Annotated in this window: 52 protein-coding genes and 2 pseudogenes (1 of these 54 running past the window's edge); 34 read left to right on the top strand and 20 right to left on the bottom strand. The window is 70.1% G+C overall.

What is annotated here, in order from left to right:
• From PV734_RS32625 to PV734_RS32605, 5 genes are all read left to right on the top strand, one after another.
• Positions 1 to 95, top strand: partial view of a TIR protein gene (locus PV734_RS32625; protein ID WP_415924304.1) — the final stretch only. It extends 1,828 nt beyond the left edge of the window; 95 of the gene's 1,923 nt are visible here — the last part of the coding sequence; the start codon falls outside the window, past its left edge; its stop codon occupies positions 93 to 95.
• A 228-nt stretch (positions 96 to 323) separates the two neighbouring features.
• Positions 324 to 2,189 (top strand): FUSC family protein, encoded by a 1,866-nt coding sequence (locus PV734_RS32620; RefSeq protein ID WP_319293272.1) that lies wholly within the window; start codon positions 324 to 326, stop codon positions 2,187 to 2,189.
• 70 nt (positions 2,190 to 2,259) lie between these two features.
• Positions 2,260 to 3,627, top strand: coding sequence for an amidohydrolase (locus PV734_RS32615; protein WP_319093682.1), 1,368 nt, complete (start codon positions 2,260 to 2,262; stop codon positions 3,625 to 3,627).
• A 105-nt stretch (positions 3,628 to 3,732) separates the two neighbouring features.
• A complete protein-coding gene (locus PV734_RS32610) occupies positions 3,733 to 4,374 on the top strand; it encodes a DUF899 domain-containing protein (protein ID WP_319293270.1) in 642 nt (213 codons plus the stop codon).
• Positions 4,375 to 4,561: 187 nt separating this feature from the next.
• Positions 4,562 to 4,735: a hypothetical protein gene (locus tag PV734_RS32605; RefSeq protein ID WP_319093684.1), complete on the top strand. Its 174-nt coding sequence runs from the start codon at positions 4,562 to 4,564 to the stop codon at positions 4,733 to 4,735.
• Between the two features lie 46 nt (positions 4,736 to 4,781).
• Here PV734_RS32605 and PV734_RS32600 read toward each other — a convergent pair whose 3' ends face one another.
• The gene (locus PV734_RS32600; RefSeq protein WP_319093685.1) at positions 4,782 to 5,234 is read right to left on the bottom strand and encodes a hypothetical protein; all 453 of its coding nucleotides are present in this window, start codon (positions 5,232 to 5,234) and stop codon (positions 4,782 to 4,784) included.
• Complete coding sequence (locus PV734_RS32595; protein ID WP_319093686.1) at positions 5,225 to 5,902, bottom strand: ATP-binding protein; 678 nt, start codon at positions 5,900 to 5,902, stop codon at positions 5,225 to 5,227. The genes PV734_RS32600 and PV734_RS32595 overlap by 10 nt, the downstream gene beginning before the upstream one ends.
• A gap of 223 nt (positions 5,903 to 6,125) precedes the next feature.
• Between PV734_RS32595 and PV734_RS32590 the strand changes: the two genes are divergently transcribed.
• The 3 genes from PV734_RS32590 to PV734_RS32580 all read left to right on the top strand — a co-directional run bounded on the left by PV734_RS32590 (position 6,126) and on the right by PV734_RS32580 (position 8,234).
• Positions 6,126 to 6,986, top strand: coding sequence for a helix-turn-helix transcriptional regulator (locus tag PV734_RS32590; protein ID WP_319093687.1), 861 nt, complete (start codon positions 6,126 to 6,128; stop codon positions 6,984 to 6,986).
• A gap of 110 nt (positions 6,987 to 7,096) precedes the next feature.
• On the top strand, positions 7,097 to 7,312 hold the full coding sequence (locus PV734_RS32585; RefSeq protein ID WP_086025877.1) for a DUF397 domain-containing protein: 216 nt from the start codon (positions 7,097 to 7,099) through the stop codon (positions 7,310 to 7,312).
• Positions 7,313 to 7,430: 118 nt separating this feature from the next.
• The gene (locus PV734_RS32580) at positions 7,431 to 8,234 is read left to right on the top strand and encodes an SAM-dependent methyltransferase (RefSeq protein WP_319093688.1); all 804 of its coding nucleotides are present in this window, start codon (positions 7,431 to 7,433) and stop codon (positions 8,232 to 8,234) included.
• 178 nt (positions 8,235 to 8,412) lie between these two features.
• Here PV734_RS32580 and PV734_RS32575 read toward each other — a convergent pair whose 3' ends face one another.
• Entirely contained in the window at positions 8,413 to 9,885 is a 1,473-nt protein-coding gene (locus PV734_RS32575; RefSeq protein WP_319093689.1) for a PLP-dependent aminotransferase family protein, read from the bottom strand.
• Positions 9,886 to 9,932: 47 nt separating this feature from the next.
• On the opposite strand from PV734_RS32575, the gene PV734_RS32570 reads away from it, so the two are divergent.
• Positions 9,933 to 10,439, top strand: coding sequence for a carboxymuconolactone decarboxylase family protein (locus PV734_RS32570; RefSeq protein WP_319093690.1), 507 nt, complete (start codon positions 9,933 to 9,935; stop codon positions 10,437 to 10,439).
• Between the two features lie 52 nt (positions 10,440 to 10,491).
• On the opposite strand, the gene PV734_RS32565 is transcribed toward PV734_RS32570, so the two are convergent.
• The 3 genes from PV734_RS32565 to PV734_RS32555 form a co-directional block, all read right to left on the bottom strand.
• The gene (locus tag PV734_RS32565; protein WP_319093899.1) at positions 10,492 to 11,979 is read right to left on the bottom strand and encodes a glutamate synthase subunit beta; all 1,488 of its coding nucleotides are present in this window, start codon (positions 11,977 to 11,979) and stop codon (positions 10,492 to 10,494) included.
• Between the two features lie 120 nt (positions 11,980 to 12,099).
• Positions 12,100 to 12,579, bottom strand: coding sequence for a DUF1772 domain-containing protein (locus PV734_RS32560; RefSeq protein WP_319093691.1), 480 nt, complete (start codon positions 12,577 to 12,579; stop codon positions 12,100 to 12,102).
• Positions 12,580 to 12,728: 149 nt separating this feature from the next.
• Positions 12,729 to 13,463 (bottom strand): DUF2293 domain-containing protein, encoded by a 735-nt coding sequence (locus PV734_RS32555; protein WP_319093692.1) that lies wholly within the window; start codon positions 13,461 to 13,463, stop codon positions 12,729 to 12,731.
• Positions 13,464 to 13,554: 91 nt separating this feature from the next.
• On the opposite strand from PV734_RS32555, the gene PV734_RS32550 reads away from it, so the two are divergent.
• From PV734_RS32550 to PV734_RS32540, 3 genes are all read left to right on the top strand, one after another.
• Positions 13,555 to 14,196 (top strand): uridine kinase, encoded by a 642-nt coding sequence (locus PV734_RS32550; protein WP_319293267.1) that lies wholly within the window; start codon positions 13,555 to 13,557, stop codon positions 14,194 to 14,196.
• Positions 14,197 to 14,356: 160 nt separating this feature from the next.
• The gene (locus PV734_RS32545) at positions 14,357 to 14,785 is read left to right on the top strand and encodes a CBS domain-containing protein (RefSeq protein ID WP_319293265.1); all 429 of its coding nucleotides are present in this window, start codon (positions 14,357 to 14,359) and stop codon (positions 14,783 to 14,785) included.
• 296 nt (positions 14,786 to 15,081) lie between these two features.
• Complete coding sequence (locus PV734_RS32540) at positions 15,082 to 15,876, top strand: methyltransferase domain-containing protein (protein WP_319293263.1); 795 nt, start codon at positions 15,082 to 15,084, stop codon at positions 15,874 to 15,876.
• 40 nt (positions 15,877 to 15,916) lie between these two features.
• On the opposite strand, the gene PV734_RS32535 is transcribed toward PV734_RS32540, so the two are convergent.
• Both PV734_RS32535 and PV734_RS32530 read right to left on the bottom strand, forming a co-directional pair.
• The gene (locus PV734_RS32535) at positions 15,917 to 16,828 is read right to left on the bottom strand and encodes a sugar kinase (RefSeq protein ID WP_319093696.1); all 912 of its coding nucleotides are present in this window, start codon (positions 16,826 to 16,828) and stop codon (positions 15,917 to 15,919) included.
• The gene (locus PV734_RS32530) at positions 16,825 to 17,733 is read right to left on the bottom strand and encodes a pseudouridine-5'-phosphate glycosidase (protein ID WP_319093697.1); all 909 of its coding nucleotides are present in this window, start codon (positions 17,731 to 17,733) and stop codon (positions 16,825 to 16,827) included. Before PV734_RS32530 ends, PV734_RS32535 begins: the two co-directional genes overlap by 4 nt.
• Positions 17,734 to 17,831: 98 nt before the next feature.
• On the opposite strand from PV734_RS32530, the pseudogene PV734_RS32525 reads away from it, so the two are divergent.
• Positions 17,832 to 18,011 (top strand): annotated as a pseudogene (locus PV734_RS32525) (VOC family protein); the annotation flags it as partial.
• A 48-nt stretch (positions 18,012 to 18,059) separates the two neighbouring features.
• Here PV734_RS32525 and PV734_RS32520 read toward each other — a convergent pair.
• Together PV734_RS32520 and PV734_RS32515 are read right to left on the bottom strand one after the other, a co-directional pair.
• A complete protein-coding gene (locus PV734_RS32520; RefSeq protein ID WP_319093698.1) occupies positions 18,060 to 19,352 on the bottom strand; it encodes an MFS transporter in 1,293 nt (430 codons plus the stop codon).
• 155 nt (positions 19,353 to 19,507) lie between these two features.
• The gene (locus PV734_RS32515; RefSeq protein ID WP_319093699.1) at positions 19,508 to 20,083 is read right to left on the bottom strand and encodes a methylated-DNA--[protein]-cysteine S-methyltransferase; all 576 of its coding nucleotides are present in this window, start codon (positions 20,081 to 20,083) and stop codon (positions 19,508 to 19,510) included.
• Positions 20,084 to 20,396: 313 nt separating this feature from the next.
• Here PV734_RS32515 and PV734_RS32510 point away from each other — a divergent pair, with 313 nt between their 5' ends.
• From PV734_RS32510 to PV734_RS32480, 7 genes are all read left to right on the top strand, one after another.
• Complete coding sequence (locus PV734_RS32510) at positions 20,397 to 21,263, top strand: MHYT domain-containing protein (RefSeq protein ID WP_319093700.1); 867 nt, start codon at positions 20,397 to 20,399, stop codon at positions 21,261 to 21,263.
• 39 nt (positions 21,264 to 21,302) lie between these two features.
• Positions 21,303 to 23,441, top strand: coding sequence for an excinuclease ABC subunit UvrB (uvrB, locus tag PV734_RS32505; protein WP_319293260.1), 2,139 nt, complete (start codon positions 21,303 to 21,305; stop codon positions 23,439 to 23,441).
• Between the two features lie 226 nt (positions 23,442 to 23,667).
• Positions 23,668 to 24,234 (top strand): TerD family protein, encoded by a 567-nt coding sequence (locus PV734_RS32500; RefSeq protein ID WP_319093900.1) that lies wholly within the window; start codon positions 23,668 to 23,670, stop codon positions 24,232 to 24,234.
• A gap of 51 nt (positions 24,235 to 24,285) precedes the next feature.
• A complete protein-coding gene (locus PV734_RS32495; protein WP_319093702.1) occupies positions 24,286 to 26,337 on the top strand; it encodes a TerD family protein in 2,052 nt (683 codons plus the stop codon).
• Positions 26,338 to 26,622: 285 nt separating this feature from the next.
• The gene (locus tag PV734_RS32490) at positions 26,623 to 27,624 is read left to right on the top strand and encodes a TerC family protein (protein WP_319093703.1); all 1,002 of its coding nucleotides are present in this window, start codon (positions 26,623 to 26,625) and stop codon (positions 27,622 to 27,624) included.
• A 127-nt stretch (positions 27,625 to 27,751) separates the two neighbouring features.
• Entirely contained in the window at positions 27,752 to 28,066 is a 315-nt protein-coding gene (locus PV734_RS32485) for a hypothetical protein (RefSeq protein ID WP_319093704.1), read from the top strand.
• Between the two features lie 260 nt (positions 28,067 to 28,326).
• Positions 28,327 to 29,427: an ionic transporter y4hA gene (locus tag PV734_RS32480; protein ID WP_319093705.1), complete on the top strand. Its 1,101-nt coding sequence runs from the start codon at positions 28,327 to 28,329 to the stop codon at positions 29,425 to 29,427.
• Positions 29,428 to 29,440: 13 nt separating this feature from the next.
• Here the strand turns inward: PV734_RS32480 and PV734_RS32475 are convergent, their stop codons facing one another.
• A complete protein-coding gene (locus PV734_RS32475) occupies positions 29,441 to 30,712 on the bottom strand; it encodes an MFS transporter (RefSeq protein ID WP_319293258.1) in 1,272 nt (423 codons plus the stop codon).
• Positions 30,713 to 30,804: 92 nt separating this feature from the next.
• Positions 30,805 to 31,851 (bottom strand): LD-carboxypeptidase, encoded by a 1,047-nt coding sequence (locus PV734_RS32470; protein WP_319293256.1) that lies wholly within the window; start codon positions 31,849 to 31,851, stop codon positions 30,805 to 30,807.
• A 103-nt stretch (positions 31,852 to 31,954) separates the two neighbouring features.
• Here PV734_RS32470 and aroQ point away from each other — a divergent pair, with 103 nt between their 5' ends.
• A complete protein-coding gene (gene aroQ, locus PV734_RS32465; RefSeq protein WP_319293254.1) occupies positions 31,955 to 32,428 on the top strand; it encodes a type II 3-dehydroquinate dehydratase in 474 nt (157 codons plus the stop codon).
• Between the two features lies 1 nt (position 32,429).
• Here the strand turns inward: aroQ and PV734_RS32460 are convergent, their stop codons facing one another.
• The 5 genes from PV734_RS32460 to PV734_RS32440 form a co-directional block, all read right to left on the bottom strand.
• A complete protein-coding gene (locus PV734_RS32460) occupies positions 32,430 to 33,158 on the bottom strand; it encodes an amino acid ABC transporter ATP-binding protein (RefSeq protein WP_319293375.1) in 729 nt (242 codons plus the stop codon).
• A gap of 35 nt (positions 33,159 to 33,193) precedes the next feature.
• Positions 33,194 to 34,102 (bottom strand): amino acid ABC transporter permease, encoded by a 909-nt coding sequence (locus tag PV734_RS32455; RefSeq protein ID WP_319093709.1) that lies wholly within the window; start codon positions 34,100 to 34,102, stop codon positions 33,194 to 33,196.
• Entirely contained in the window at positions 34,099 to 34,983 is an 885-nt protein-coding gene (locus PV734_RS32450; protein WP_319093710.1) for an ABC transporter substrate-binding protein, read from the bottom strand. The genes PV734_RS32455 and PV734_RS32450 overlap by 4 nt, the downstream gene beginning before the upstream one ends.
• A 318-nt stretch (positions 34,984 to 35,301) precedes the next feature.
• Entirely contained in the window at positions 35,302 to 35,958 is a 657-nt protein-coding gene (locus PV734_RS32445) for an MBL fold metallo-hydrolase (protein WP_319093711.1), read from the bottom strand.
• Between the two features lie 29 nt (positions 35,959 to 35,987).
• A complete protein-coding gene (locus tag PV734_RS32440) occupies positions 35,988 to 36,674 on the bottom strand; it encodes a maleylpyruvate isomerase family mycothiol-dependent enzyme (protein WP_319093712.1) in 687 nt (228 codons plus the stop codon).
• A 223-nt stretch (positions 36,675 to 36,897) separates the two neighbouring features.
• Here PV734_RS32440 and uvrA point away from each other — a divergent pair, with 223 nt between their 5' ends.
• A complete protein-coding gene (uvrA, locus tag PV734_RS32435; RefSeq protein ID WP_319093713.1) occupies positions 36,898 to 39,876 on the top strand; it encodes an excinuclease ABC subunit UvrA in 2,979 nt (992 codons plus the stop codon).
• A gap of 94 nt (positions 39,877 to 39,970) precedes the next feature.
• Here the strand turns inward: uvrA and PV734_RS32430 are convergent, their stop codons facing one another.
• From PV734_RS32430 to PV734_RS32420, 3 genes are all read right to left on the bottom strand, one after another.
• The gene (locus tag PV734_RS32430; protein WP_319093714.1) at positions 39,971 to 40,882 is read right to left on the bottom strand and encodes a carbohydrate kinase; all 912 of its coding nucleotides are present in this window, start codon (positions 40,880 to 40,882) and stop codon (positions 39,971 to 39,973) included.
• Positions 40,879 to 41,943 carry a LacI family DNA-binding transcriptional regulator gene (locus tag PV734_RS32425; RefSeq protein WP_319293252.1) on the bottom strand — a complete coding sequence of 355 codons (1,065 nt, stop codon included), beginning with the start codon at positions 41,941 to 41,943 and terminating at the stop codon, positions 40,879 to 40,881. Before PV734_RS32425 ends, PV734_RS32430 begins: the two co-directional genes overlap by 4 nt.
• A 131-nt stretch (positions 41,944 to 42,074) precedes the next feature.
• Positions 42,075 to 43,037: a hypothetical protein gene (locus tag PV734_RS32420; RefSeq protein ID WP_319093716.1), complete on the bottom strand. Its 963-nt coding sequence runs from the start codon at positions 43,035 to 43,037 to the stop codon at positions 42,075 to 42,077.
• 302 nt (positions 43,038 to 43,339) lie between these two features.
• Here PV734_RS32420 and uvrC point away from each other — a divergent pair, with 302 nt between their 5' ends.
• The 12 genes and pseudogenes from uvrC to PV734_RS32360 form a co-directional block, all read left to right on the top strand.
• On the top strand, positions 43,340 to 45,460 hold the full coding sequence (uvrC, locus tag PV734_RS32415) for an excinuclease ABC subunit UvrC (protein WP_319293250.1): 2,121 nt from the start codon (positions 43,340 to 43,342) through the stop codon (positions 45,458 to 45,460).
• Positions 45,457 to 46,509 carry an RNase adapter RapZ gene (rapZ, locus tag PV734_RS32410; RefSeq protein ID WP_319093718.1) on the top strand — a complete coding sequence of 351 codons (1,053 nt, stop codon included), beginning with the start codon at positions 45,457 to 45,459 and terminating at the stop codon, positions 46,507 to 46,509. Before uvrC ends, rapZ begins: the two co-directional genes overlap by 4 nt.
• A complete protein-coding gene (locus PV734_RS32405) occupies positions 46,506 to 47,579 on the top strand; it encodes a uridine diphosphate-N-acetylglucosamine-binding protein YvcK (RefSeq protein ID WP_319093720.1) in 1,074 nt (357 codons plus the stop codon). Before rapZ ends, PV734_RS32405 begins: the two co-directional genes overlap by 4 nt.
• A complete protein-coding gene (whiA, locus tag PV734_RS32400) occupies positions 47,570 to 48,553 on the top strand; it encodes a DNA-binding protein WhiA (protein WP_319093721.1) in 984 nt (327 codons plus the stop codon). The genes PV734_RS32405 and whiA overlap by 10 nt, the downstream gene beginning before the upstream one ends.
• Positions 48,554 to 48,720: 167 nt before the next feature.
• Positions 48,721 to 51,672 (top strand): M14 family metallopeptidase, encoded by a 2,952-nt coding sequence (locus tag PV734_RS32395; RefSeq protein ID WP_319293248.1) that lies wholly within the window; start codon positions 48,721 to 48,723, stop codon positions 51,670 to 51,672.
• A 232-nt stretch (positions 51,673 to 51,904) separates the two neighbouring features.
• Positions 51,905 to 52,909 (top strand): type I glyceraldehyde-3-phosphate dehydrogenase, encoded by a 1,005-nt coding sequence (gene gap / locus PV734_RS32390; RefSeq protein WP_319093723.1) that lies wholly within the window; start codon positions 51,905 to 51,907, stop codon positions 52,907 to 52,909.
• Positions 52,910 to 53,040: 131 nt separating this feature from the next.
• Entirely contained in the window at positions 53,041 to 54,252 is a 1,212-nt protein-coding gene (locus tag PV734_RS32385) for a phosphoglycerate kinase (RefSeq protein ID WP_319093724.1), read from the top strand.
• Positions 54,253 to 54,260: 8 nt separating this feature from the next.
• Positions 54,261 to 55,037, top strand: a complete 777-nt coding sequence (tpiA, locus tag PV734_RS32380) for a triose-phosphate isomerase (RefSeq protein WP_319093725.1) — start codon at positions 54,261 to 54,263, stop codon at positions 55,035 to 55,037.
• Positions 55,038 to 55,160: 123 nt separating this feature from the next.
• On the top strand, positions 55,161 to 55,397 hold the full coding sequence (secG, locus tag PV734_RS32375) for a preprotein translocase subunit SecG (protein ID WP_006373292.1): 237 nt from the start codon (positions 55,161 to 55,163) through the stop codon (positions 55,395 to 55,397).
• 244 nt (positions 55,398 to 55,641) lie between these two features.
• Complete coding sequence (locus PV734_RS32370; RefSeq protein ID WP_078077905.1) at positions 55,642 to 55,977, top strand: RNA polymerase-binding protein RbpA; 336 nt, start codon at positions 55,642 to 55,644, stop codon at positions 55,975 to 55,977.
• 133 nt (positions 55,978 to 56,110) lie between these two features.
• The gene (locus PV734_RS32365) at positions 56,111 to 57,340 is read left to right on the top strand and encodes an MFS transporter (protein WP_319093902.1); all 1,230 of its coding nucleotides are present in this window, start codon (positions 56,111 to 56,113) and stop codon (positions 57,338 to 57,340) included.
• A gap of 44 nt (positions 57,341 to 57,384) precedes the next feature.
• Positions 57,385 to 57,671: pseudogene (locus tag PV734_RS32360) on the top strand (glucose-6-phosphate isomerase); the annotation flags it as partial.

Raw genomic sequence — 57,671 nt, 5'->3', positions numbered from 1 at the left:
CGGAACTCACCGCGCTGCGCGAGCCGTTGGTACGCATCGCCGCGGGGTTCGGTGGAATCTCGGGGGCGGACTTCGGAGTTCCCGCCGCAGGCTAGGGGCGTACGGAGGCGGTCAGGCCGCGAGTAGCTGTGCCGACGGACGGTTTCGTCCTCTCCCCGCCCTTGTCCTTGCGTTCATAAAGAACGCGGGTTTCCCGCAGACCGTCACATCCCCGAAATACTTGCGTCCCATCTCCTCCACCACCCCGATCTACGCTGAAACCACAGCCCGGCCGACGTCGCCCGAAGGCATCGCACCCCCAGCCCTCGCCCGACAGGAGCTCTGTGTCACGCCCCAGCAGCACGCGTCCGCGTTTCGCCCTGCCGCCCTGGCTCGCCCACACCCTGCGCGCCCAGCGCGGACCCGTGCCCTGGAACGCGGTCCTCCGGGGTGCGCTGGCCGCCGGGCCGTTGCTGCTGGCCGGTGTGCTGGCCGGCCGTACCTCCCTCGGTGTCGTCGCCGCGCTCGGTGCCATGCTCGCCGGGATCAACGACCGGCCGGGCAGTCGGCGTTCCGCCGTCAGGCGGCTCGGCGTACCCGCGTCGGCAGGGGCTCTCGGGCTGGTCGTCGGGACCTACGCCGGACAGCAGTTCGGAGCTGTGCCGCTGACCCTTCTCCTCACCGGCCTCGGGCTCTTCGCCGGCGGGATCAGCGCCATCGGGCCCGTCGCCTCCGGCGCCGGTACACAACTGCTCGTCGCCGCCGCCATCGGGGCCGGGATGCCGCTGCCCGAGCCCGGCTGGGAACGGGCGCTGTTCTTCGTCGCCGGTGCCGGCTGGCTGCTCACCCTGCGGCTCGCGCTGCCCACCCCCGGCTCCGGCGCCGGTGACTTCCGCTTCGACGGGGAGCGCGCCGCTGTCGCCGCCGTGTACGACGCTGTCGCCCATCTGCTCGACGCCGCCGGTACGGACGAGGCCGGCACCCGGCGCGTCGCCCTCACCGCCGCGCTCGACCACGCCCAGGACGCCCTCGGCGGACCCCGGATCCGCCAGTACGCCAGTTCCGCGGACGAGCGACGGCTGCGCACCCAGTACGCCGCCGCGCTGCCCCTCGCCGAGGCCGCGACCGCCCTCGCCTGGACCGGGGACGCCCTCCACGCGCGCGTGGCGGAAGGGCCCCGCCGGCTCGCCGCCGCCGTACGGACCAACACGCACACCGGACCGCTGCCCGCCCCGGCCCGCTCCGCACCGGGGCTGCGCGCCCTCGACGACGCGCTGCTGCAGGCCGCCGACGCGTTCGACCGGGGTGGCGACACACACGACCTGCACACCCGGCGCCGTGGCGTCACGGCCCTGCTGCGCACGGCTGTCGACTCCGGTGGGCGCGAGTACGGGCTGCGGGTGGCGCTCTGTTTCGGCGCCGGTGCGGCCGTCGCGCAGGCCACGCACCATGCCCATTGGTACTGGATTCCGGCCACCGCCGTCTTCCTCGTCAAGCCCGACCTCGGGCCGCTCGTCTCGCGTGTCCTGTGCCGGGCGGCGGGGACGGTCCTCGGGGCTGTCGTCTTCGCCGGGTTCGCCGCAGTCCTGCCCCGGCCCGAGGGGCTCGTCGCGCTCGTCGCCGTGAGCGGTGCGCTGATCCCGGTCGCCACCCGGCACTTCGCCGCCCAGACCGCCGTCGTCACGGTGCTCGTGCTCGCCCTGGTGATGGTGGGAGGTGAGCCCCAGGCGTCGTGGAACCGGATCCTGGAGACCCTGGTCGCCTGTGCCCTCGTACTCATCGTCGGGCATCTGCCCATGCCCGGGCAGCGGGGCGGGGGCGTTCGGGCGCGGCTGACGCGGGCCGCCGAGGCCGCGCAGGACTATCTCCAGCATGTGATGAGCGGTTCGGACGACCGGCACGCGCGCTGGATGCTGCGGCGTGAGGCGTATCGCGCGCTCGCCGAGGCCCGTACCGCCATCGCGCACTCCGCTGCCGAACTGCCCGCGCTGGCCCGGCACACCGAGGGCACGGGGGAGGTCGCCGCCACCCTCGAACGAATCGTCGACACGGCGACCGCCTGTGCCGTACACCTCGACGACACCGGACACCTCACCCGCCGGCACACCGAACACCTCACCGAACTCCTGGACGAACTCGCGGTGCGGCGCGAGCGCGCCGGGTTGCGGATGCGGGTGTCGGAGGCCGGCGAGAGGACGCTCGCCGGTTGACGCCGACCGGTGCCCGCCCGTTCTCACGGTCGGCGCCGCCCACGGCACGACCCCGCCGTACGGTGGCCCCATGACGCCTGCTCCCGCTGCTGCCCCCGCGGATCTCGTCATCACCGGCTGCACCGCACTCCGCCACGCCGCCGCCGGCGACACGATCGAGTTCACCCAGGACGCCTCGATCGTCGTACGCGGCGGGATCATCGAGGCGATCGGCGTGGGAGTCGAGCTCCCGGAGGCGGCCGAAAGCATCGACGCGCGTGGACAGTTGGCCATGCCGGGGCTCATCAACTGCCACACGCACGCCCCTATGGTGGCGCTGCGCGGGATCGCCGAGGACCTGCCCACCGAGGAGTGGTTCAACGGTGTCGTGTGGCCGATCGAGTCCAACCTCACCGCCATCGACGTGGAGTTGGGGGCGCGGCTCGCCTGCGCCGAGATGATCCGCGGCGGCGTCACCTGTTTCGCCGACCACTACTTCTCGATGGACACCGTGGCCGCGGTGGTCGAGGAGTGCGGGATCCGGGCACATCTGGGCGAGGCGTACTTCTCCTCGCAGGGGCCGCAGGGGCGTGAGAGGTCACTGGAGTTCGCGCTGCGGCACCGGGGCGGCGCCGACGGCCGCATCACCACCACCCTCGCCCCGCACGCCCCGTACACCGTCGACGACGCCGACCTCGCAGCCACCGCCGATCTCGCCCGCGCACACGGACTGCCCGTGCACATCCACGCCGCCGAGAACCGCGACCAGACCGACGCCAGCCTCGCCCGGCACGGTCTCACCCCGATCGAGGTCCTCGCCCGCGCCGGTGTCCTGACCGGTGACCTCGACGTCCTCGTCGCGCACGGCACCGGCGTCGTCGAGCGCGACCTCCCCGTCCTGGAGCGCACGAACGGACGTACGGCCGTGGCGACCGCGCCCCGGGGGTACCTCAGGTTCGCCTGGCCCACCACCACTCCGGTACGCGCTCTGCGCGAGATCGGCGTCCCGGTCGGGCTGGCCACCGACGGCGCCGCCTCCAACAGTTCGCTCGACGTGTGGGACTCCATGGCGCTCACCTCGCTGATCCAGAAGTCGACCGAGGGCGACCCGCGCTGGCTGACCTCCCGGCAGGCACTGGACCATGCCACGCTGCAGAGCGCGCGAGCGGTGGGACTCGGCGAACGGATCGGCAGCCTGGCGCCGGGTCGGAAGGCCGACATCATCCTCGTGGACCTCACCGGGCCGCACACCCAGCCCGTGCACGATCTCGCCGCCACTCTCGTCCACAGCGCCCGGTCCTCGGACGTCCGTACGACGATCGTCGACGGCCGTGTTCTCATGCGCGACCGTCAACTGCTGACCCTCGACGTGCCGGGAATCGTCCGGGAGCTGGGGGAGCGGCTGCCCGCGCTCGTCGACCGGAGTCATGGCCGACGGATCCAGGAGTACGGCACCTGAACACGAGTACACCCGGAGTCCTTCAGCCGGCTCCGATGAGTTTCGCGGGCCCCGTCGGTCCAACCCCTGGGAACAGACCGTTCCACGACGGGGCATGGAGGGGCGATGACACTTCCGCGGATCGTTTCGCGCGACGAATGGCGGGCGGCGCGCGAGGCGTTGCTGGTCAAGGAGGAGGTCGTCACGCGCGCGCGTGACGCGCTGAACGCCGAGCGGCGCGAACTGCCCGTGGTCGCGGTCGACGAGGAGTACGTGTTCGAGGGCGGCGACGGCAAGGCGACCCTGCTCGACCTCTTCGAGGGCCGCCGCCTGCTTGTCGTCCACCAGTTCATGTTCGCCCCCGAGTGGGACGAGGGCTGCCCCGGCTGCTCCGAGTTCCTCGACCGCGTCGGTCACCTGGCGCACCTGTGGGCGCGGGGCGCCTCGTTCGCGGTCGTGTCCCGGGCGCCGTACACGCGGATCCTGCCGTTCAAGGCGCGGATGGGATGGACGGTGCCGTGGTATTCGTCGTACGGCACCGACTTCAACCGCGACTTCCTGGTGACGTCCGAGAGCGCGGGGGAGGTCGTCGAGCGGTCCGGCGTGAGCTGCTTCCTGCGCGACCGTGACCAGGTCTTCCACACGTACTCGGCGTACGGGCGCGGCCTGGACGGCCTCGGCTCGGCCGCCGGCTTCCTGGACCTGATGCCCCTGGCACCGGCCGGGGACGGCGAGAGCGTGCGCCATCACGACGCGTACGACGACTGAAGACGTCGCGTACGACCACTGAAGCGGAAAGCGACAAAAGGGGTGCAGGGGATGTAACAGGATGAGGTCATTCCCACATCCGGCGGTTAACCGGTGTCAACTACGTCTCAGTACGGTCACCTGGCGAGGCCCTTTCCCCATGATGAGCGTTTAAGTCTATGAGATCGGCGCTACATGGAGGTGCAGGGTGAACGGGCGAAAGGTGCTCGAACGCTTTCCCGCCGGCGGGCCACGCGGTTCCTGGCCCGCGGAGGAGTTCGCGCAGGCGCGGCGGCTGGAGGGTCAGGCCGCCGAGGTCGTCATGGACCTCGCGACGGACACGTTCCTCGTGATCGTCCGCGCCGGGGGCGTGGGGGAGTGAGGTGTTCGCCGGGCCCCTCGCGAAGAGGGAAGACGAGGGAAGGGGCTCAGGCGCTGATCGGCCTCGACCAGGTGGGGATCGTCCCCGTCACCTGGCACAGGGCTAGGTAGAGCGGTATCGGCGGGGTGTAGGGGAGGGTGTCCTGCGGGCGGTGCAGAAGGGGCGGGACGCGCGTGGCATCGAGGACCACCGCGCCCGTGGCGTACTGCGCCGGGGCAGGCCACTCCAGGGCGTAGTCGGAGTCGGCGGGGACGAGCCACCACCAGTGGCCACTGTCCGCGTACACGCAGCCCACGCGCGGTAGCCGGGGGAGTATCTGCGGGCCGAACCGCGCGGGCACGGCCACCGCGTCGCAGCCCAGGGGGGCGGTCATGCCGGCCGGTATCGGAAGGCGTAGAGGGGCTCTCTGGTGGGGCGGACCGTGCAGACCGCGCTTCACGCGCATCAGCGTGTCCATGCTGACGACCCGGGCCCCCGTGGACGAACCCCTTACACCCATTCGGCCTCTGTCCCCGTCCCCGTGTTCGCGTGCTTCTGGAACCTCTGACGTCCGAGGTGGCTGCTCGGAGTCTGTGTGTCGTCGGCGGGCTCCGGGCCGGGGTCGTCGGCCGTGCCGGGGCGGGGTGACGGTGCGCCCCAGCCGAGATCATTGCGGATCTCGGTGTCGTCGAGGGTGCCGGCGCCCACGTCGGCGGCCCGGGCGAGTTCCGCCCAGACCAGCAGGCCGGGGCCGTGTTCCTGGGCGCCCCAGGCCCGGCACATGGCCTCTACGAGGAGCAGTCCCCTGCCCCCCTCGTCGTCGGCGCGCTGCGGCGACTGATGCGGCACACCGGGCGCACAGCCCTCGTCACGCACGGCTATGCGCACCAGGTCGGCGCCGTCGTGCAGCTCGCAGACTATGTGGCTGCTCGCGGTGTGCACGATGGCGTTGGTGACCAGCTCGGTGACGACCAGGGCCGCCGTGTCGCAGGTGTCCTCGCAGACCGACCAGCCCGTGAGCCGGGCGCGCGTCAGGCGCCGGGCCTGCGCGGGCGAGCCCGGATGGGCGGCCAGCTCGAAGCGGAACCGGCGCTCGGAGGCCGTACCGGGGCGCGGTGCGGCCCCGGGACCGGAGCGGTCCGCGGCGGCGTCTGTTCCTAAGGGCGGGGACGGAATCACGCTTGCCACTATCTCCCCGCCATGAACACTTGGCAAGTGTCACTCTGAAAAATGCAGAGTGCGGTGTGACGAAGTGAAACGGCGTGGCACACTGCTCGCAACAGCACGCGGAGCGGCGCCAGTTGGGACTTTCGGCAGGTTTTCGAATAAACCTTCGAATGAATTCCCGGTGGCGCCGCCGGGCTGTCAGGAATCTTCACCGGCACGGGCCGGTGCTCGATGGAGGTGGAGCGTGAGCGAACCGCGGTCCGCGCCGACGGTCGGACAGGTCGTCCTGGGACGGCGTCTGCTGGACCTGCGGGAGCGTGCGGGTCTGCGTCGTGAGGAGGCCGCGCGCGTCCTGCGTGTCGCCCCCGCCACCGTCCGCCGTATGGAGATGGCCGAGGTCGCCCTCAAGATCCCGTACCTCCAGCTGCTCCTGAAGTCGTACGGCGTTTCGGACGACGAGGCCGACGCGTTCGTCCAGCTCGCCGAGGACGCCAATCAGCCCGGCTGGTGGCAGCGGTTCCACGACGTGCTGCCCGGCTGGTTCTCCATGCACGTCAGCCTGGAGGGCGCGGCGAGCCTCATTCGCCAGTACGAGCCGCACTTCGTCCCCGGACTGCTGCAGACCGAGGAGTACGCGCTCGCCGTCCTGCAGTCGGGCGCCATCGGCCAGACCAGACCCGAGGACATCGAACGCCATGTCGCGCTGCGCATGGAACGCCAGAGCCTGCTCACCCGTGAGGGCGCGCCCCGGCTGTGGGTCGTGATGGACGAGACCGTTCTGCGCCGTCCGGTGGGCGGTCCGGAGGTGATGCGTGCGCAGATCGACAGACTGCTCGAAGCCACGAACCTGCCCAACGTGACGCTCCAGGTCGCCCCCTTCCTGTCAGGGCCGCACCCGGGGACGTACGGGCCGTTCGTGCTCTTCCGTTTTGCCGTGCCGGAACTCCCGGACATGGTCTACAGCGAGTACCTGACCGGCGCCATCTATCTGGATTCGCGCACCGAGGTGGCCACCCACCTGGAGGTCATGGACCGCATGGCGGCTCAGTCCGCTACAGCACATCGCACGAAGGAGATCCTCCGGGATCTCCGCAAGGAGCTCTGAATCTCTGCATGGATCGCATGATGTCCAAGGCCCGGATACGCCACGAGCGAATCAATGAGCTGACCACTGAACGGGTCGCCGAGCGGGTGGGTGCCCGTATCTACAACGGCATGCCCGCAGGTGAGCTGGGCAGTGAGGGCTGGCACAAGCCGTGGAGCGGAGGCAACGGCGGCAACTGCCTGGAGGCGATGAAGCTCGCCGACGGCCGGATCGCCCTGCGGCAGTCCACCGATCCCGAAGGCCCGGCGCTCATCTACACCACGGCCGAGATGCTCGCGTTCATCGAGGGCGCGAAGGCCGGGGAGGCCGACTTTCTGCTCTCCTGAGGTCCGGTTCCGGCCGTTCGTGTGTCGGCGGTTCCGTTGTGTTCAGTCAATTCCCTAATTTTGGTGCTCAGTTGATCACGTGCCACGCCATACCCCGCAGAGACTTACGGAGTTCGCCATGACCGGGCAGCACCCCATAGAGATCGACACCAGCAAGCCTCATCCCGCACGGATGTACGACTGGTATCTGGGTGGCAAGGACAACTACCCGGTCGACGAGGCGATGGGCCGGCAGATGCTCGCCCTCGACCCACGCGTCCCGGTGATGGCCAAGGTCAACCGTGCCTTCATGCACCGCGCCACGCGCTGGCTGGCCGGGCACGGCGTCCGGCAGTTCCTGGACGTCGGCACCGGCATCCCGACCGAGCCGAACCTCCACCAGATCGCCCAGGAGATCGCGCCTGACGCGCGGGTCGTCTACTGCGACAACGACCCGATCGTCCTGGCCCACGCGGCGGCCCTGCTGCGCGGTACGGAGGAGGGCGTCACCGAGTACCTCCAGGCCGATGTACGCGACCCGGACGCCATCATCGAGGGCGCGAAGAAGGTCCTGGACTTCGAGCGGCCCGTGGCGCTCTCCCTGGTCGCCCTGCTGCACTTCATCTCCGACGAGGACGGCGCGCACGACCTGGTCGGCCGCCTGCTCGCCGCCCTGCCCGCCGGCAGCTACCTGATGATGACCCACGCGACCGCCGACTTCTCCCCGGAGGAGTCGGCGGCGGCGACGGCGAAGCTCAAGGCCGCGGGTGTCACCCTCGCCCTGCGCTCCCGCACCGAGTTCGGCCGCTTCTTCGACGGCCTCGATCTGGTCGAGCCCGGCGTCGAGGTGGTCGACAAGTGGCATCCGGAGCTGGGAGAGCCGATCCCGGGCCAGGAGGACGGAGTGATTCCGGGGTACGGAGCACTGGGCCGTACGTTCTGAAACGGACCTGCGGGCCATGGACGGCGGTCCACGGGCGCCCGCCCGCGGGAGACCCGCTCGATCGACGGCGGTCCGCCGGCGAGGCCGCGCCGGACCGCCGTCGACGGTGAGCGCCCGCCGGTCCGGACGGAAACGCCGCCGTCACACTGCCGTCCACAGGGGCTCTCCCTCACCCCGGTCACTCCGGTGGGAGGGCCTCGCAGAGCGCCTCCAGGGCCGCCCCGTAGGCGTGCTCGGAGGGCGCCGCGTATCCCACGACCAACCCGTCGGGCGCGATCGAACCCTGCTCTCTCTCCCTCTCCGGGAACTGCGGGTGCCGGAACTCCGCGAGCCCGTCGAGGGCGATTCCCCGCCAGGCGGCCGCCTTCACCGTCGACCGCTCCGTGCCGGGCGGTAGGCGCAGCACCGCGTGCAGTCCGGCAGCCACACCCGTGACCTCGACATGCGGCGCGTGCGTGGCGAGGGCGGCGACGAGCCGGTCCCGTCGGCGCCGGTAGCGTTGCCGCATGCGGCGCACATGGCGGTCGTACGATCCGGAGCCGAGGAAGTCCGCGAGCGCCAGTTGATCGAGGGCGCTCGTCCAGCCCTCACGTTCGCCCTTCAGCGCGAGTACGGGTTCCACGTACCGCTCCGGAAGTACCATCCAGCCCAGCCGCAGCGCGGGCGACAGGCTCTTGCTCACGGAGCCGAGGTGGATCACCCGCTCCGGGTCCAGGCCCTGGATGGCGCCGACCGGCCGACGGTCGTAACGGAACTCCCCGTCGTAGTCGTCCTCCAGAATCAGCCCGCCACGCGCGCGTGCCCAGTCGATCACGGCCGCGCGGCGCTCGGGGTGCAGCGGCCCGCCGGTCGGGAACTGGTGCGCGGGGGTGAGCAGTACGGCTCGCTCCCGGCCGAGCAGACCGACCTGTGCGCCGTCCTCGTCGAGGGGCAGCGGCACGGTCCGTACCCCGGCCGCGGCCAGCAGTTCCCGGTGGAAGCCGAGTCCGTACGCCTCCACGGCCAGTGGCCCGCGCAGTACGGCGTCCGTGTCCCCGCCGCCGCTCGTGCCGCCGAAGAGGAGCCGCAGGGCGTGCGCGAACCCGGCGCAGATGACGATGCGTCCGGGCTCCGTACGTACGCCACGCGCGCGTGCCAGGTACGTCGCGAGCGCCTCCCGCAGTTCGGCCCGGCCGGCCGGATCCCCCGGCCCGAACACCTCGTTCGGCGCCTGCTGGACCGCGCGCCGGTAGGAGGCCAGCCAGGCGGAACGCGGGAACCCCGACGCGTCCGGCTTGCCCTGGCGCAGGTCGTGGCGGGGCCCACGCGCGCGTGGAGGTGCTTTTACGGGAACCCGGGTCGCCGAGCAGGCCGCCCTGACGGGTTCGGCCCGTTCGGCGACCCGGGTGCCCGATCCCTGGCGGGCGGTCAGCCAGCCCTCGGCGACGAGTTCGGCGTACGCGTCGGCCACCGTGTTGCGGGCCACGCCGAGATCGGCGGCGAGGGAGCGATACGGCGGCAACAGGGTGCCGGGCGGGAGCCGGCCGCCGCGGACAGCGTCCCGCAGGGCACGGATCAGCGCGGCCCGCCGCCCGCCGGACCCCGGGGGCCCCAGCTCCAGATGCAGGTCGGCGCCGATGCGCTCCGCGGAATTGACCCATGTTTCTGCCACGAAAGTGAACCCTACACGCGGTCTTTACGGCCCGTAGATTCATGGTCATGACGACGAACACGAACACCGTGAACCCCACGACCGCCCACTTCGACGGCGCCGCCGAAACGCCCCGTCTGAACCTCGCGAAGACGGCCCCCAAGGTCTTCCGCGCCCTCGTCGGCCTGGACGCGGCGGCCCGTGAGGGCCTCGACCCGGCACTTGTCGAGCTGATCCAGATCCGCGCCTCGCACCTCAACCACTGCGCGTACTGCCTCCACATGCACACCAACGACGCGCGCAGGGCGGGCGAGAGCGAGGACCGGCTGCACCTGGTCGCGGTGTGGCGCGAGGCCCGCCACTTCTACACCCCGAGGGAACAGGCGGCGCTGGCCCTCACGGAGGCGGTCACCCTGGTCGCCGACGCCGGCGTCCCGGACGACGTCTACACCGAGGCCGCGGCCCACTTCGACGACCGGGAACTGGCCCAGGTGCTGTCCCTGATCCTCACCATCAACACCTGGAACCGGGTGGCCCTGGCAACCCGCAAGGTGGCGGGCACGGACGAGCGCTGAGCCACGTCCGGCACGGCCGGCGAAGGCCACCAGCGGCGTTCACCCGGTACGGTCACACGGTCATCGGCCGGTCGTACGGACCTATGGGTGCGGGAAGCTGTGTGCGGCCCATCAGGCGGCGGTCCACGGCCGCGGCGACCGACCGCCCCTCCGCTATCGCCCACACGATCAGCGACTGCCCGCGGGCCGCGTCCCCCGCCGCGTACACGCCCGGCACGTTCGTCGCGAAGTCCGCGTCACGGGCGATCGTGCCGCGTGGGTCGAGGGCGAGCCCGAGCTGGTCGATCAGACCGTCCCCCCGGTCCGGCCCGGAGAAGCCGAGGGCGAGCAGCACGAGGTCGGCGGGAAGCGTCCGCCCGGATCCGGGCAGCGGCCGGCGCTCCGCGTCCACCTCGGCTAGGTGCAGCGCCCGTACGTGCCCGTCCGAGTCGCCCGAGAAATGGAGTGTGGACGCCGCGAAGAGCCGGGCGTCGGCGTCGGCGGCGGGCGCCGACACCAGGTCGCGGGCCTCCTCGTGCGCGGCCGACAGCCGGTAGATCTTCGGGTACGTCGGCCAGGGATCAGTGTCCTCGTCGCGCTCCGCGCCCGGCTGGGCGTAGATGTCCAACTGGGTGACGGAGGCTGCCCCTTCGCGCACCGCGGTGCCCAGACAGTCGGCCCCGGTGTCACCGCCGCCGACGATGACGACATGCTTCCCGGCGGCGGACATCGGGGACACGTCCAGATCCCCCTGGCACACCCGGTTGGCCAGCGGCAGATACTCCATCGCCTGCTGGACCCCGGCCAACTCCCGCCCGGGAAGCGCCAGTTCACGCCATGCAGTGGCTCCCACGGCCAGCACCACGGCGTCGTGGCGCGACCGCAGTTCGGCGGCCTCGACATCCCGCCCGACGGCGGTCGACGTACGGAACTTGGTTCCCTCGGTGCGCATCTGCTCGATACGCCGCTCCAGATGGTGCTTCTCCATCTTGAAGCCGGGGATGCCGTACCGCATCAGCCCCCCGAGCCGGTCGTCCTTCTCGTACACGACGACGGTGTGTCCGGCCCGGGTCAGCTGCTGGGCCGCGGCGAGCCCGGTGGGCCCCGACCCGATCACCGCGACCGTACGCCCCGACAGCCGGTCCGGCGGCCTCGGCGGCGCGAAGCCGTCGGACAGGGCCCGGTCGGCGACGGCCACCTCGACGTTCTTGATGGTCACCGCGGGCTGGTTGATGGCCAGCACGCAGCCCGCCTCACAGGGCGCGGGGCACAACCGCCCGGTGAACTCGGGGAAGTTGTTCGTGGCGTGCAGCCGGTCGCTCGCCGCGCGCCAGTCCTCCCGCGAGACCAGGTCGTTCCACTCGGGAATGAGATTCCCCAGCGGACAGGCCTCGTGGCAGAACGGGACACCGCAGTCCATGCAGCGATCGGCCTGCCCGCTGACGATGGGGAGCAGCGCCCCGGGGACATACACCTCGTCCCAGTCACGGACCCGCTCCTCGACGGGCCTGCGCGGCCAGTCCAGGCGTGCTCTGGTCAGAAAACCCTTGGGATCGCCCATGACCGTGTCCTCGCCGTCTCCCCTGCGTACGCATGACGGGCCGTGCGTCATCGGGCGGCACTCTCCTTCGGCCACGATACGACTCATCGCTCCCGCATGCCGAGCGGTCCGCACAAGGCTCTAGGCGACGGCCAGGACGTACAGCACCGCGGCGGCCCCCGAGGCGACCGTGCGTATGTGGTTCCACAGGGTCCACTCGCGCACGTACACGGGCCAGTAGACGGCGGCCTCCGCGGAGCCCGGCTCCAACTCCAGCAGGGCGTTGTTGCGTGGCACGTTCGCCCCCATGGTGATCCCGAACGAGCCGAGCAGATAGCACGCGCTGCCCGCCAACAGTTCCACGGCGCCCTCGGCCGGCCACACCACGAGCGTGACCACGACGATCACCAGGCACAGGGCGGCCGACCCGAGAAAGACGAGCATGAACGGCGGATGCAACGCGGTGACGTTGATGGCCCGCATCGCCGCGACGCCCTGTGCGGGCGGCAGCGCGGCGAGCCCCCTCATCACGAACGTCGAGAAACCACAGAAGACCCCGGCCACCAGCCCCGTACCGAGCACACCGAGCACCACGAGTACGAAAAACGCCCCATCGATCATGCCGACTCCCCGGTCGATCACCATCAGTCCCCACCAGTGAACCCCCTCCCACTGACAACGCCGTTGTCCGAACGGTGCGGCGGCACGCGCGAGCGTCCAGGAGAGCCGGCGGCACTGGGGGCGGCCAAGTCAGGAGGCGGACATGCCGATCACTCCGGCTCGGCCCCGGCGCCGTCCCGTGCTCCCGCGCCCGCACTCGTACCCGTTTCCGTCCTCCATTCCCGAAGCCGCGCTTCGACGGCCCCGGTTGTCCGCCGCCGTGCCTCGTGCCGTGCGACCCCGCTCATCAGCAACGCGTCGTACGGTGTGTCCACATGTCGTACGGACGCCACGACCGCCGAGACCACCGCGCCCTCGGACAACGCCCGCCCCGCCGCACTCCGCCCCACCCGCCCGCTGCCACGCACCGAGGCGTGCGCGGCGACGGCCTCCGCCCGATCTGTCGGGCACCCTGGAAACAGCCGGAGGATCTCCCGGGCGAACGCCTCCGCGAACCGCAGATCCGCCGCGTCCCGCCGCCGCGCGTCCCGGACCCGACGCCGCCGTCGTGCCTCGGCGTCCGCCAGGCATCGCACCTCGGCGCGGGCGAGTCCCGCCTCCTCGACCAGAACGCCCTGCCGCTCGTATCGCCCCTTCCGGCGGTTGAACCGCACGACCACCGCCCACAGCCCGCTCTCCTCCCGCGACCTGCGTGTCAACGCGGTGTCGCCCCTGGGCAGGAACACCAGATGCCCGAGATCGGCACAGTCGAGGCAGCGAGGCGCCCGGTCCTCCGGCACGAGCAACGCCAAGGGCCCACGTCGGCACTCGGCACAGTGCCGCCGCCTGAGCGGCTGCACGACGAGAAGCGCGGCGCGGAGCGGGGGAGTCGCACGGCTGTCCACAGGTACTTGATTCCCAACTGGGGCCAGGAATCCCCGGACGGACCCCGCCTCCTCGAAGCCGCCCGCCTCCGCGGCGCCGGCACCCGGCATCATGGGCGGTGTGCGACTGGAACCGATCACCTGGGACCGCCTCGGCGACCTCCTCGCCGAACGCGTGCTCGACCTGAAGCCGGACGACGGCAGCCCCTGGCCGCGCATCGCCTTCGACGGAGCCCCGGCCGCCGGCCCGGGAGACCTCGCCGAACGCGTGGCCGAGGCGCTGCACGTCCGTGGCCGGCCCTCGCTCACCGTCGCCACCGCCGGATTCCTGCGCCCCGCCTCCCTCCGGCTGGAATACGGCCACGAGGACGTGGAGGCCTACTACGACGGCTGGTTCGACACCGGCGCCCTCTGGCGCGAGGTCTTCGGCCCCCTCGAACCCGGCGGTGACGGCCGCGTCCTGCCCGATCTGCGCGACCCGGTCACCGACCGCTCCACCCGCAGCCCCTACGTCCAACTCCCGCCCAGGGGAATCCTGTTGCTGCACGGCCCCTTTCTGCTGCGCCACTGGTTCCCGTTCGACCTGACCGTTCACGTCCTTCTCTCCCCGGCGGCCCTGCGTCGCCGTACCCCCGAGGCCGAGCACTGGACCCTGCCCGCCTTCGAGCGCTACGAGAGCGAGACGGACCTCGCGGCCACGGCCGACGTGCTGATCCGCGCGGACGATCCGCGCCATCCGGCGTGGAACGGCTGACCCCGGCCAGCCCCGGCAGTCCGGTCCGGCCGCTGTACGAGTGGCCCGAAAGCCGCGGACTTCCGGGTGCGCTTCATCGGGAGCGCGGCGAGAATGTAGGGCGCCGGGACTAGCGGTGCCCTCCGTGCCGCGCCGGCCGTCCGGCACCGGGAGGTATTTCATGACCACCGCCGGAGACATCATGCATCGCGGCGCCCAGTGGATTCCCGCTCAGCAGACCCTCGACCGGGCCGCCCAGATGATGCGCGAGCTCAATGTGGGTGCCCTGCCGATCAGCGACGAGAACGAACGACTCTGCGGCATCCTCACCGACCGCGACATCGTCGTCGGCTGTGTGGCCATGGGCCACGACCCGGCCAGGGTCACCGCGGGCGAGATGGCCCAGGGCACCCCGCGCTGGATCGACGCGAGCGCCGATGTCAGCGAAGTGCTCGAAGAGATGAAGGACCACCAGATCCGCCGGCTTCCGGTGATCGAGAACAAGCGTCTGGTCGGCATGATCAGCGAGGCCGATCTGGCCCAGCACCTCACGGACGATCAGATCGCGTCCTGGGCCGAGACCGTCTACGCCAGGACCACGATGCGCTGACCCCACCGGCCCGCCACCCACCCTCGCCCGGCAGCCCGCGCCGGGCGAGCGGGTGGTGGCCTTCCGCGTATCTCCTGCCATGGACATCTGGGCCTCCTCGCGTGAATCTCTCGCGCCGTGCTGTCCGCACCATGCGCCTGGCTCGCCAGCGTGGCAGTTTTTCGCGAACGCCGGAGGGGGCTGTGGGAACGGAACATTCCGCTCCGTTTTCGTCGGTGCGGCGCGATCGTCGGACATCTCGTCGTACGGGAGCGTCGACCCGGCCGAACAAAGCGGATGACTGGGATGATCACGGCATGACGCGACCCGACGGGTATCTCCTCGACAACCGGCAGACCGAGGCAGGACAACGCTTCGACGCCTTCGCCGCCCTCTTCGACCCCACGACGTTCCGCCACCTCGAAGGGTTCGGCGTCGGAGCCGGCTGGCGCTGCTGGGAGGTCGGTGCCGGGGGCACGTCGGTGGTCTCCTGGCTGGCCAAGAAGGTCGGCCCGACCGGGAAGGTCGTCGCGACCGACCTCGACACCTCGTGGGTCGCCCCGGCGGCCCGTCCGCCGATCGAGGTACGCGTCCACGACGTCGGCGTCGACGGGCCGCCCGGGGAGGGGTTCGACCTGGTGCACGCCCGGCTCGTCCTCGTCCATGTGCCTGACCGGGAACAGGCGTTGCGCACGATGATCAAGTCACTGCGTCCCGGCGGACGGCTCCTGATCGAGGACGCCGATCCCGCGCTGCAACCCCTGCTCTGCCCCGACGAACACGGCCCGGAGCAGCAGCTCGCCAACCGGCTGCGCCACAGCTTCCGCCAACTGCTCGCGGACAGCGGCGCCGACCTGGCGTACGGCCGGAAACTCCCGCGACTGCTGCGCGAGGCGGGGCTGCGCAATGTCCAGGCCGACGCGTACTTCCCCGTCACCTCGCCCGCCTGCGCCGCGCTGGAGTCCGCGACGATCCGTCAGATCCGGGAGCGGCTCGTCGCCGGGGGACACGCCACGGACCAGGACATCGACCGTCACCTGGCCAATGTCGCCGCCGGCGGGATGGACCTCGCGACCGCACCGATGATCTCGGCGTGGGGACGCAAGGGCTGACCGACGGCGACCTGGGACGAGGACGCTGCTCACCGTCCCCTCAACCGAGAACCGGCGGCCTTCCACCCACCCGCTCCACCGCCCGTGCGCCTGCCCGGCATCCCTCCGCCGCCGCGTCCTCGGGGTCGGCGCCCAAGAGCAGGGCGGCGAGGAACGCACCGGTGAAGGCGTCGCCGGCGCCCGTCGTGTCCCGGGGCGTCGCGGGCACGGCCGGGACACGGGCGTTCACGGTCCCCGACCGGGCGACCAGCGCGCCTTCGGCACCCTGCTTCACCACCACCAGCGGGACGTGGCGGCTCAGCTTGGCCGCCGCGTCCACCGGGTCGGGCAACCCGGTCAGCAGACAGGCCTCGTCACGGCTCGGCAGCAGGACGTCCACTCCCGACACCAGATCCAGGAAGCGGTCGACACCCAGTTCGGCGAGGAATCCCGCCGACGCCGGATCCAGGCTCACCGGCACACCACGCGCGCGTGCCGACTCCAGCGCGACCTCCACCAGAGCCCGACTCGGCGCAGCGAACAGCAGATAACCCGACAGATGCAGCCGTGAGACCCCGTCGAGCAGGACGTCCGACCAGTCGTCGGGGTCCAGCCGCAGCGAGGCCCCGCTCTGGGTCAGGAACGTGCGCTCGGCCGCCGCGCCCGTGTCCACCAGGCAGATCACCGTCCCGGTCGGCGCCTCCGGATCGACGACGAGACGTGGCCGGACCCCGGAAGCGGTCAGCTCGCGCTCGTGCCATTCCGCCGCGTCCGTGCCCACCCGGCCGAGCAGGCGTACCTCCGCGCGGCCCCAATGGGCGGCCCAGCAGGCCACGTTGGCGCCCGCACCACCCGGCAGGGACCGGATCACGGCGGTCGTGTCGGTCCCCGCGGCGAGTGGGCCCTGGTGCCGGGCGACGACGTCCGTGATCACGTCCCCGACGACGAGCAGTGCTCCGCCCGGCTCGGTCATGCCCGGGCCCAGGCCGCCGCGATCCGCCCCGCGAGCCGGACGTTGCCGCGGACCGCTGCCAGGTTGGCGCTCAGCGACGCGCCGTCGGTGTGCCGCACCAGGTAGTCGAGCAGGAACGGCGTCACGGCCTGTCCACTCACGCCCTGCTCCTCGCACGCGTGCAGCGCGTCGGCGAGCACGCGCGCGTGGAGCCCGGGATCCAGCTGCTGCTGCTCGGGTACCGGATTGGCGACGATGAACGCCGACTCGGGGGAATCGAGCCCGTCCTGGGCCAGCATCACGTCCGCGACCTGCTCCGGCGTGTGCAGCGTCCAGTCCACCGGATGTCCGGAGTCGGAGAGATAGAAGCCCGGGAAGTGGTCGGTCCCGAATCCGGCCACGGCCACCCCGAGGGTCTCCAGGCGCTGCAAGGTGGCCGGCACATCCAGAATCGACTTCACGCCCGCGCAGACGACCGTGATCCTGGTGCGCGCAAGCAGCCCCAGGTCGGCGGACTCGTCCTGAGTCACCGTCCACTCCCGGTGCACTCCGCCGAGCCCACCCGTGGCGAACACCCGTACACCGGCGCGGGCGGCCAGCAGCGCGGTCGCCGACACCGTGGTCGCCCCGCTCGCCCCGGTGGCCACGGCGAGCGGCAGATCGCGGTGCCCCAGCTTGCGGATCCCGTCCTCGTTCGCGACCCGCTCCAACTGCTCCTTGTCCAGGCCGACATGTGGGCGCCCGTCCAGGACGGCGATCGTGGCCGGTACGGCGCCCTCCTGTCGTACGACGTCCTCGAGTTCCAGCGCCACCTGCAGATTGCGGGGGCGCGGCAGCCCGTGCGCGATGATCGTGGACTCCAGAGCCACCACGGGTCGACGCGCGTCGACCGCTTCCCGTACTTCCTCGGACACCACCAGCATCACGCGCCTGCTTCCTGTCGTTCGGTCTTCCCTCATTTTTGGCGGGCGGCGTGCCTGGTCAAACCCCTGCGGCCTGTGGAAGAGGCCACCAGCCCGGGTGTATGACGGACAACTCCACGCGTCTCGACCATGTCGTCCTCCGGGTACGCGATCCGCTCGCAGCGGCCGACTTCTGCGAGAGGACGGTCGGCATGGAGCCCCTGAGGATCACAGAATTCTCCGCCGGGACGGTGGCGTTCCCCTCCGCTGCCCGACGGCAACGCCTTCGAGACGCGGCACTACGCGTAACCCGCTACGTGCAACGACCGCCTGTCCTCCGTGCCGGTGGCTCAGCCGCGCCGCTTCGTACCCCGGCCCCGCCGCGGACCGCCGCGGGTGAACAACGCCAGCGCGCCCACGGGTATCAGCAGACACGCGGCGGCGAGGTTCAGCCACCCGTAGCCCGCCGTGGCCATCACGAGCCCGGCGGTCGCCCCGCCGAGGGCCGCCGAGGCGTTCATGACGAGGTCGGACAGCCCCTGCGCCGCAGCGCGTGCCGCGTCGGGCACGGAGTCCGTCAGCAGGGCGGACCCGGAGACCAGCCCGGCCGACCAGCCCAGCCCCAGGACGAAGAGCCCCACCGCGGTATGGCCGTGACTGCCGTCGGCCGTGCCCGCGAGGAACGCGGCACAGGCCAGCAGCCCCACGGCGAGGCCGATGCCTGACAGCCGCCCGACCCCGTCGGACAACCGCCCCATGAGCGGCGAGAACGCGTACATACCCGCGATGTGGCCACTGATGACCAGCCCGATCAGGTCGATGCTCGCACCGTGGTGCTCAAGCGCCACCGGGGTCATCGACATGACCGACACCATGGCCGTGTGGCACATGGCCACCGTCACGAGCGCGAGCCGGGCACGCGGCGAGGCCGCGACGGCGGTGAGGCCCGCTCGCAGCGATCGTCCCTCGGGCGACCGCTCCTCCACGGGGGCAAGCGCACGAGCCGTGAGCAGCGGATCCGGGCGGAGCAGGACGGCGACTGTCACCGCCGCGGCCAGAAAGATCCCGGCGGCCCAGAGAAACGGGCCCGCCGTCGTGGGTATCCCGAGTCCGGACACACTGCGCCCCGCGGGTGCGGCGATGTTCGGCCCGAGGACCGCTCCTATGGTGGTCGCCCACACAACGTTCGAGATGGCCCTGGCTCGTCGGTCCGGCTCGACGAGATCGGCGGCCGCGAACCGCGCCCCCAGATTGGCCGCGGACGCCGCACCGAACCCGGCCATGCCGCACAGCAGCAGCGGAAAGCTCTCGATGACTGCCGCGACCACGACCACGCCCGCACCCAGAGCACCGACGAGATACCCCACGACCAGCCCGGGCCGCCGCCCGCGCGCGGTCATCAGCGCCGCCAGCGGCAGTGAGGCCACCGCCGTGCCCGTGACCATCGCGGTGGGCGCCAGCCCGGACAACGACTCGGTACCACTGATCCGCTGAGCCAGTACGGAAGCGAGCGCGACGCCGGTGGCCACCCCGAGCCCGCCGAGAATCTGGCTCGCGACCAGCACACCGGAGATCCGGCGGCGTAACGCGAGCCCCTGCTCACCCGCGACGGGCGCACCGGGAGACCCCTCGACGGCGGTCACCGCGGCCTGCCCGCACGGGCGAAGTATGTGGACACTGGCGTGGTCCCCCCTGTTTCCGCACGCCGTCCCCTACGGAACCTCTTCCCGTACGGGACCGCCCCCTCCTACTGAGGACCCCTACTGATGAAACCCCTCGGGTCCCGCGGCTGAAACCCTCAGAACAGCGGCTCGGGCAGCACCCCTTCGAGCGCGAGCAGCTTCCGCTTGGTCTCCAGGCCGCCCCCGAACCCGCCGAGACCGCCGTCGCTCTCCACGACCCGATGGCACGGCACCACGAGCGGCAGCGGGTTGGCGCCCATCGCCGCGCCGACCGCCTGGGCCGCGCCCGGCCGGCCGACGCGCGCAGCCAGGTCGCCGTACCCGACGACCGTGCCGTACGGCACGTCCGACGCGAGTTCGCGCAGCACCTGCCGGTTGAAGCCGGAGATCAGGGACCAGTCGAGCGGCAGTTCGAAATCGCGCCGCTCGCCCGCGAAGTACGCCGCGAACTGACGTATGGCCTCGGCCAGGAACGGTGACCCGGGCGCTTCGACGGGCTCCGCGCCGAGCCGTGCGGCGAGGCGTTCCACAGCGTTCTCACGCACCGACTCCGTGGCGTGGAACACCACGTTCACCAGACCCTCGTGCGTCGCGGCCAGCAGCAGCGGGCCGATGTCGGTGCCGACAACCGCCCACACGACCCGCTGCCGGCTCTCCGGGTCCTGCCGCTCGTCCCGCCCGTGGCTGTCCATGCGCCCCACCGTACGACCCGCCACTGACAACGCCCGGTGTGCGGCTCCCGAGCGGGTGCGCATGATCCACGAGTGACAGGGGAGGGACAACGGGAAGAGAGGCCCGGCACAGACACAGATTGAAAGGAGTTGCCCGAGTCCGCACACCCCTGCCGCACAAGTGGGGCAAGGTCGTGTTTCTTTGCCGGAAAATCGTTCGACCCCGCAGGAGCCAGTCATACTCTCTGCCACAGCCCTGACCGCCGGCCGGTCCTGGGGCAGGGGAGCAAGTCCGGGAGTTCCGGAACGCAAAAGGGCGGAAGGGCAGCCGCACATGCAGGGCACGGTCGACGGATTCAGCTACGGACTCGTCACCCCGCTGGTGGCCTACCTCATGGCCTGCCTGGGCGGGGCGCTGGGTCTGCGCTGCACCACGAGATCGATGCTGGTCGCCCAGTCGTGGCGACCGGGGTGGCTGGCGCTCGGATCGGCCGCGATCGGCTCCGGCATATGGACCATGCACTTCGTCGCGATGATGGGGTTCACCGTCAAGGAGACCCCGATCAACTACGACATGGGGCTGACCTTCGCCAGCCTCGGGGTCGCCGTCCTCATGGTAGGCATCGGGATCTTCATCGTCGGCTACCGGGGCACGAGCGGAACGGCACTGTTCACCGGGGGGACCATCACCGGCCTCGGCATCGCCTCCATGCACTACCTCGGCATGGCCGGAATGCGCCTCAACGGCAAGCTGGAGTACAACACCCTCACCGTCTCCGCCTCGGTCGTGATAGCGGTAGTGGCCGCCACCGCCGCCCTGTGGGCGGCCGGGCAGGTCCGCGGCTTCCTGTGGAGCGTGGGCGCCAGCCTCGTCATGGGACTCGCCGTCAGCGGCATGCACTACACGGGCATGGCCGCCCTGAGGGTCCACCTCCATGCCGGGTCCGGGAGCCCGGAGGGAGCCTCGCCCGCGTCCCTGCTCGCCCCGCTGATGATCGGCCCGCTCGCCTTCCTCCTGCTGGCCGGTGTCGTCGTGATGTTCGACCCCCTGGCGGTCATGGGCAAGTCCGGCCGACGCCCCGCCGACAACAGGCCCGGCATCCCGGCCCACCCGGCCGTCCCGCACCCCGGCCGACGCCTCCCGCCGCGCGCCGGCCAGCGGCACGGGGAGCGCCCGTCCCGCACTCCCCAGAACCGGTGATCAGGACCCGTTGTCAGTGGGTGGCCGTACGGTGGATGCATGCGGCCAGTTTCCAAGATCGAACGCACGGTGGCGCCCTTCGAGGTCGTCAGCCCCTACCAGCCGAGCGGTGACCAGCCGACGGCCATCGCCGAGCTGGCTCGGCGCATCGAAGCAGGTGAGAAGGACGTCGTGCTCCTCGGCGCGACCGGCACCGGCAAGTCCGCCACCACCGCGTGGATGATCGAGAAGCTTCAGCGCCCCACGCTCGTCATGGCGCCGAACAAGACCCTGGCCGCCCAGCTGGCGAACGAGTTCCGTGAACTCCTGCCGAACAACGCCGTCGAGTACTTCGTCTCGTACTACGACTACTACCAGCCCGAGGCATACGTCCCTCAGTCGGACACCTACATCGAGAAGGACTCCTCGATCAACGAGGAGGTCGAACGGCTGCGCCACTCCGCGACCAACTCGCTGCTCACCCGGCGGGACGTCATCGTGGTCGCCTCCGTGTCCTGCATCTACGGCCTCGGTACTCCGCAGGAGTACGTGGACCGGATGGTCTCCCTCAAGGTCGGTGAGGAGATCGACCGGGACCAGCTGCTGCGCCGCTTCGTCGACATCCAGTACACGCGCAACGATCTCGCCTTCACCCGCGGCACGTTCCGGGTGCGCGGCGACACCATCGAGATCTTCCCGGTCTACGAGGAACTCGCCGTCCGCATCGAGATGTTCGGTGACGAGATCGAGGCCCTCTCCACCCTCCACCCGCTCACCGGCGAGATCATCAGCGAAGACGAGCACATGTACGTCTTCCCGGCCACCCACTACGTGGCAGGACCCGAGCGCATGGCGCGCGCCGTCAACGACATCGAGAAGGAACTCGGCGACCGTCTCGCCGAGCTGGAGAAGCAGAACAAACTCCTGGAGGCCCAGCGCCTGAGGATGCGGACGACGTACGACATCGAGATGCTTCGCCAGATCGGCTCGTGTTCCGGAGTCGAGAACTACTCGATGCACTTCGACGGCCGCCTTCCCGGCTCCCCGCCGAACACCCTCATCGACTACTTCCCGGACGACTTCCTGCTGGTCATCGACGAGTCGCACAGCACGGTCCCGCAGATCGGTGCCATGTACGAAGGCGACGCCTCCCGCAAGCGCACCCTCGTCGACCACGGCTTCCGGCTGCCCTCCGCGCTGGACAACCGCCCCTTGAAATGGGAGGAGTTCCAAAAGCGCATCGGGCAGACCGTCTACCTGTCGGCGACCCCCGGCAAGTACGAGCTGTCCCGTGGTGACGGCTTCGTCGAGCAGATCATCCGCCCCACCGGCCTCATCGACCCCGAGGTCGTCATCAAGCCCACCGAGGGCCAGATCGACGACCTGGTGCACGAGATCCGCATCCGGGCGGAGAAGGACGAGCGTGTTCTGGTCACCACGCTCACCAAGAAGATGGCCGAGGACCTCACCGACTACTTCCTGGAACTAGGCATCCAGGTCCGCTATCTGCACAGCGACGTCGACACCCTGCGCCGGGTCGAGCTGCTGCGCGAACTGCGCGCCGGCGAGTTCGACGTCCTGGTCGGCATCAACCTCCTCCGGGAGGGCCTCGACCTCCCCGAGGTGTCCCTGGTGTCGATCCTCGACGCCGACAAGGAGGGCTTCCTGCGCTCCGGCACCTCCTTGATCCAGACCATTGGCCGCGCGGCGCGCAATGTGTCCGGGCAGGTCCACATGTACGCGGACAAGATCACTCCGGCGATGGAGAAAGCCATCGAGGAGACCAACCGGCGCCGGGAGAGGCAGGTCGCGTACAACAAGGAGAAGGGCATCGACCCGCAGCCGCTCCGCAAGAAGATCAACGACATCGTCGCGCAGATCGCCCGCGAGGACGTCGACACGGAACAGCTTCTGGGCTCGGGTTACCGCAAGTCGAAGGACGGCAAGGCGGCCAAGGCCCCGGTGCCCGCACTCGGCGGCAAGGCCGCCAAGGGAGCCCGGACCGGCAAGGGCAAGGCAGGGGAGACGGTGCCCATCGACCGCCCCGCAGCCGAACTCGCCGACCAGATCGAGGAGATGACGGCACGGATGCGCGCCGCCGCGGCCGACCTGCAGTTCGAGATCGCCGCCCGGCTGCGCGACGAGGTGTCGGAGATGAAGAAGGAACTGCGGCAGATGAAGGAGGCCGGCCTGGCCTGACCGTCGCACGGGGCGGGTGGGGCGCCGGCCGCCGGCGTCCGTGAGCTGCGTCGTACGCGCAGTGTTGCAAGACCGACACAAAGTGCGCCCGAGGCTTCGGCACTGTCAGTGCCGCTGCGTAGGGTTCAGGTCATCCGCGGACCCCGCGGAAACAGGGGACGGCTCGAGAGGGGAACAGCGCGTGGTGGACGTATCCAAGGGTGGAACGCCCAGTGGCAGCGTCAATCTGACCAAGGGTCAGGCCATCAGCCTGCAGAAGAACGACGGGGGCACCCTGACCGCGGTGCGGATGGGCCTCGGCTGGCAGGCGGCACCCCGGCGGGGCCTGTTCGGGTCGCGTACGCGGGAGATCGACCTGGACGCCTCGGCCGTACTGTTCGCCGACAAGCAGCCCATGGACGTCGTGTTCTTCCGCCACCTGGTGAGCGACGACGGCTCCGTGCGGCACACCGGTGACAACCTCGTCGGCGGTGTCGGCCAGGGCGGTGACGACGAGGCGATCCTCGTCGACCTGCCGCGAGTACCGGTCCACATCGACCAGATCGTCTTCACCGTGAACTCCTTCACGGGGCAGACCTTCCAGGAGGTGCAGAACGCGTTCTGCCGTCTGGTCGACGAGACCAACGGTGACGAACTCGCCCGCTACACGTTGGACGGCGGGGGACAGTACACGGCTCAGATCATGGCGAAGGTGCACCGCGCGGGCGCGGGCTGGCAGATGACAGCTCTTGGCACGCCGGCCAACGGCCGCACCTTCCAGGACCTGATGCCGGCGATCCTGCCCCATCTGTAACCGGGCCGGGCGGCCCACGGAACAAGAGAACGACACGGGGGGACGAAGGCGATGACGGCCGAGCTGGTCCGGGGGCAGAACCATCCGCTCTCCCAGGTCCGCCTCGAAGTGCGGATCTCGGCCGGTGCGCCGATCGTGGTGGGGGCCACGATCGGCGACGAGCAGGGCAGGGTTCACGGCGTCGAGCGGGTGGCCCATCCAGGAGCTCCCACGCTCCCCGGCCTGGAGGTCTCCAGACAGGCGGCGGCCGACCACCGGCTCGCCGTGGACCTGGGTGCCATGCCGGAGTCCGTGCACCGGATCAGCGTGCTGCTGGCCCTGCCGTCGGGTGTGGGTGGGCCGGTCAGGTTCGGCGCCCTGGCCGCACCCTTCGTCGCCGTGACCGGCCTCGACGGTACCGAGGTCGCCAGTTACCGGATCACGGGCCTCGACGCCGAGTCGGCGGTGGTCGCCCTGGAGCTCTACCGTCGGCACGACGCCTGGAAGGTGCGCGCCATCGGCCAGGGATACGCCGGCGGCCTCGTCGAACTCCTCGCCGACCAGGGCCTCCCCGAGGCACGCCACCTCGCGGACGTCATCGACGAGGCGGTGTCCCAGGCCCACTCCCGCGCGGTGGCACCCCCGCCACCCCGCACCCCGGACGGCGATCGGACCCGCCGTACGGCGTCGTCCCCCGCACCCGCGCAGGCCACGTCGCCGTACGCGGCCCAGGGGCCGCAGGACACCCCGGTTCCCGGCGCCCCGGAGCAGGCCGCTTCCCCGGTTCAGGGGGACCAGGGCACTGCTCGGCCTTCGTCGCCGTACGAAGTCCAGGACCCGCAGAACACCCCGGCACAGGTCGGCCCACCGGGCGGTCCGGCGCAGGCCGACACCGCTGCCGGAGCTCCCATCGACTACAGCCATCCCAGCCGTCGTACGGCCGCTCCGCCACCGGCTCCGCCGACCGCGCCCCCGGCCCGGTCCGGTGAGTCCGCGCGGCCGGTCGCGGGCGACGCGACCGGATGGTCCATGGACGAGCGGCTCTACAACCAGGTCTGGGGCATGTTCGAGGACCTGGCGCGAACTGTCGCCGCCTACCGCAGCGCAGTTGACTTCGCCGACTCGCGTATGGAACAGGAGATCGACAAGGCGCTGGCAGATCCACGCAGCCGGGGCGGTGGCCGGGGCGACGCCGCCCGGGAGGCGGCCCGTGCCAAGCAGGCCCAACTCGTCGACCAGGCCCGCGCCGCCCTCGACCGCGACCTCTCCCAGCTGGCCGCCGAGGCCGAGGTCGTCGAGCCCGCGCTGCCTCTGGCGTACGCGCGCTGGGACAACCCGGTCTGGCACGGCTACCGCGTACCGATGGAAATGCCCATGGCGCTGCGAGTGGGCGACCTGCGGCTGCCCGAGAGTGCCGATCTGAGTGTCCCGATGCTTGTTCGGCTGCCGTTGGAGCGCGGCCTGTGGATCGACAGCGGCGGTGAGTCCGTCGACGGATCGCTCCTCGACTCCGACGAGCTGCGGCGGCTGGCCATGGACACGGCGGTGGCGCACGCGGCCCGGCTTCTCGCGGTCCATCCGGCGGGCGAATTCGCCGTGCACGTCATCGATCCGGCGGGTTCGGGAGCCCCGGCCCTCGCGCCGCTGTTGCGGACCGGTGTGCTCGCGGGCCCGCCCGCCGCCGGGGCCGCCGGTGTCGCGGACGTTCTGGGTCGGTTGACCCAGCGCGTCGACCTGGTGCAGATGGCGGTGCGCGGCGGTGCGGCCGACTCACTGCCGCCCGACCTCGACACCGCTCAGCAGCTGGTGATCGTCAACGACTTCCCGCACGGTTTCGACGACCGGGCGGTCACTCAGCTGCGGTATCTCGCCGACGAGGGTCCGGCCGTCGGTGTGCACCTGATGATGGTCGCCGACCGGGAGGACGCCGCCGCATACGGGCCCTTGCTCGACCCGCTGTGGCGTTCGCTGATGCGACTCACGCCCGTACCCGACGACCACCTCGCCGATCCGTGGGTCGGCCATGCTTGGACGTACGAGCCGCCGGTCGTGCCGCAGGGCAGCCAGGTGCTTCAGCAGGTACTCGGTCAGGTCGCGGCGGCCCGCCGTTCATGGAACCGCTGACCCTCACAGGCGCTTCACCAAGTATCCGTAAAGTCGCCTGACCTGCAGTTTTTGATTTTCTTTTACCAATCTCTTTACCTTTCCTTGGTGATTGGGGTACTGTCTTCCCAACGGAGGGGAGTACTCCCTACCTGCTGCGGCGTACCCGTCAATACGGATCAATCCAGATCCCGGGGCGTCGGCCCGCAGGCGTCCGGGCGCGTGAAGGAGCCCGGCTGTCGCGGGTGGAAGAGACCTCCGGTAGCGACGACGCTGAAATTTGCCGTTACTACTGCCGGAGGCGCAGTGAATGTTTCCGTGACCCTTTGGGTCCTTACCATCGTGGGTCTCGCCGCTCTGATCGCGGTGGACTTCTTCATCGGGCGCAAGCCTCACGACGTGTCGATCAAGGAAGCCGGAATCTGGACGGTCGTCTGGATAGCCCTGGCCGGTCTCTTCGGGGTGGGACTGCTCGTCTTCAGCGGCGGCGAGCCCGCCGGTGAGTTCTTCGCGGGCTTCATCACCGAGAAGTCGTTGAGTGTCGACAACCTCTTCGTCTTCGTCCTGATCATGGCGAAGTTCGCGGTGCCCTCGCAGTACCAGCAGCGCGTGCTCCTCGTCGGTGTCCTCATCGCGCTTGTCCTGCGCGCGATATTCATCGCCGCCGGAGCCGCGATCCTCGCGAGCTTCGCGTGGGTGTTCTACATCTTCGGTGCCTTCCTCATCTGGACCGCCTGGAAGCTGATCCAGGAGGCCCGCGCCGACGACGAGGACGAGGAGTTCGAGGAGAACAAGCTGCTCAAGGCTGCCGAGAAGCGGTTCGGCGTGGCCGACCGCTACCACGGCACCAAGCTGTGGATCGAGCAGAACGGCAAGCGGATCATGACGCCGATGCTGGTCGTGATGCTCGCGATCGGTACCACGGACGTCCTGTTCGCCCTCGACTCGATCCCGGCGATCTTCGGCCTGACCCAGGACCCCTACATCGTCTTCACCGCCAACGCGTTCGCTCTGATGGGCCTGCGCCAGCTGTACTTCCTCATCGGCGGACTGCTGAGGAAGCTGGTCCACCTCTCGTACGGCCTGTCGGTCATCCTCGGCTTCATCGGCGTCAAGCTGGTGCTGCACGCGCTGCACGAGTCCGGTGTCAACGTGCCGGAGATCTCCATACCGGTCTCCCTCGGAGTGATCTGCGGGGTCCTGGTCATCACCACGATCACCAGCCTGATGGCCTCCAGGAAGCAGGAGGCGCTCAAGGCGGCGCAGAACGACAGCGAAGGCGCTCCGAAGGACAGCATCGAGGCCTGACCGCGTCGGACGTAGGAACAACCACCATCGGGAGCGGTGCCCGGCGAATTGCCGATCACCGCTCCCGGTGCTTCGTTGGACGGTGAGCGTCCCTCGTCCGGGGACGCCACGGCCGGGTGGAGGCATCGTGGACACGCCGACGAAGTTCGTTCAGATCATCGACATCGAGACCGACCGGATGGAGGAGATGCGGGCGCTGGTCAAGGAGGCCGACGCGAGCCTCGGCGGCCGTGCCGGCGGACCCACGCACCGCCTCCTTCTGCAGGACAGGAACCAGCCCAACAGGTTCCTGGTGGTGCTCGAGTTCGACTCCCACGACGAGGCCATGCGCAACAGCGACGACCCGGAGACGAGCAGGATGGCCGAGCGGATGGCCTCGATGTGTACGAGGCCCCCGATCTTCACTGACTGCGACGTACGGGAGAAGACCGAGATGAAGTAGCGGCGCCGGGACGACCCAGTGGGCGCCCCGCGCGCGCCGGGCCCGTGCCGCCGGAGGACTCCGGGCCCGGTGAACCCGTGTGGGAGGCCGGTGCGAGAGGCCCGGTAAGGGAATACCCGACCCGTTCCGGGGCAGCGGATCGAAGCCGAGACAGAACGCGAAGGGAGCAGTGTGGAGGGCCGTATGTGGGGTTGTCGTCATGAGCGGGCGTGGATCGGTGTGCGGGTGCGTGGCGCATGTCTGTCGGCGGCGATCGCTGAATGATCGGCCAACTGCGGTCGCTCGCGACGCGGTGGACGGCCGTCGTGCCGGTCGCCGCAGTCGTCCTGCTGGTGTTCACCTGGGGACGCGACCTCCCCGGCGTGGTGGTCGCACTGGTGACACTGGTCCTCGCGGGAGCCGTGCTGGCCGCCGTGCACCACGCGGAGGTGATCGCCCACCGGGTCGGTGAACCCTTCGGCTCCCTCGTGCTGGCCGTCGCCGTCACGATCATCGAGGTCGCCCTGATCGTCACCCTGATGGCCGACGGCGGGGACAAGAGTTCCACCCTGGCCAGGGACACCGTCTTCGCGGCCGTGATGATCACCTGCAACGGCATCGTCGGGCTGAGCCTCCTCACCGCCTCGATCCGCCACGGGACCGCGGTCTTCAACCCGGAGGGCACCGGCGCCGCCCTCGCCACGGTCGCGACGCTGGCCACCCTCAGCCTGGTTCTGCCGACGTTCACCACGAGCAAGCCGGGTCCCGAGTTCTCCACCGCCCAGCTCACCTTCGCCGCGCTCGCCTCTCTGGTCCTCTACGGCCTGTTCGTGGCGACCCAGACCGTGCGGCACCGCGACTACTTCCTTCCGGTCTCCCGGCAGGGCGAGGTCATCACCGCGGACGGCCATGCCGAACTCCCTTCCGCCCGGGAGGTCAAGGTCAGCCTGGGACTGCTGGGCATGGCGCTCATCGGCGTGGTCGGCCTCGCGAAGGGCGTCTCGCCCACCATCGAGTCCGGGGTCGAGGCGGCCGACCTGCCGCACGCCGTCGTCGGCGTGGTCATCGCCCTGCTCGTGCTGCTTCCCGAGACCATCGCCGCGCTGCGCTCCGCACGTCGTGACCGGGTGCAGACCAGCCTGAACCTCGCTCTCGGATCCGCGATGGCCAGCATCGGCCTGACCATCCCCGCCGTGGCGCTGGCGTCCGTCTGGCTCTCCGGGCCCTTGGTGCTCGGCCTCGGATCCACTCACATGGTGTTGCTCGCCCTGACAGTGGTGGTGGGTTCGCTGACGGTGGTGCCGGGGCGGGCCACGCCGCTCCAGGGCGGCGTACATCTGGTGCTGTTCGCGGCCTACCTGGAGCTGGCCGTCAACCCCTGATCGCTGTTCCCCGTCACTCCGTGGCCGTCACGGCGGCGAGGCGGGGCACCGGCCTGGTCTCCGGCAGCAACGCGAAGCACCCCAGGCTGAACAGGGCGATCCCCGTCAGATACAGCCCCACACCCCACGGGACCCGGCCCCCGCCCTCGGCGAGCGCCGTCGCCACGATCGGCGTCAGCGCGCCGCCGAGGACCCCGCCGAGGTTGTAACCGACCGCGGCGCCCGTGCACCGTACGCGCGGCTCGTACAGCTCCGGCAGATACGCCGCGATCACCGCGAACATCGTGACGAACGCGATCAACGCCACCAGGAACCCGAGGAACATCAGCAGCGGTTCGCCGGTCGACAGCAGCGCGACCATCGGGCACATCCACAGGGCGGCCGCGACACAACCCGTGAGGCACAGCGGCCGGCGGCCGTAACGGTCCCCCAGGAGGGCCACCACGGGGGTCAGGGCGCCCTTGACGACGACCGCGGCCATGATGCAGGCCAGCATGACGGTACGACTGACACCGAGGCGTTCCGTCCCGTAGGCGAGGGACCAGGTCGTCACCGCGTAGAACACCGCGTAGCCGACCGCGAGCGCGCCCGCTGTCAGCAGGACCAGCCGCCAGTGGTCGCGCACCACTTCGGCGAGCGGCACGCGCGCGTGGTCGTCGATCTCCAGGAAACGCGGACTCTCGGGGAGCGAAGAACGCAGCCAGAGCCCCGCCACGGCGAGTACCCCGGCCGCCCAGAACGGCACCCGCCACCCCCACGAGGCGAACTGCCCCTCCGTGAGGGAGACGGACAGCACCAGCATCACGCCGTTGGCGAGCAGGAAGCCCACGGCGGGGCCGACCTGCGGGAAGCTCGCCCACAGAGCGCGCCGTTCGGCGGGAGCGTGCTCCGCGGTCAGCAGGACCGCCCCGCCCCACTCCCCGCCGAGCCCGAGCCCCTGGAGGAAACGCAGCGCCAGGAGGAGCACGGGAGCGGCGGTGCCGATCGACCCGTAGGTCGGTAGGCAGCCGACCGCGACCGTCGACGCCCCGGTCAGCAGCAGGGAGGCGACCAGGACCGGCCGCCGCCCGTGCCGGTCCCCGATGTGCCCGAACAGCACCGACCCCAGCGGCCGGGCGAGGAACCCCACCCCGAACGTCCCGAAGGCGGCCAGCGTCGCGGCCACCGGCGAGAACGTCGGGAAGAACAGGGGCCCCAGAACGAGTGCGGCCGCGGTGCCGTAGACGAAGAAGTCGTAGAACTCGATGGCCGTCCCCGCGAGCGAGGCGGCGGCCAGCCGCACCATGGAAGGCGCCCTTACCCTGCGTACGTCGTGCATGCCAGGTCAACTACCCACGGTGACTGCGCGTTACGGGGGCGTGCGGGAGACGACCGGGATCAGTACGTCACGGTGATGCGCCGGTCAGGGCCGTCCACCCGGATCGACCCTCCATAGGGGAGGACGAGTTGCGGGTCCGTGTGTCCGAAGTCCACGTCGAAGACGGTCATCAGGCCGGGGGCGTACGTGCTCAGCGCGCGCCGGACCGCCTCCTGCTGCTCGGCGGCGTAACGGTCGCCTTCCTCCGGGCTGTTGGGGCGTTCGAAGGACCAGGTCTTCGCGCGGCCCATCAGCAGCGCCGAGAAGCGCTGGAGGAGGCCGCGCTCGCCCATGTTGCGCAGGGTGCGGAACACCTCCTCGCCGCTCGGCAGCTCCTCCGAGGTCTCCAGGAGCAGTACTCCGCCGTCGTACACCGCCAGATCGTGGGAGATCTCCCGGTCGGCCATCAGCAGCCAGCCGAGGATCTCCAGACAGCCGCCCCAACTGCGGCCCTCCACCACGCGGTCGGCGTTCAGCCAGGTCCAGCCGGCGCCGGGACGGGTCTCCGGTTCGGCGTCGAAGGTCGCGGGGTCGGCCCAGTCGCGGTTGACGTCGTTCCAGCGCTCGGCGGGCCGCAGTTCGTACTCTCCCGACGTGAACAGGGCGGCCCGCAGGGACTCGGCGGTCAGCGGGGCCATGGCCACGGGACGCCCCAGCGCCGTCATCACGGTCGCGCCGTGGTAGCCGACGATCCCGGTGTTGTACAGGTAGGCGAGCAGGTTCGTGTTGTCGCTCATCCCGAAGAACGGCTTCGGGTTCGCCCGGATCAACTCCCGGTCCAGGAACGGCAGGACGGTGATCTGGTCGTCGCCGCCGATCGTCGCGATGACCGCCTTGACGGCCGGATCGGCGAACGCCGCGTGGATGTCGTCGGCGCGCTCCTGGGGCGTCGAGCCCAGCTTCCGGGTCGCCGGATACTCGACCGGTTCGAGCCCGAACTCCTTCCGCAGCCGCTCCAGCCCCAGTTCGTGCGGGCGCGGGAAGAGGCCGGGGAGGGCGGCGCCCGGCGAGATGACGGCTATGCGGTCGCCGGGTGAGGGCTTGGGGGGATAGGCAGGGGTGGTCATGCCGGGACAGTACGGGCCGCCCCGTTGTCGGCGCACCGTGATAAACCGGGGGCTGAGCAGCGGTCCTCGACAGGCCGCCACCCCTGAACGGACCGGAGGAACCGTGCCCCGCACCCTCGCCAACGCCCCGATCATGATCCTCAACGGGCCCAATCTGAACCTCCTGGGCCAGCGCCAGCCGGAGATCTACGGTTCCGACACGCTCGCCGACGTAGAGGCCCTGTGCGCCAAGGCGGCGGCCGGGCACGGCGGCACGGTGGACTTCCGCCAGTCCAACCACGAGGGCGAGCTGGTCGACTGGATCCACGAGGCTCGCCGCGACCATGCCGGCATCGTCATCAACCCCGGCGCCTACTCGCACACGTCCGTCGCGATCCTGGACGCGCTCAACACCTGCGACGGCATGCCGGTGCTGGAGGTGCACATCTCCAACATCCACCAGCGCGAGACGTTCCGGCACCACTCGTACGTCTCGCTGCGTGCCGACGGTGTCATCGCGGGGTGCGGTGTGCAGGGGTATGTGTTCGGGGTGGAGCGGGTCGCCGCGCTGGTGAGTGCGGCGACCTCGGAGGCGTGACCTACAGCCGCCCGGCCTCCACGATCCGCCGCAGGAACTGCCGCGTGCGCTCCTGTTGCGGATCGCCGAACACCTGCTCGGCCGTGCCGCGTTCCAGGACCACACCGCCCTCCAGGAAGCAGACCTGGTCCGCGACATCGCGGGCGAAGTCCATCTCGTGGGTGGCCAGCACCATCGTCATGCCGTCGCCCTTCAGATCCCGGACGACGGCGAGGACCTCGCCCACGAGCTCAGGGTCGAGGGCCGCGGTGACCTCGTCGAGGAGCAGCAGCCGGGGACGTACGGCCAGGGCGCGGACGATCGCCGCCCGCTGCTGCTGGCCGCCGCTCAGCCGGTCCGGGTACTCGCCCGCCTTCGCGCCCAGCCCGAGCCGTTCCAGCAGCTCACGGGCGTACCGCTCCGCCTCCGCGCGGTCCACGCCGTGCACCCGGCGCGGGGCGAGGGTGATGTTCTCCAGGACGGTCATGTGCGGGAAGAGGTTGTACGCCTGGAACACCACGCCGATGCGGCGGCGCACGGCGTCCTGGTCGGTCCGCGGGTCGGTGATCTCCTCGCCGTCCAACCAGATCGCGCCGTCGTCGATGTCCTCCAGCAGGTTCGCGCACCGCAGGAGCGTCGACTTGCCGGAACCGGACGCGCCGATCAGAGCGGTCACGGTGTGCGGGGCGACCTCCAGATCGACGTCCCGCAGGACGACCGTGTCACCGAAGGTCTTGCGCACGGCCTCCATGCGCAGCACGGGGGAGGAGCTGTCGGGGACGTCGCTCACAGTGTTCCTCCCTGCGCCCGCTGCCGGTCCATCCGGGCCGTGACCCAGTCGGTGAAGCGGGTCATCGGGATGGTCAGTGCGACGAAGACCAGTCCCGCGACGATGTACGGCGTGTAGTTGAGGCTGCGGCCCACGATGATGTCGGCCGCGCGTACGGCGTCGACAGCGCCGCCGATCGAGACGAGCCCGGTGTCCTTCTGCAGGGACACCAGGTCGTTGAGCAGCGGCGGCACCTGACGCCGGACGGCCTGGGGCAGCACGACGTACCGCAGTGCCTGCCGGTTGGTCAGCCCGAGCGAGCGCGCCGCCGCCCGTTGCGACGGGTGCACGGACTCGATGCCGGCCCGGAACACCTCGGCGACGTACGCCGAGTACGTCAGCGTCAGCGCGGTACCGCCGAGGAGCACCGGGTCCACGGTGATGCCCGTCAGACGCAGCGCCGGGACGCCCAGGACGACGATCATCAGGTTGATGATCAGCGGCAGACCGCGGAAGAAGTCCGTGTACGCGGCGGCCAGCGCGCGCAGCGGGAAGAACACCGGGCCCCGCAGGGTGCGCGCGATGGCGATGAGCATGCCCAGGACGAGCACCGCGACACCGCAGATCAGCAGCAGCCGGACGTTGAGCCACAGCCCTTCGAGGACCTTGGGGAACGCCTCGCGCGCGTACTGGCCGTTGAAGAACGTCTCCTTGGTGCGCGGCCAGCCCGGCGCGCTCACCACGACCAGGTAGAGGACCACCGCGGTGACCAGGGTGGACAGCGCGGCGATCGACGTGGCGCGGCGCGCGCGGGCGCGTTTGTACCGCTCACGGTCGATCCGCCGCTGCGAGGGGACGTAACCGTCGCCCCGGTCCGGCAGGTCGGCCGGGTCCTCCTGCCCGGACTCCTCCTTCACTGCGGTCACTTGAGCACCGGAGCGTCGACGGCGTCCGACAGCCACTGCTTCTCGATCGAGGCGAGCGTGCCGTCCTTGCGCAGGGCGTCCACCGCGGTCGTCACGCAGGAGGTGAGGGCACTGCCCTTGTCGAGCACGAGTCCGAACTGCTCCGGCGTGCCGCCCTGGTTCTCGAACTGTCCGACGATCTTCGCGTCGGTCACCTCGGCGGCGGTGATGTAGAAGGCGGTCGGCAGGTCCACGACGATGGCGTCGACCTGACCGTTCTGCAGCGCGGACTTGGCCTGGTCGTTCTTGGCGTACGCGGCCGGTTCCTGGGTCGGCTTCACCACGTCGTCGATGTAGTTGAGGCTGGTGGTGCCGACCTGGGCGCCCAGCTTCAGGCCCTTGAGATCGGCGATGCCGGTCGCCTTCGCGGCCTTGGAGTTCTTCAGCGCGATGACGGCCTGGCGGACGTCGTAGTAGCCGGACGAGAAGTCCACGGCCTTCTTGCGTTCGGCGCTGATCGACACCTGGTTGATGTCGAAGTCGAAGGTCTTCACCCCGGGCGCGAACGCCTTGTTGAAGGGCACGCTCTGCCACACGACGTTCGCCTTGTCGTAGCCGAGCTGCTTCGCCACCGCGTACGCGACCGCCGACTCGAAGCCCTTGCCGTTGGCGGGCTTGCCGTCCTTGAACCACGGCTCGTACGCGGGTTCGTCGGTGGCGATCGTCAGCTTGCCCGAGGTCTGGGTGGCCAACTTGCCCTTGGCGCAGGCCGCTCCGGCCGTCCCGGTGGGTTTGGCGGCGCTCTTCTCCTCCGGCTGCGGGGCGCAGCCGACAGCGGTGGCGAGTAGGGCGACAGCGGCGGCGGAGACTACGCGGCGCAGCGTATTGGCGGCAAGGTACATGGCGGGAGAGTGGCAGCGGAGCGTGCCATTTGTCCAGGTCACAGGCGGAATTGTCCGCATAGTGGGAACGTGTGTTGCGTTCTTGTGAACGCCGGGGCCGCCGACCGAGGGCGGGGATCGACAGGTCGGCGGCCCGTACCGCTCAGGAGCCGTCATCCTGTGCGGGGCTGCCTTTCAGTGGACTACGCCAGGGCGCACGCCGGGAGCGCGTGCGCGCTCCCGGTATGTGTGTTCCTTTCGCACGGGGCGTGCGGTCATCAACTGCGCGCCCCCTGGCTGGAGTTCACCACCCCGTGGACGGGGTCTTCCCTCGCCGGCTCACCAGCCCCGCGCGTGCCATTCCGGCAGGTGGGGCCGCTCGGCGCCCAGGGTGGTGTCGCTGCCGTGCCCCGGGTAGATCCAGCTCTCGTCGGGGAGCGGACCGAAGATCTTCGTCTCCACGTCGTGGATCAGGCTGGCGAAGGCCTCCGGATCCTTGCGCGTGTTGCCCACGCCACCGGGGAAGAGACAATCCCCGGTGAACACGTGCGGATGTCCGTGCGGGTCGTCGTAGACGAGCGCGATCGAGCCCGGCGTGTGCCCGACCAGATGACGCGCGGTGAGCTCCACGCGGCCGACGCGGATCGTGTCGCCGTCGGCGACCGGCACGTCAGTCGGTACGGGGATGCCCTCGGCGTCGTCCCGGCCCGCGTAGGTGCGGGCCCCGGTGGCCTCCACGACCTCCGCGAGCGCCTGCCAGTGGTCCCCGTGCTGGTGAGTGGTGACGACCGACGCGATGCCGTCGTCACCGATCAGTGTGATCAACGTATGGGCGTCGTTCGCCGCGTCGATCAGCAACTGCTCGTCCGTGGCCCGGCAGCGCAGCAGGTAGGCGTTGTTGTTCATCGGGCCCACCGCGACCTTGGTGATCATCAGGTCCTGCAACTCGTGCACATCGGCAGGGCCGCCGACCCTCACCGCTCCGCTGTACGTCATGGCGTGCAGCCTATAGCGACGCCGGTGGCCTAGAGCGGGGGCAGTGCGGGCAGCGCTCCGCCCGAGACGTCCAGGCCCGCTCCGTCGCGTCGGCCGCAGAGCCACCCCAGCGACTCGGGCGCCGACCCGGTGACCGTGACCTCGGGCTCGGCGGCCTCGATTCCTGTGCTCCACGCGCGCGTGCCGTCCGTGATCGCCGTGGGCGGCACCTCGGGGTGGCCGGTGAACCGGTCGGCCAGGAACGTGATCTCCCGCTCCGTGAACTCCGCGGAGAGGTCTTCGAGCTCGTATCCGATCCCCAGGTCCACATGGTGCAGCTCGACCTCGGCCCAGCGGCGGAACGGCAACGCGGAGACGGTGTCGGTGACCCCGTTGCGCAGCTCCACCGTGCGTGACCAGTCGACGGTCGCTGCCCACAGCTCCTGGAGGCGGGCGGCGCTGTCGCGTACGTCCGAGAGCTGTACGTCGAGGGGGCGCGGGGAGTCCCGGTCGATGTCGGCGTCCCGGGCCTCGGCGGACGCGTACATCGGGCGCCCCGCCATGACGTTCGCGAGAGCGTCCGCGTTGCGGGCGAGGTGGGCGAGTACGTGGCCGCGGGTCCAGCCCGGCAATCGTGACGGCTCGGCCATCGAATCGTTGTTCAGTTTCGCCGCCGCGGTGAGCAGCCGTTCCGTCGCTTCACGTAGAGATGCCAGGTCGCGCACATGATCAGCCATGGTGCCGACGATAGTCGCGCCACACGTTCGGGTGAAGGTGGTGGGCTACACCCGTAAATCGAATGTGCGTGCTATATGGTCGAGTGCGGCGTCGGGCATGCTGGATGGCCGGGGATTGTTACCTCCCCAGGAATCCGACCGGCGTTGTCAGTGGCTCCCCCTAGTCTGAAAAAGCACGGGGGCCCCGCCCCTGTCACTTCTCTCAAGAAAGGTGCGGACCGGCGTGGCCGACCGTCTCATCGTCCGTGGCGCGCGCGAGCACAATCTCAAGAATGTCTCGCTCGACCTCCCGCGCGACTCGCTCATCGTCTTCACGGGCCTGTCGGGGTCGGGCAAGTCCTCCCTGGCCTTCGACACGATCTTCGCCGAGGGCCAGCGCCGCTACGTCGAGTCGCTCTCGTCGTACGCACGCCAGTTCCTCGGCCAGATGGACAAGCCCGACGTCGACTTCATCGAGGGCCTCTCGCCGGCCGTCTCGATCGACCAGAAGTCGACCTCCCGCAACCCGCGCTCCACTGTCGGAACCATCACCGAGGTGTACGACTACCTCCGCCTGCTCTTCGCGCGCATCGGCAAGCCGCACTGCCCCGAGTGCCGTCGGCCCATCGCGCGTCAGTCGCCGCAGGCCATCGTCGACAAGGTACTGGAGCTGCCGGAGGGGAGCCGCTTCCAGGTGCTGTCGCCGCTGGTGCGCGAGCGCAAGGGCGAGTTCGTCGATCTCTTCGCGGATCTCCAGACCAAGGGCTACTCCCGCGCGCGGGTGGACGGCGAGACGATCCAGCTGTCCGACCCGCCCACACTGAAGAAGCAGGAGAAGCACACCATCGAGGTGGTCATCGACCGCCTCACCGTCAAGGACACCGCCAAGCGTCGACTCACCGACTCCGTGGAGACCGCCCTGGGTCTCGCCGGCGGCATGGTCGTGCTCGACTTCGTCGACCTCCCCGAGGACGACCCCGAGCGTGAGCGCCTCTTCTCGGAGCACCTGTACTGCCCGTACGACGACCTGTCCTTCGAGGAACTGGAGCCCCGCTCCTTCTCCTTCAACTCGCCCTTCGGCGCCTGCCCCGACTGTTCGGGCATCGGCACGCGCATGGAGGTCGACCCGGAGCTGATCGTCCCGGACGAGGACAAGTCCCTCGACGAGGGCGCCATCCACCCCTGGTCGCACGGCCACACCAAGGACTACTTCAGCCGCCTCATCACCGCCCTCGCGGACGCGCTGGGATTCCGTACGGACATCCCCTTCGCGGGCCTTCCGCAGCGTGCCAGGAAGGCACTCCTGCACGGGCACAAGACCCAGATCGAGGTCCGCTACCGCAACCGGTACGGCCGGGAGCGCGTCTACACCACGCCCTTCGAGGGCGCCGTCCCGTTCGTGAAGCGGCGGCACAGCGAGTCGGAGAGCGACGCCAGCCGGGAGCGCTTCGAGGGCTATATGCGCGAGGTGCCCTGTCCCACCTGTGAGGGCACCCGCCTCAAGCCGATCGTCCTCGCGGTCACGGTGATGGAGAGGTCCATCGCCGAGGTCGCCGCGATGTCGATCAGCGACTGCGCGGACTTCCTGGCCGAGCTGAAGCTCGACCCCCGTGACAAGAAGATCGCCGAGCGGGTGCTCAAGGAGGTCAACGAGCGGCTGAAGTTCCTGGTCGACGTGGGTCTCGACTACCTCTCGCTGAACCGCGCGGCCGGCACGCTCTCCGGTGGCGAGGCCCAGCGCATCCGCCTCGCCACCCAGATCGGGTCCGGACTCGTCGGCGTCCTGTACGTCCTCGACGAGCCTTCCATCGGGCTGCACCAGCGCGACAACCACCGGCTGATCGAGACCCTGGTCCGGCTGCGGGACATGGGCAACACGCTCATCGTCGTCGAGCACGACGAGGACACCATCAAGATCGCCGACTGGATCGTCGACATCGGCCCCGGCGCGGGCGAGCACGGCGGCAAGGTCGTCCACAGCGGCTCCCTGAAGGAACTGCTCGCCAACGACGAGTCGATGACCGGGCAGTACCTGTCCGGCAAGAAGGCCATCCCGCTGCCCGACATCCGGCGCCCGCAGGATCCCTCCCGACGGCTCACCGTGCACGGAGCCCGCGAGAACAACCTGCGTGACATCGACGTGTCGTTCCCCCTGGGTGTCCTCACAGCCGTCACCGGGGTGTCGGGATCAGGCAAGTCGACGCTGGTCAACGACATCCTGTACACGCACCTCGCCCGCGAACTGAACGGCGCCCGCAGTGTGCCGGGCCGCCACACGCGCGTGGAGGGCGACGACCTCGTCGACAAGGTCGTCCACGTGGACCAGTCGCCCATCGGCCGCACCCCGCGGTCGAACCCGGCGACGTACACCGGTGTCTTCGACCACGTCCGCAGGCTCTTCGCCGAGACCGCCGAGGCGAAGGTGCGGGGTTACCTGCCCGGCCGCTTCTCCTTCAACGTCAAGGGCGGCCGCTGCGAGAACTGTGCGGGCGACGGCACCATCAAGATCGAGATGAACTTCCTCCCGGACGTGTACGTCCCGTGCGAGGTCTGCCACGGCGCCCGCTACAACCGGGAGACCCTGGAGGTCCACTACAAGGGCAAGTCCATCGCCGACATCCTCAACATGCCGATCGAGGAGGCCCGGCACTTCTTCGAGGCAGTCCCGGCGATCGCCCGCCATCTCAACACGCTGCACGACGTCGGCCTCGGCTACGTCAGGCTCGGCCAGTCCGCCACGACCCTGTCCGGCGGCGAGGCCCAGCGGGTGAAGCTGGCCAGCGAACTCCAGAAGCGTTCCACCGGCCGCACGGTGTACGTCCTGGACGAGCCGACCACCGGTCTGCACTTCGAGGACATCAGCAAGCTCCTCAAGGTCCTCTCCGGCCTGGTCGAGAAGGGCAACACGGTCATCGTCATCGAGCACAACCTCGATGTCATCAAGACCGCCGACTGGGTCGTCGACATGGGCCCCGAGGGTGGCGCCGGCGGCGGTCTCGTCGTCGCCGAGGGCACGCCCGAGGAGGTCGCCGGGGTCCCCGCCAGCCACACCGGCAAGTTCCTGCGCGAGGTCCTGGGCGCCGAGCGGGTCAGCGACGCCACCGCGGTGAAGGCCCCGCGCAAGACGGCCGCCAAGAAGGCGGTGGCGGCCAAGAAGACAGCCGGGACCGCTGCGAAGGCCGCTCCGGCGAAGAAGACGACAACCAGGGCCCGCAAGGCCTGAGCCGGTCACGAGTCCGGCCGGCAGGGTGAACACGGCGGCTCGCGGGAACTCCCCGCGGGCCGCCGCCCGTTTGCCCCCGTCGGCCGAACTGCCCCTACAGGTCGCCCAGTTCGGCCGCGTACGGCGGTTCCGCTCCCGCTCGTGAGCAGGTGATCGCCGCAGCGCGCGCCGCGAGACGGAGCAGGCCGGTCCAGCCGTCGGGGCCGAGGCCGGCCAGCGCCGCCGGGGACAGCGCGTCCCGGGCCGACAAGCCGTGCAGCAGCGCCGCGTTCACGGTGTCGCCGGCGCCGATCGTGTCCACGACGTCGACCTCCTCGCCCGGCACGGAGTGCTCCGCGCCGTCACGGGTGAAGACGGTCAGCCCGTCGCCGCCCCGCGTGACCACGACGGCGGAGGGACCGGCGGCCAGCCATTCGCGCGGGGTTCCGCCGAGCCACTTCGCGTCCTCCTCCGAGAGCTTGAGCAGCGAAACCGACGGCAGCCAACTCGTGAAACGGGTCCGGTACGCGTCCGCGTCGGGGATCAGCACGGCCCTGATGTTCGGGTCGAGCGCGGTGAACACGCCCTGTGCGGCGGTCCTCCGCAGCAGTTCCTCGTACGCGCTCGCCCCGGGCTCCAGGACCAGGGAGCAGGTGCCGAAGGACACCGCCCGAACGGTGGCGGGGAGCCCCGCCGGGGCCGTGAACAGCCGGTCGGCGGTGCCCTCGACATGGAAGGAGTAGGCGGCGGAGCCGTCCGCGCCGACCGAGGCGACGGCGAGCGTCGTAGGCTCACTGCCGCGCTGTACGGACGACACGTCGACGCCCGCCTCGCGCAGCCCGTCGAGCAGCGCCTCACCGAATGCGTCGAACGAGACGCGTGAGCAGAACGCGGTGGGGGAGCCGAGGCGGCCGAGGGCCACCGCCGTGTTGTACGGCCCGCCGCCCAGCGCCGGTCGCAGATCCGCGAGGGCGCCCGCCGCACGCGGTACCAGGTCGATCAGTGCCTCACCGGCGACGACGATCACGAGCGGGGTCCTCTCTCGGTCCGGCGGGGGTTCTCACGGCGCTCCGGGCCGGCACACCCGCACGACTCACGATGGACGAACGTGCACGGGAGCCGCACGGTCCGGGTCGGGCGGTCGGGGTCGGCCAGGCGTTCCAGGAGCAGACGTACGGCCTCGGTGCCGATGTTCCTGCCGGGCTGCGCGATCGCGGTGAGCCCCGGAGTGAAGAGGTCGGCCCAGTCGAAGTCGTCGAAGCAGCACAGCGCCAGGTCGCCGGGCACGGTGAGGCCCCGTTCGCGCAGGGCGCGCAGGGCGCCGATGGTCATGGCGTTGTTGGCGGTGACGAGGGCGGTCGGGGGCGCGGCGAGGGAGAGAAGGGCTGTGGTGGCCCGCTCGGCGCCCTGCGACTCGGAGTCGCCGTGGGCCACCAGACGTTCGTCGTGGGGCAGCCCGGCGGACGCGAGGCCGATGCGATAGCCGGTGATGCGCTCCGCCGTCGTGCTGAGGCCCGGGCGGCCCGCGACCAGGCCGATGCGCCGATGACCGAGCTCGGTGAGGTGGGCCATGAGCCGGGCCATGGGTTCGGCGCTCTCGGCACACACCTGGTCGAAGCGAGGGGTGCCGTCCGAAGAGGTGTCGAGCACCCGGTCCAGAAACACCGCCGGTACGTCGTGCCGGGTCAGGTAGGCGACCAGGGCGCCGGGATCCGCCGAGGGGGCGACGATCATGCCGTCCACGCGTCGTTCGTGCAGCAGCTGGACGACCTTGCGCTCGTGCTCCGGGTCGTCGTGCGGATCGGCGAGGAGAAGGCTGTAGCCGTGCTCCAGGGCCCCGGACTCGACGCCCTGGAGGATCTCCGTGAAGTACGGGTTGCTGATCGCAGACACCGCGAGGCCGATGGACCGCGTCCGTGCGGTGACCAGGGAACGGGCCAGCGTGTTCGGGGTGTAGCCCAGTACCTCGATGGCGTCGAGGACGGCCTGCCGGGTCGCGGGGCGTACGACGCGGGTCTCGTTCAGTACGTGCGAGACGGTCGCCACGGACACGCCCGCATGCCGCGCGACGTCGGTCATCGTCGCCATGGGGTCCCCGCCTTCCCGCTCTGGTCGGGCTTCGATGGCGGCAACGTATCGCATTCACCGGGAGACGTAAACGCTTGCGCAAGCGTTTACGTAAGCGTTTGCGCTTGCCCTGCTCTCTCACTTCGAGATCGTCACTCCCAGTCCCAGCCGATGCCCAGGATGCCCGGGCGCAGCCTCGGCTCGACGAGGTGGACCGAGCGGTGGAGGGCGCTGACCGGCAGGTCCTGGCGGCCACTGCGGGGTGCCGCGGCCGAATGCTGGGCGAACCGGTGACACCGCACCGGCAGTGACCCGTCGTCGAAGCGGACCTGGAGCGCGTACTGGCCGCCCGCGACACCGAAGCCGCGGACGTACTCGCGGGACACCTCCGCGGTGCCGTCCTCGACGGCGTACCGGAAGAGGAAGGTGTCGCCTGCGCGCAGCTGTGTGTCGAAGAGGAGTTCGGCGACGAGCACCCCGGTGTCGTGGTGCCGTCGCATCCGCCCCGTGCGGCAGTTCTCCAGGGCGTGGACCGACATACGGTCGGGTGCGCAGCCGGGGTCGCCGTGGTGCACGGCGACGAAACGGTCAATGCCGTCCCGGTGGGCGCGCACGATGTGGTGGGCCTCACGGGTCAGGAACTCACGACGGGTACCGATCCGGACACGTTCGTGCAGCCCGAGGGTGTGCAGGCCGCCGTCCAGCGGCGTCCCCAGCTCCGTCAGGAGCTGTTCCAGGACGCCGGAGGCCTCCACCAGGGAGCGGTACGAACGCGCGGCGGGACGCTGCGTGCCGACGTGTTCGTCGTCCCGGGCCAGGAGCCGTATCAACGACTCGTCCGGCAGCTGGAGGATCTCCTCCAGGGCTCTCACGGCTCGTAGCGACTCGGGGCGCTGCGGGCGGCGGGCGCCCTGCTGCCAGTAACTCAGGCTGGTGACGCCGACCTTGACCCCGTACCGCCACAGATGGTGCTGGACGCGTTGCAGCGGCAGACCGCGCGCCGTGATCGCGGCCCGCAGGGCCATGTGGAAGGGGCCGTTCCGTAGGGCCGTGTCGAGTTCAGCGGCGGCGTCCACGGTGATGACGTCGTCCGCGTGGGGTGAGCCTTGGCGCATACGGGGCCCTTCTGTGAATGATCACGGCGGCTGGTCGGGCCGCGCGCGTGGGTCGGATGAGGCCGCCCGGTATCCGCACGAGGCGTCCCGCCCTCGTGTCCTGGTGTCCTCACGTACGTACGCGGCCGTTCACCGCCCCGAGTTCCCCCGCATTGAAGCGTGTTGACCAAGGCGCGACAACACCTGCGGCGCAACACGCGCGACCACCGATGCTCTCCCTCCCGCCGGGCGCTTCCCGGTGCCCGGCGGTCGCCGTCCACAGGATCACCGCGCTGTCACACCCCGCCAGTAGGGTGTGAGACATGGCCGACCCCTCCAGCTACCGCCCCAAGCCGGGACAGATCCCGGACTCTCCCGGGGTGTACAGATTCCGCGACGAGCACCGCCGGGTGATCTATGTCGGGAAGGCGAAGAGCCTGCGTCAGCGCCTGGCCAACTACTTCCAGGATCTGACCGGTCTCCACCCGCGCACCCGCACGATGGTCACCACGGCCGCCTCGGTGGAGTGGACGGTGGTGTCCACGGAGGTGGAGGCGCTCCAGCTGGAGTACTCCTGGATCAAGGAGTACGACCCCCGTTTCAACGTCAAGTACCGCGACGACAAGAGCTACCCGTATCTCGCGGTGACGATGAACGAGGAGTACCCGCGCGTGCAGGTGATGCGCGGTCAGAAGCGCAAGGGCGTGCGCTACTTCGGGCCGTACGGCCACGCGTGGGCGATCCGCGACACCGTGGACCTGCTCCTGCGCGTCTTCCCGGTGCGGACCTGCTCGGCCGGAGTCTTCAAGAACGCCGCCCGCACCGGTCGCCCCTGCCTCCTCGGCTACATCGGCAAGTGCTCGGCGCCCTGCGTCGGGCGGGTCACCGCCGAGGAGCACCGTGAACTGGCCGACGACTTCGGCGACTTCATGGCCGGCCGCACGGGGACGTACATCCGCCGGCTCGAACAGCGGATGACGGAAGCGGCCGAGGAGATGGAGTACGAGCGGGCGGCCCGGCTGCGTGACGACATCGAGGCCCTCAGGAAGGCCATGGAGAAGAGCGCGGTCGTGCTCGCCGACGCGACCGACGCCGACCTGATCGCGGTGGCCGAGGACGAGCTGGAAGCGGCCGTCCAGATCTTCCACGTCCGCGGTGGGCGGGTGCGCGGCCAGCGGGGCTGGGTGACCGACAAGGTCGAGGAGATCACCACCGGGGCACTGGTCGAGCACGCCCTCCAGCAGCTCTACGGGGAGGAGAAGGGCGACTCCGTACCCAAGGAGGTCCTTGTCCCCGCGCTGCCGGACCCCGTGGAGCCCGTCCAGGAGTGGCTGGCGGAGCGCCGTGGATCCGGGGTCTCGCTGCGCATCCCGCAGCGCGGCGACAAGAAGGCCCTCATGGAGACCGTGCAGCGCAACGCACAACAGTCGCTCGTCCTGCACAAGACCAAGCGCGCCTCCGACCTGACGACCCGCTCGCGCGCCCTGGAGGAGATCGCCGAGGCACTCGACCTGGACAGCGCCCCGCTGCGGATCGAGTGCTACGACATCTCCCACCTCCAGGGCGACGACGTGGTGGCCTCGATGGTCGTCTTCGAGGACGGCCTGCAGCGCAAGAGCGAGTACCGCCGCTTCCAGATCAAGGGCTTCGAGGGACAGGACGACGTCCGCTCCATGCACGAGGTGATCGGCCGCCGCTTCAAGCGCTACATCGCCGAGAAGGAGAAGACCGGCGAATGGGCGGACGGCCAGGAATCCGGCCAGGAGTCCGGCCCGGGAACCGGTCAGGAGCCCGGCAGGGAACCCGGCGGAGAGCTGAAGGACGACGAGGGACGGCCGAAGCGGTTCGCCTATCCGCCGCAGCTCGTCGTCGTCGACGGCGGACAGCCGCAGGTTGCCGCCGCCCAGCGGGCACTGGACGAACTGGGCATCGACGACATCGCCGTCTGCGGCCTCGCCAAGCGCCTGGAGGAGGTCTGGGTACCCGGCGAGGACGACCCGGTGATCCTCCCCCGTACGAGTGAGGGTCTGTATCTGCTCCAGCGCGTCCGTGACGAGGCCCACCGCTTCGCGATCACCTATCAGCGCGTCAAACGGGCCAAACGCTTCCGGACAAGCCCCCTGGACGACGTGCCAGGCCTCGGCGAAACCCGGAAACAGGCGCTGATCAAGCATTTCGGCTCGGTGAAGAAGCTGCGGTCCGCCACAATCGACCAGATCCGCGAGGTTCCCGGCATAGGCCTCAAGACGGCCGAGACGATCGCCGTCGCCCTCGCACAGGCGGCCCCGGCCGCGCCCGCCGTGAACACGGCGACCGGAGAGATCATGGATGACATGGCAGACACACCGGACACGCAGGACGGGGCACCCGGGACGAGGGCGGATGCCCCGGGGGAGCCCGTAGCCGCGGGCGCCCCGGACGAGCGACGGGGGCAGGAGAAATGACCGAGCACGAGACACCGAAGGCCGAGATCACAGCGGACGGCCTGACAGGTCACAAGGAAGCGGGCGATGATCGCTCGCGGCACGCCGAGGGCCCGGCACCGGGCGAGACGGCGGGCCAGGCACCACCGGGCCAGGAAGACGGAGAGCAAGTGGGTACGGGCATCGAGACAGCCGGGACCGCCGAGGCGGCCATCCCAGAGCTGGTGATCATCTCCGGTATGTCCGGAGCCGGCCGTTCGACGGCCGCCAAGTGTCTGGAGGACCTCGGCTGGTTCGTCGTCGACAACCTGCCGCCCGCGCTGATCCCCACCATGGTGGAGCTCGGCGCCCGCTCCCAGGGCAACGTCGCCAGGATCGCGGTCGTCGTCGACGTACGAGGCAGGCGCTTCTTCGACAATCTCCGTGAGTCGCTCGCCGATCTGGCGGTGAAGGGCGTCACCCGGCGGATCGTCTTCCTGGAGTCTTCGGACGACGCCTTGGTGCGCCGTTTCGAGTCGGTCCGCCGGCCGCACCCCCTTCAGGGCGACGGCCGCATCGTCGACGGCATCGACGCCGAGCGCGAACTGCTGCGCGAGCTGCGTGGCGACGCCGACCTGGTGATCGACACCTCCAGCCTCAACGTGCACGAACTGCGCGCCAAGATGGACGCCCAGTTCGCCGGCGACGAGGAGCCCGAGCTGCGGGCCACGGTGATGTCCTTCGGCTTCAAGTACGGCCTCCCGGTCGACGCCGACCTGGTCGTGGACATGCGGTTCCTGCCCAACCCGCACTGGGTCCCGGAGCTGCGCCCGTACACCGGCCTCAACGAGGAGGTGTCGGCGTACGTCTTCAACCAGCCCGGCGCCAAGGAGTTCCTCGACCGGTACGCGGAGCTGCTGCAGCTCATCGCCGCCGGATACCGCCGCGAGGGCAAGCGCTACGTGACGATCGCGGTCGGCTGCACCGGCGGCAAGCACCGTTCCGTCGCCACCTCCGAGAAGCTTGCCGCCCGCCTTGCCTCGCAGGGTGTGGAGACCGTGATCGTGCACCGGGACATGGGACGGGAATGACGGGACGTAAACCGCGGCTGGACAGGCTGCGCCGGCTGACGGCGACCTCTGAGGGCCGCGCGGGCCGGCCCGTCGAGGCCCGTGGCGCCAGGCCGCGCCGCCGGGGCGCCCAGCCCAAGGTCGTCGCCCTGGGCGGCGGCATGGGCCTGTCCGCCTCCCTCGCCGCACTGCGCCGGATCACCGGCGACCTGACCGCTGTCGTCACCGTGGCCGACGACGGCGGCTCCAGCGGCCGTCTGCGCGACGAGCTGGGCGTCCTGCCGCCCGGCGACCTGCGCAAGGCACTGGCCGCCCTGTGCGGCGACGACGACTGGGGCCAGACCTGGGCCCGAGTCATCCAGCACCGCTTCCAGTCCAAGGGCGAGCTGCACGAACACGCGGTCGGCAACCTGCTGATCGTCGCCCTGTGGGAGCAGCTCGGCGACCACGTCCAGGCCCTCGACCTGGTCGGAAGGCTGCTGGGCGCGCACGGCCGGGTCCTGCCGATGTCCGCCGTACCGCTGGAACTGCAGGCTCTGGTGAAGGGCCACGACCCGGATCGGCCCGACGATGTCGACACCGTACGGGGACAGGCGAACGTCGCGTTGACGCCGGGTGAGGTACAGACCGTGCACCTCGTGCCGCACGACCCGCCCGCGGTCCCGGAAGCCGTCGCCGCCGTCCTGGACGCCGACTGGGTGGTTCTCGGGCCAGGATCCTGGTTCTCCTCCGTGATTCCGCACCTCCTGGTGCCCGAGCTGCTGGAGGCGCTCACCGAGACGAAGGCCCGCCGGGTACTCTCGCTGAACCTCGCGCCGCAACCCGGAGAAACCGAAGGCTTCTCACCGCAGCGTCATTTGGAGGTTTTGGGACGACACGCCCCTAAACTCGCCCTGGACGTGGTGCTGGCCGACGAGGCCGCCGTGCCCGACCGCGACTTGCTGACCGATGCCGCCAAGCGGTTCGGTGCCGCGGTCGAGCTGGCGCCGGTGGCCCGGACCGACGGATCTCCTCGGCACGATACGGAGCTGTTGGCCGCCGCGTACGACCGTATTTTTCGGATGCATGGAAGGATCGGCCCATGGCGATGACGGCAGCGGTGAAGGACGAGATTTCCCGGCTCCCCGTCACCCGTACCTGCTGCAGGAAGGCGGAGGTCTCCGCCATTCTGCGGTTCGCCGGCGGCCTCCACCTGGTGAGCGGGCGCATCGTGATCGAGGCGGAGCTGGACACCGCGATGGCGGCCCGTCGGCTCAAGCGGGACATCCTGGAGATCTTCGGCCACAGTTCCGAACTGATCGTGATGGCGCCCGGCGGACTGCGCCGCGGCTCCCGTTACGTGGTCCGGGTGGTCGCGGGCGGTGACCAGCTGGCCCGCCAGACAGGGCTCGTGGACGGCCGTGGGCGCCCGATCAGAGGTCTGCCCCCTCAGGTGGTCTCCGGGGCCACCTGTGACGCGGAGGCGGCCTGGAGAGGCGCCTTCCTGGCCCACGGCTCGCTCACCGAGCCGGGACGTTCCTCGTCCCTGGAGGTGACCTGCCCCGGCCCCGAGGCAGCGCTCGCCCTCGTCGGCGCCGCCCGACGGCTCTCGATCGCCGCCAAGGCCCGTGAGGTGCGGGGTGTCGACCGGGTCGTCGTCCGTGACGGGGACGCGATCGGCGCCCTCCTCACCCGGCTCGGCGCGCACGAGTCCGTGCTGGCCTGGGAGGAGCGGCGGATGCGCCGGGAGGTCCGCGCCACCGCGAACCGCCTGGCCAACTTCGACGACGCCAACCTGCGACGCTCCGCGCGCGCGGCCGTCGCCGCCGGCGCCCGGGTGCAGCGCGCGCTGGAGATCCTCGCCGAGGAGGTCCCCGAGCACCTCGCGGCTGCCGGACAACTGCGTATGGAGCACAAGCAGGCCTCCCTGGAGGAGCTCGGCGCCCTCGCCGATCCGCCGCTGACCAAGGACGCCGTCGCGGGCCGGATCCGCCGACTGCTCGCCATGGCCGACAAGCGGGCCCAGGACCTGGGCATTCCGGGGACGGAGTCCAACCTCACCGAAGAGATGGCCGACGCGGGCTGACGGAGCCTCACACACGGCTGACCGACCCTCATCACGCCGGTGCCGGTACCCACTTGGGTGCCGGTATCGGCGTTTGTCAGTTGTTGGCGCCCCCTTGACTGGATCATGAACTGTCATGAGCCTGGCATCTGGCCCGCCACTGCGGCGGACCATCGCTAGGGGGGTACATGAGACGCAGAGCGAGAACGATCCTCGCCGCCGGCGCACTCCTGCTGGGCGGCGCGGGACTCGCGCCCGTCGCCGTGGCCGCGGAGGACGCCGGCACACCCGGCGCCGACGAGGTCAAGGTCTTCCGGGCCGAGGTCACGAAGGCGCAGATACCCCTGCTGCTCGCGGCCGGCCAGGACGGTCACGAACTCGGGGAGCAGGCACCGGACAAGGGCACGGCCACGGTCGAGGTCTACCTGACCGACAAACAGGCCGACCAGCTGGAGGACAAGGGCGTCGATCTCAAGGAGCACACGCTCACGGCGAAGGCACGCGCGCGCGTGGCCGCCGCCGGTGACGGTGTCTTCCGGCCGTACAGCGGGGCCGGGAACCTCAAGGAGGAGATCCTCCGGACCGCACAGAAGAACCCGGCCCTGACCAAGGTCGTCTCCATCGGCAAGACCCTTCAGGGGCAGGACATCCTGGCGCTCAAACTGACCAAGGGCGCGAAGAAGTCCAAGGACGGGGCCAAACCGTCCGTCCTGTACATGTCCAACCAGCACGCGCGTGAATGGATCACGCCGGAGATGACCCGGCGGCTGATGCACTACTACTTGGACAACTACTCCAAGGACCGGCGCATCAAGAAGATCGTCGACTCGACCGAGCTGTGGTTCGTCCTGTCGGCGAACCCCGACGGCTACGACTTCACACACCGGGCCGACGGCGAGCGCCAATGGCGCAAGAACATGCGGGACGTCAACGGCGACGGCGCCACCACCATCGGCGACGGCGTCGACCTCAACCGCAACTTCGCCTACAAGTGGGGCTACGACAACGAGGGATCGTCCCCGTTCCCCACCAGTGAGACCTACCGCGGTGCCGGCCCGGGCTCGGAGCCCGAGACCAAGGCCCTGGACGCCTTCGAGAAGCGCATCGGCTTCAAGTACGGCATCAACTACCACTCCGCCGCCGAACTCCTCCTCTACGGAGTCGGCTGGCAGGTGGCCTCGCCGAGCCCCGACGACGTCCTCTACAAGTCGCTCGCCGGTACACCGGAGAACTCCGCGATCCCCGGCTACCACCCCCAGATCTCCTCCGAGCTGTACACCACCAACGGCGAGGCGGACGGCCACGCCGCCAACGTCAACGGCACGGCGATGTTCACCCCGGAGATGTCGACCTGCCAGACCGTGTCGAACCTCTATCCGGACGACGCCTGGAACGCGGCCGACTGTGCGTCGGTCTTCACCTTCCCGGACGACGAGAAGCTGATCCAGCAGGAGTTCGCCAAGAACGTCCCGTTCGCCCTGTCGGTCGCCGAGTCCGCGGCCAGGCCCGACCAGCCGAAGTCCTCCGTCGGCATCGCCGCCCCGGACTTCACCCCGGCACCCTTCACCACCTCGTACTCGCGTGGCGCCGACCAGGAGGTCTCGGTCGTCGCACGCAGGTCCGTACTCCACAAGGAACTCAAGTTCCGCGTCAACGGCGGCCGTACGCAGAGCAAGGCGCTCAAGGCGTGGAAGGGCGGCGAGACCTTCGGCGGTGACGACAACCTGTACTTCGACGAGTACCGCGCCAAGGTGACCGACGGCGACCCGGGCGACAAGGTCGAGGTCTGGTACACCGGCAGGACGAAGGACAAGAAGCGCAGCGAGAGCACGCACTTCACGTACACGGTCGCCGAACGGCCGCGCGCCGACACACTCGTCGTCGCCGAGGAGGGCGCGACCGCCACGCAGGCGCAGACCTACGTCGACGCGCTGAAGGCCAACGGCAGGCAGCCGCTCGTCTGGGACGTCGCCGCCCTGGGCGCGCCCGACGCGCTCGGTGTGCTCCGCCACTTCAGGACGGTTGTCCACTACACGGGCGCCGTACGACCGGGCAACGCCACCCAGCTGCAACTGCGTGCCTACCTCAACGAGGGCGGCAAGCTGGTCGAGGCCGGCGAGAGCGCCGGCGGATCCGTCGACCTCGGCGGGGGCACCCTGTCGAACGACTTCAGCCAGTACTACCTGGGCGCCTACTCCCGTACGACCCTGCCCTCGGTCACCGCCTTCAACGGCTCCGGAAAGCTCACCGGCGTCAACGGCGCCCTCGGAGACGCGCCGGGCAACCCGCTGAACGCGGCCGGGTCCTTCAGCGTCACCTCGGACAACCTGTCCGGGACGACCTTCCCGCAGTTCGCCAGCGCGGGCGCGGGCGGCTACCCCGGGACCCCCAACCCGTACGGACCGTACGCGGGCTCCTCCATGGCGGCCGTCACCCACAGCGACTACGCCTGGAACCGCCTCGCCCGCACCATCGACCTCACCGGGGTGAGCGCGGCGGACGCGCCCACCTTCCGTACCCAGCTCCTGTGGGACACCGAGGAGGGCTACGACCACGCCGTACTCGAAGCCCACACGGCGGGTGCCGACGACTGGACCACGCTCCCGGAGAAGGGCGGCGCGACCAGCACCACCGTGCCCGCCGAGTGCGAGGCCGGGTTCTTCATCCAGGGCCACCCGGCGCTCACCCGCTATCTGACCCTCGCCTCGGGCAGCTGCACGCCCACCGGCACCAGCGGCTCCTGGAACAGCTTCACCGGGGCCTCCGCGGGCTGGCAGGAGGTCAACTTCGACCTCTCCGCCTACGCCGGCAAGAAGGTGGAGATCTCGCTCAGCTACATCACCGACCCCGGCTCCGGCGGACGCGGCGTCCTCGCCGACAACGCCACCGTCGTGATCGGCGGCACGCCGGGAGCGGTCGAGGGCTTCGAGACGTCCCTGGGCGCCTGGAGCGTCCTCGGCCCGCCCGCGGGCAGCCCCGCGGTCATCAAGAACTGGGGCCTGGCGGGCGAGCTGTTCAAGACGTACGGGGCGGTCTCCACCGGCGACACCGTGCTGCTGGGCTTCGGCCTGGAGCATGTCACCACGGCGGCCGACCGCAAGGCGCTCCTCGGCAAGGCGCTCTCCGCACTGAAGAGCTGAAGAACTGATCAGCCACCGTTTCATCGGATGATCGCACCGATTTCGATCGGGTAATCGCGGTGCAAAACCTGGGCGGTCCGTACCCCTACTGACGGGTACGGGCCGCCCTGCCGTGTATGGGGCATCTCGATGTCACCACCGGCGCCGCAGAGAGGTAGGGTCGTAGGCGGTCGGGGACATCCCATACAACTCGCCGGCACGTAAGCCGGCGTACCAACGAGGAGATCGGTTCGTGACGATCCGCGTAGGCATCAACGGCTTTGGCCGCATCGGTCGTAACTACTTCCGCGCGCTGCTGGAGCAGGGTGCTGACATCGAGATCGTGGCTGTCAACGACCTGGGTGACACCGCGACCACCGCTCACCTGCTCAAGTACGACACCATCCTGGGCCGTCTCAAGGCCGAGGTGTCGCACACCGCCGACACGATCACGGTCGACGGTCACACCATCAAGGTGCTCTCCGAGCGCGACCCGGCCGACATCCCCTGGGGTGAGCTGGGCGTCGACATCGTCATCGAGTCGACCGGCATCTTCACCAAGAAGGCCGACGCCGCGAAGCACATCGCCGGTGGAGCCAAGAAGGTTCTCATCTCGGCTCCGGCCTCGGACGAGGACATCACGATCGTCCTCGGCGTCAATGAGGACAAGTACGACGCGGCGAACCACCACATCATCTCCAACGCCTCCTGCACCACCAACTGTGTGGCGCCGATGGCCAAGGTTCTCCTGGAGAACTTCGGCATCGTCTCGGGCCTGATGACCACGGTTCACGCCTACACGAGCGACCAGCGTCTGCAGGACTTCCCGCACAAGGACCTGCGCCGCGCCCGCGCCGCCGCCGAGAACATCATCCCGGCGAGCACCGGTGCGGCCAAGGCCCTCGGCGTGGTCATCCCGGAGCTGTCGGGCAAGCTCAACGGCATGGCGATGCGGGTGCCGGTCCCGACGGGATCCGTCACCGACCTGGTCGTCGAGACGGAGCGCGTGGTGACCAAGGAAGAGGTCAACGCCGCGTTCCAGAAGGCCGCCCAGGGCCAGCTGAAGGGCTACCTGACGTACACCGAGGACCAGATCGTCTCCTCGGACATCGTCAGCGACCCGTCGTCCTGCACCTTCGACTCCTCGCTGACCATGGTGCAGGGCAACAGCGTGAAGATCATCGGCTGGTACGACAATGAGTGGGGCTACTCCAACCGCCTCGTCGACCTGACGGTCTTCGTCGGCAACCAGCTCTGAGTACCGGAGCAGGCACTTCGATGTGAGCACAGGGCTCGGGCAACGCGACGCGGCGTTGCCCGAGCCCTGTGGCGCGTGTTGATCGATCCAGCCCCTCCCGTACCAAAGAGCCCTCCTTAGGAGTCCCCTTCATGAAGACGATCGACGAACTCCTCGCCGAAGGAGTCGACGGCAAGCGGGTCTTCGTCCGCGCCGACCTGAACGTGCCGCTGGCCGACGGAGTCATCACCGACGACGGCCGTATCCGGGCCGTCCTGCCCACCGTGAAGGCCCTCGCGGACGCAGGCGCCAAGGTCCTCGTCGCCTCCCACCTGGGCCGCCCCAAGGGCGCCCCGGACCCTGTCTTCTCGCTGCTGCCCGCCGCCGAGCGCCTCGGTGAGCTGCTGGACGCCCCCGTGGCCTTCGCCCAGGACACCGTGGGCCCCGCCGCCCACGCCGCCGTGGACGGCCTCCAGCCAGGCCAGGTCGCGGTCATCGAGAACCTGCGCTTCAACGCCGGCGAGACGTCGAAGGACGACACCGAGCGCGGCGAGTTCGCCGATCAGCTCGCCGCCCTGGCCGATGTCTACGTGGGTGACGGCTTCGGCGCCGTACACCGCGGACACGCCTCGGTCCTCGACCTGCCGGCCCGCCTGCCGCACTACGCCGGCTACCTCATCGCCACCGAGGTCGGCGTCCTCAAGAAGCTCACCGAGGACGTCAAGCGGCCCTACGTCGTCGTCCTCGGCGGCGCCAAGGTCTCCGACAAGCTCGCCGTCATCGACCAGCTCCTCGGAAAGGCCGACCGCATCCTCATCGGCGGCGGCATGGTGTTCACGTTCCTCAAGGCCAAGGGGTACGAGATCGGTGCCTCTCTCGTCCAGGAGGACCAGCTCCCGGCCGTCAACGAGTACATCGAGCGCGCGGAGAAGAACGGCGTCGAGCTGATCCTCCCCGTCGACGTGCTGGCCGGCCCGTCGTTCCCGGACCTGAAGACCAAGGCCCCCGCGAACCCCGCCACCGTGGCCGCGGACGCGATCCCCGCCGACCGGATGGGCCTGGACATCGGTCCGGAGTCCAGCACGTTGTACGCCTCGAAGCTCGCCGACGCCGGCACCGTCTTCTGGAACGGTCCCATGGGCGTCTTCGAACACCCCGACTACGCCGAGGGCACCAAGGCGGTCGCCCAGGCCCTCCTCGACTCCCCGGCCTTCACGGTCGTCGGCGGCGGAGACTCCGCCGCCGCCGTGCGCATCCTGGGCTTCGACGAGAACGCATTCGGCCACATCTCGACCGGCGGCGGCGCCTCCCTCGAATACCTTGAGGGCAAGACGCTTCCCGGTCTCGCCGCACTGGAAGGCTGACCCCGCACATGACCACTCGCACGCCCCTGATGGCGGGCAACTGGAAGATGAACCTCAACCACCTTGAGGCCATCGCCCACGTCCAGAAGCTCGCCTTCGCCCTCGCGGACAAGGACTACGAGGCCTGTGAGGTCGCGGTCCTGCCGCCCTTCACCGACCTGCGTTCCGTACAGACCCTGGTCGACGGCGACAAGCTCAAGATCAAGTACGGCGCCCAGGACATCTCCGCGCACGACACCGGCGCCTACACGGGCGAGATCTCCGGCCCGATGCTGGCCAAGCTCAAGTGCACCTACGTGGCGATCGGCCACTCGGAGCGCCGCCAGTACCACAACGAGACCGACGAGCTCGTCAACGCCAAGGTGAAGGCCGCCTACAAGCACGGCCTCACCCCGATCCTGTGCGTCGGCGAGGAGCTGGAGGTCCGCGAGGCGGGCAACCACGTCTCCCACACGCTCGCGCAGGTCGAGGGCGGCCTCAAGGACGTCACGGCCGAGCAGGCCGAGACGGTCGTCATCGCCTACGAGCCCGTCTGGGCCATCGGCACCGGCAAGGTCTGCGGCTCCGACGACGCCCAGGAGGTCTGCGGGGCGATCCGCGCGAAGCTCGCCGAGCTCTACTCCCAAGAAGTCGCCGATGCCGTACGCATTCAGTACGGCGGCTCGGTGAAGTCCGGGAACGTCGCCGAGATCATGGCGAAGCCCGACATCGACGGCGCGCTGGTCGGCGGTGCCTCGCTGGACGCCGACGAGTTCGTCAAGATCGTCCGGTTCCGCGACCAGTGAGTATGCGCTAGAGGCGATCCGTCGTACTCTTGCGGGGCCGAAACCAGTATTTGGTGCGCCTGGCGTTCCGAATGAGGGTTTCGGCCCAGTCGTCCATCAGAATCCGAGGAAGTTGGTCCAGCCGTGGTTTTGGGGTTCTCGATCGCCCTGATCGTCTTCAGCCTGCTGCTGATGCTGCTGGTGCTGATGCACAAGGGGAAGGGCGGCGGCCTCTCCGACATGTTCGGTGGCGGTATGCAGTCGTCCGTCGGCGGCTCCTCGGTCGCCGAGCGCAACCTCGACCGCATCACCGTGGTGATCGGCCTGTTGTGGTTCGCGTCCATTGTCGTACTCGGCATCCTGATGAAGGTGAACAACTGATCAGCGGCTGACACCGGTCGTCAAATACCGGTACGACAGCACATTACGCACGCACATTCCGCACGTAAGGCCCCATGTTCGGTACGCCCTGCCAAGGGCGGCCTATCATGGGGCTTGCGTCTTGGTGCAGGGCCTGTAACTCCAAGCACTGGACGCGCGTTGGGCCTTACGTAGACTGAGGCGCTCGCAACGAAGCGAAAACGCCGACTCGCTTCGCGGCACCATTACGCAGGGAGTTACGACCGTGGCAAGTGGCAACGCGATCCGAGGAAGCCGGGTCGGGGCGGGGCCGATGGGCGAGGCCGAGCGTGGCGAGTCCGCGCCGCGTCTGCGCATCTCCTTCTGGTGCTCCAACGGACACGAAACGGTGCCCAGCTTCGCCAGCGACGCGCAGGTCCCCGACACCTGGGACTGTCCGCGCTGCGGCTTTCCCGCCGGACAGGACCGGGACAACCCGCCGGACCCGCCGCGCACCGAGCCGTACAAGACGCACCTGGCGTACGTACGGGAACGGCGCAGCGACGCGGACGGCGAGGCGATCCTCGCCGAGGCCCTCGCCAAACTGCGGGGCGAGATCTAGTGGTTGACGGCCGGCCAGGCACCGAAAGGTGCCTGGCCGGAGCCGTTTGACGGGGCGTCGGCCACCGGCGCCCCGACCGATTGTCAGTGGCGCCCTCTACGGTTTGTGAATCGGCGAACCGCGAGGGGGAATGGTGACGACGGTCGAGGTGGCGGGAGCGCGTGTGCCCGCGTGGCGCGGGGGGTTCGGGCGGTTGTGGAGCGCCGCCGTGTTCTCCGGTTTCGGCGACGCGCTGCGCACGGCGGCACTGCCCCTGCTCGCCACGACACTCACCGAAAACCCCCTGCTCATCGCCTCCGTGACGGCCTGCGGCTATCTGCCCTGGCTCGTCTTCGGACTGCTCGGCGGGGCCGTCGCGGACCGGGTCGACCAGCGGCGCGCCATGTGGACGGTCGATGCGCTACGAGGGCTGCTGGTCGCCTGTTTCGCCGTGGCCGTCGGCCTCGGGCACGCCTCGATCGGGCTGTTGGTCGCGCTCGCCTTCGCGCTGACCACCCTTCAGACCCTCTTCGACAACGCCTCGACGGCCCTGTTGCCTGCCCTGGTCGACAAGGAGGCGCTGGGCGGCGCGAACGCCCGCCTGATGACCGGTCAGCGCGTCGCGGGCGGTCTGCTGGCCGCTCCGGTGGTGCCTGTACTGCTCGTGCTGGGTACGGCCGTTCCGTTCGCGGCCGATGCCGTCACCTTCCTGGTCGGCGCGGCCCTGGTCGCCTCGCTGCGCCCCGACGCGCCCGCGCGGACGCCGAGACCGGCGGGAAGCACCCTGCGCGCGGAGATCGCGGCGGGCCTGCGCGCTCTGTGGCACGACGGGCCGCTGCGTGGCCTGTGCGCGGCCACGGCACTGTGCAATGTCGGCATGGGCGCCCTCATCGCCACGATGGTGCTTTTGGTGACCGGCTGGCTGGACGCGGGTAACGGAGGATACGCGGCGGCGATGACCGCGTACACGCTCGGCAGCCTCGTCGGCGGTGCGCTGAACGGTCGGCTCGTGGCCCGGCTCGGGCGGATACGGGCCGTCGTGCTCGCCGGTACGGTGCAGATCGGGGCGCTGGTCGTCATGGGGTCGGTGCGCAGCCTGGCCGCGCTGGTCGTCGCTCTGGCGGTGTTCGGGCTCATGGGGATGGTGTGGAACGTCAACACGACGACCCTGATGCAGAGCCGCAGCCCCGCCGCGATGCTGGGTCGGATCAGCTCGGCCTTCCGTACGCTCGCGGTCGCCGGAGCACCACTTGGTGCGCTGCTGGGCGGGGCCGTCGCGGCGGCGTGGGGACTGAACACGCCGGCACTGCTCGCCGCCGCTTTCTTCGTGCTGTCGGTCGCCGCACTGATACCGGCGCTGAAGTCGGACGTATCTGTAGGTTGAGACCGGTAGCGGGGGCCCAGGCACGGAAGAGGCGGAAGTCCGAGATGAACGCAGACAGCCGTAGCAGGCTCAACCAGGCGCCCGAGTGGACGGCTCTGGCCAAGCATCGTGAGGAGCTGACGGACACCCATCTGCGGGACCTGTTCGCCGCCGACCCCGGGCGCGCGGAGCGGTACGCCGTACAGGTGGGCGACCTGCACATCGACTACTCCAAGCATCTGGTCACGGACGGGACTCTCGCTCTCCTCCAGGAACTGGCCGTCGCGACGGGCGTGTTCGGGTTGCGGGATGCCATGTTCCGGGGTGAGAAGATCAATATCACCGAGGACCG

The organism is Streptomyces sp. AK08-02, from assembly GCF_033795085.1.
In the GTDB taxonomy this organism is placed as follows: Bacteria; Actinomycetota; Actinomycetes; order Streptomycetales; family Streptomycetaceae; genus Streptomyces; species Streptomyces echiniscabiei.
Note: the sequence above shows the minus strand (reverse complement) of the source record. Positions and strands in the feature narration are given on the sequence as shown.

Coding starts and splice junctions, on each gene's coding strand:
- PV734_RS32615 (WP_319093682.1), top strand. CDS start 2,260: ATGACGCCTGCTCCCGCTGCTGCCCCCGCGGATCTCGTCATCACCGGC.
- PV734_RS32610 (WP_319293270.1), top strand. CDS start 3,733: ATGACACTTCCGCGGATCGTTTCGCGCGACGAATGGCGGGCGGCGCGC.
- PV734_RS32600 (WP_319093685.1), bottom strand. CDS start 5,234: ATGGGTGTAAGGGGTTCGTCCACGGGGGCCCGGGTCGTCAGCATGGAC.
- PV734_RS32585 (WP_086025877.1), top strand. CDS start 7,097: ATGCCCGCAGGTGAGCTGGGCAGTGAGGGCTGGCACAAGCCGTGGAGC.
- PV734_RS32580 (WP_319093688.1), top strand. CDS start 7,431: ATGACCGGGCAGCACCCCATAGAGATCGACACCAGCAAGCCTCATCCC.
- PV734_RS32570 (WP_319093690.1), top strand. CDS start 9,933: ATGACGACGAACACGAACACCGTGAACCCCACGACCGCCCACTTCGAC.
- PV734_RS32565 (WP_319093899.1), bottom strand. CDS start 11,979: ATGGGCGATCCCAAGGGTTTTCTGACCAGAGCACGCCTGGACTGGCCG.
- PV734_RS32560 (WP_319093691.1), bottom strand. CDS start 12,579: ATGATCGATGGGGCGTTTTTCGTACTCGTGGTGCTCGGTGTGCTCGGT.
- PV734_RS32550 (WP_319293267.1), top strand. CDS start 13,555: ATGGGCGGTGTGCGACTGGAACCGATCACCTGGGACCGCCTCGGCGAC.
- PV734_RS32545 (WP_319293265.1), top strand. CDS start 14,357: ATGACCACCGCCGGAGACATCATGCATCGCGGCGCCCAGTGGATTCCC.
- PV734_RS32540 (WP_319293263.1), top strand. CDS start 15,082: ATGACGCGACCCGACGGGTATCTCCTCGACAACCGGCAGACCGAGGCA.
- PV734_RS32535 (WP_319093696.1), bottom strand. CDS start 16,828: ATGACCGAGCCGGGCGGAGCACTGCTCGTCGTCGGGGACGTGATCACG.
- PV734_RS32515 (WP_319093699.1), bottom strand. CDS start 20,083: ATGGACAGCCACGGGCGGGACGAGCGGCAGGACCCGGAGAGCCGGCAG.
- PV734_RS32510 (WP_319093700.1), top strand. CDS start 20,397: ATGCAGGGCACGGTCGACGGATTCAGCTACGGACTCGTCACCCCGCTG.
- uvrB (WP_319293260.1), top strand. CDS start 21,303: ATGCGGCCAGTTTCCAAGATCGAACGCACGGTGGCGCCCTTCGAGGTC.
- PV734_RS32495 (WP_319093702.1), top strand. CDS start 24,286: ATGACGGCCGAGCTGGTCCGGGGGCAGAACCATCCGCTCTCCCAGGTC.
- PV734_RS32480 (WP_319093705.1), top strand. CDS start 28,327: ATGATCGGCCAACTGCGGTCGCTCGCGACGCGGTGGACGGCCGTCGTG.
- PV734_RS32475 (WP_319293258.1), bottom strand. CDS start 30,712: ATGGTGCGGCTGGCCGCCGCCTCGCTCGCGGGGACGGCCATCGAGTTC.
- PV734_RS32470 (WP_319293256.1), bottom strand. CDS start 31,851: ATGACCACCCCTGCCTATCCCCCCAAGCCCTCACCCGGCGACCGCATA.
- PV734_RS32460 (WP_319293375.1), bottom strand. CDS start 33,158: ATGGAGGCCGTGCGCAAGACCTTCGGTGACACGGTCGTCCTGCGGGAC.
- PV734_RS32450 (WP_319093710.1), bottom strand. CDS start 34,983: ATGTACCTTGCCGCCAATACGCTGCGCCGCGTAGTCTCCGCCGCCGCT.
- PV734_RS32445 (WP_319093711.1), bottom strand. CDS start 35,958: ATGACGTACAGCGGAGCGGTGAGGGTCGGCGGCCCTGCCGATGTGCAC.
- PV734_RS32440 (WP_319093712.1), bottom strand. CDS start 36,674: ATGGCTGATCATGTGCGCGACCTGGCATCTCTACGTGAAGCGACGGAA.
- PV734_RS32425 (WP_319293252.1), bottom strand. CDS start 41,943: ATGGCGACGATGACCGACGTCGCGCGGCATGCGGGCGTGTCCGTGGCG.
- PV734_RS32420 (WP_319093716.1), bottom strand. CDS start 43,037: ATGCGCCAAGGCTCACCCCACGCGGACGACGTCATCACCGTGGACGCC.
- uvrC (WP_319293250.1), top strand. CDS start 43,340: ATGGCCGACCCCTCCAGCTACCGCCCCAAGCCGGGACAGATCCCGGAC.
- rapZ (WP_319093718.1), top strand. CDS start 45,457: ATGACCGAGCACGAGACACCGAAGGCCGAGATCACAGCGGACGGCCTG.
- PV734_RS32405 (WP_319093720.1), top strand. CDS start 46,506: ATGACGGGACGTAAACCGCGGCTGGACAGGCTGCGCCGGCTGACGGCG.
- whiA (WP_319093721.1), top strand. CDS start 47,570: ATGGCGATGACGGCAGCGGTGAAGGACGAGATTTCCCGGCTCCCCGTC.
- PV734_RS32395 (WP_319293248.1), top strand. CDS start 48,721: ATGAGACGCAGAGCGAGAACGATCCTCGCCGCCGGCGCACTCCTGCTG.
- PV734_RS32385 (WP_319093724.1), top strand. CDS start 53,041: ATGAAGACGATCGACGAACTCCTCGCCGAAGGAGTCGACGGCAAGCGG.
- tpiA (WP_319093725.1), top strand. CDS start 54,261: ATGACCACTCGCACGCCCCTGATGGCGGGCAACTGGAAGATGAACCTC.